Annotated in this window: 49 protein-coding genes, 1 tRNA gene and 1 other RNA gene (2 of these 51 cut by a window edge); 36 read left to right on the plus strand and 15 right to left on the minus strand. The window is 42.3% G+C overall.

The features are described 5' to 3' along the window. From D5281_RS04505 to D5281_RS04535, 7 genes are all read left to right on the plus strand, one after another. Positions 1–120: the end of a 2-hydroxyacid dehydrogenase gene (locus D5281_RS04505; RefSeq protein WP_160558953.1), read on the plus strand. 876 nt of this gene lie to the left of the window's left edge; 120 of the gene's 996 nt are visible here — the last part of the coding sequence; its start codon lies beyond the left edge, outside the window; it ends in the stop codon at positions 118–120. A gap of 61 nt (positions 121–181) precedes the next feature. Beyond that, entirely contained in the window at positions 182–676 is a 495-nt protein-coding gene (locus D5281_RS04510) for a GNAT family N-acetyltransferase (RefSeq protein ID WP_160558954.1), read from the plus strand. A gap of 83 nt (positions 677–759) precedes the next feature. Continuing rightward, the gene (locus D5281_RS04515) at positions 760–2,013 is read left to right on the plus strand and encodes an HD-GYP domain-containing protein (RefSeq protein WP_160558955.1); all 1,254 of its coding nucleotides are present in this window, start codon (positions 760–762) and stop codon (positions 2,011–2,013) included. An 82-nt stretch (positions 2,014–2,095) separates the two neighbouring features. Further along, a complete protein-coding gene (locus D5281_RS04520; RefSeq protein ID WP_160558956.1) occupies positions 2,096–2,827 on the plus strand; it encodes a YesL family protein in 732 nt (243 codons plus the stop codon). 281 nt (positions 2,828–3,108) lie between these two features. Next, positions 3,109–4,218, plus strand: coding sequence for an ABC transporter ATP-binding protein (locus tag D5281_RS04525; RefSeq protein ID WP_160558957.1), 1,110 nt, complete (start codon positions 3,109–3,111; stop codon positions 4,216–4,218). Between the two features lie 376 nt (positions 4,219–4,594). Continuing rightward, a complete protein-coding gene (locus D5281_RS04530; protein ID WP_160558958.1) occupies positions 4,595–5,680 on the plus strand; it encodes a PucR family transcriptional regulator in 1,086 nt (361 codons plus the stop codon). Between the two features lie 239 nt (positions 5,681–5,919). After that, entirely contained in the window at positions 5,920–6,792 is an 873-nt protein-coding gene (locus tag D5281_RS04535; RefSeq protein ID WP_160558959.1) for a hypothetical protein, read from the plus strand. 4 nt (positions 6,793–6,796) lie between these two features. Here D5281_RS04535 and ffs read toward each other — a convergent pair. The 6 genes from ffs to D5281_RS04565 all read right to left on the minus strand — a co-directional run bounded on the left by ffs (position 6,797) and on the right by D5281_RS04565 (position 14,366). After that, an RNA gene (gene ffs, locus D5281_RS04540) (signal recognition particle sRNA large type) lies at positions 6,797–7,007 on the minus strand. A 165-nt stretch (positions 7,008–7,172) separates the two neighbouring features. Beyond that, on the minus strand, positions 7,173–9,059 hold the full coding sequence (locus D5281_RS04545; RefSeq protein WP_160558960.1) for a glycoside hydrolase family 127 protein: 1,887 nt from the start codon (positions 9,057–9,059) through the stop codon (positions 7,173–7,175). A gap of 66 nt (positions 9,060–9,125) precedes the next feature. Beyond that, complete coding sequence (locus D5281_RS04550) at positions 9,126–11,000, minus strand: beta-L-arabinofuranosidase domain-containing protein (RefSeq protein WP_160558961.1); 1,875 nt, start codon at positions 10,998–11,000, stop codon at positions 9,126–9,128. Positions 11,001–11,081: 81 nt separating this feature from the next. Further along, positions 11,082–11,906 (minus strand): carbohydrate ABC transporter permease, encoded by an 825-nt coding sequence (locus tag D5281_RS04555; RefSeq protein WP_160558962.1) that lies wholly within the window; start codon positions 11,904–11,906, stop codon positions 11,082–11,084. 12 nt (positions 11,907–11,918) lie between these two features. Next, on the minus strand, positions 11,919–12,845 hold the full coding sequence (locus D5281_RS04560) for a carbohydrate ABC transporter permease (protein WP_277935169.1): 927 nt from the start codon (positions 12,843–12,845) through the stop codon (positions 11,919–11,921). Positions 12,846–13,028: 183 nt separating this feature from the next. Continuing rightward, positions 13,029–14,366, minus strand: coding sequence for an ABC transporter substrate-binding protein (locus tag D5281_RS04565; protein WP_160558963.1), 1,338 nt, complete (start codon positions 14,364–14,366; stop codon positions 13,029–13,031). A 330-nt stretch (positions 14,367–14,696) separates the two neighbouring features. On the opposite strand from D5281_RS04565, the gene D5281_RS04570 reads away from it, so the two are divergent. Both D5281_RS04570 and tadA read left to right on the plus strand, forming a co-directional pair. Continuing rightward, entirely contained in the window at positions 14,697–15,590 is an 894-nt protein-coding gene (locus D5281_RS04570; RefSeq protein WP_160558964.1) for an AraC family transcriptional regulator, read from the plus strand. A gap of 62 nt (positions 15,591–15,652) precedes the next feature. Then, the gene (tadA, locus tag D5281_RS04575; RefSeq protein ID WP_160558965.1) at positions 15,653–16,156 is read left to right on the plus strand and encodes a tRNA adenosine(34) deaminase TadA; all 504 of its coding nucleotides are present in this window, start codon (positions 15,653–15,655) and stop codon (positions 16,154–16,156) included. A gap of 120 nt (positions 16,157–16,276) precedes the next feature. Here tadA and D5281_RS04580 read toward each other — a convergent pair whose 3' ends face one another. Further along, on the minus strand, positions 16,277–17,683 hold the full coding sequence (locus tag D5281_RS04580; RefSeq protein ID WP_160558966.1) for an MATE family efflux transporter: 1,407 nt from the start codon (positions 17,681–17,683) through the stop codon (positions 16,277–16,279). 206 nt (positions 17,684–17,889) lie between these two features. On the opposite strand from D5281_RS04580, the gene D5281_RS04585 reads away from it, so the two are divergent. From D5281_RS04585 to D5281_RS04615, 7 genes are all read left to right on the plus strand, one after another. Further along, positions 17,890–18,621, plus strand: a complete 732-nt coding sequence (locus D5281_RS04585) for a sensor histidine kinase (RefSeq protein ID WP_160558967.1) — start codon at positions 17,890–17,892, stop codon at positions 18,619–18,621. Next, positions 18,622–19,098: an NfeD family protein gene (locus D5281_RS04590; RefSeq protein ID WP_160558968.1), complete on the plus strand. Its 477-nt coding sequence runs from the start codon at positions 18,622–18,624 to the stop codon at positions 19,096–19,098. Between the two features lie 111 nt (positions 19,099–19,209). Next, positions 19,210–20,184: a flotillin-like protein FloA gene (gene floA / locus D5281_RS04595; RefSeq protein WP_160558969.1), complete on the plus strand. Its 975-nt coding sequence runs from the start codon at positions 19,210–19,212 to the stop codon at positions 20,182–20,184. Then, positions 20,177–20,923 carry a LytR/AlgR family response regulator transcription factor gene (locus D5281_RS04600; protein WP_160558970.1) on the plus strand — a complete coding sequence of 249 codons (747 nt, stop codon included), beginning with the start codon at positions 20,177–20,179 and terminating at the stop codon, positions 20,921–20,923. The genes floA and D5281_RS04600 overlap by 8 nt, the downstream gene beginning before the upstream one ends. 37 nt (positions 20,924–20,960) lie before the next feature. Next, a complete protein-coding gene (locus D5281_RS04605) occupies positions 20,961–22,892 on the plus strand; it encodes a glycoside hydrolase family 127 protein (RefSeq protein ID WP_160558971.1) in 1,932 nt (643 codons plus the stop codon). Positions 22,893–23,107: 215 nt separating this feature from the next. Then, a complete protein-coding gene (locus D5281_RS04610; RefSeq protein ID WP_160558972.1) occupies positions 23,108–24,226 on the plus strand; it encodes a hypothetical protein in 1,119 nt (372 codons plus the stop codon). Positions 24,227–24,352: 126 nt separating this feature from the next. Continuing rightward, positions 24,353–26,641: a hydratase gene (locus D5281_RS04615; RefSeq protein ID WP_160558973.1), complete on the plus strand. Its 2,289-nt coding sequence runs from the start codon at positions 24,353–24,355 to the stop codon at positions 26,639–26,641. Between the two features lie 200 nt (positions 26,642–26,841). On the opposite strand, the gene D5281_RS04620 is transcribed toward D5281_RS04615, so the two are convergent. Next, entirely contained in the window at positions 26,842–27,675 is an 834-nt protein-coding gene (locus tag D5281_RS04620) for a DUF368 domain-containing protein (RefSeq protein ID WP_160559009.1), read from the minus strand. A gap of 337 nt (positions 27,676–28,012) precedes the next feature. On the opposite strand from D5281_RS04620, the gene D5281_RS04625 reads away from it, so the two are divergent. The 8 genes from D5281_RS04625 to D5281_RS04660 all read left to right on the plus strand — a co-directional run bounded on the left by D5281_RS04625 (position 28,013) and on the right by D5281_RS04660 (position 37,748). Continuing rightward, on the plus strand, positions 28,013–29,179 hold the full coding sequence (locus D5281_RS04625) for a hypothetical protein (RefSeq protein ID WP_160558974.1): 1,167 nt from the start codon (positions 28,013–28,015) through the stop codon (positions 29,177–29,179). A gap of 115 nt (positions 29,180–29,294) precedes the next feature. Then, positions 29,295–30,296, plus strand: coding sequence for a SpoIID/LytB domain-containing protein (locus D5281_RS04630; protein WP_160558975.1), 1,002 nt, complete (start codon positions 29,295–29,297; stop codon positions 30,294–30,296). 150 nt (positions 30,297–30,446) lie between these two features. Beyond that, positions 30,447–31,352 (plus strand): peptidoglycan DD-metalloendopeptidase family protein, encoded by a 906-nt coding sequence (locus tag D5281_RS04635; RefSeq protein WP_160558976.1) that lies wholly within the window; start codon positions 30,447–30,449, stop codon positions 31,350–31,352. A 46-nt stretch (positions 31,353–31,398) separates the two neighbouring features. Beyond that, on the plus strand, positions 31,399–32,601 hold the full coding sequence (locus D5281_RS04640) for an amidohydrolase (protein ID WP_160558977.1): 1,203 nt from the start codon (positions 31,399–31,401) through the stop codon (positions 32,599–32,601). Between the two features lie 46 nt (positions 32,602–32,647). Further along, the gene (locus D5281_RS04645; protein WP_160558978.1) at positions 32,648–34,195 is read left to right on the plus strand and encodes a glycoside hydrolase family 9 protein; all 1,548 of its coding nucleotides are present in this window, start codon (positions 32,648–32,650) and stop codon (positions 34,193–34,195) included. Between the two features lie 177 nt (positions 34,196–34,372). Next, the gene (locus D5281_RS04650; RefSeq protein WP_160558979.1) at positions 34,373–35,413 is read left to right on the plus strand and encodes a D-alanine--D-alanine ligase family protein; all 1,041 of its coding nucleotides are present in this window, start codon (positions 34,373–34,375) and stop codon (positions 35,411–35,413) included. A 154-nt stretch (positions 35,414–35,567) separates the two neighbouring features. After that, positions 35,568–36,974, plus strand: coding sequence for a UDP-N-acetylmuramoyl-tripeptide--D-alanyl-D-alanine ligase (locus tag D5281_RS04655; protein ID WP_160558980.1), 1,407 nt, complete (start codon positions 35,568–35,570; stop codon positions 36,972–36,974). Positions 36,975–37,094: 120 nt separating this feature from the next. Further along, complete coding sequence (locus tag D5281_RS04660) at positions 37,095–37,748, plus strand: YczE/YyaS/YitT family protein (protein ID WP_277935170.1); 654 nt, start codon at positions 37,095–37,097, stop codon at positions 37,746–37,748. A 75-nt stretch (positions 37,749–37,823) separates the two neighbouring features. On the opposite strand, the gene D5281_RS04665 is transcribed toward D5281_RS04660, so the two are convergent. Then, positions 37,824–38,585, minus strand: a complete 762-nt coding sequence (locus D5281_RS04665) for a 1-acylglycerol-3-phosphate O-acyltransferase (protein WP_160559011.1) — start codon at positions 38,583–38,585, stop codon at positions 37,824–37,826. Between the two features lie 232 nt (positions 38,586–38,817). On the opposite strand from D5281_RS04665, the gene D5281_RS04670 reads away from it, so the two are divergent. Then, positions 38,818–39,771 (plus strand): glycosyltransferase family 2 protein, encoded by a 954-nt coding sequence (locus tag D5281_RS04670; RefSeq protein WP_160558981.1) that lies wholly within the window; start codon positions 38,818–38,820, stop codon positions 39,769–39,771. A gap of 106 nt (positions 39,772–39,877) precedes the next feature. Here the strand turns inward: D5281_RS04670 and D5281_RS04675 are convergent, their stop codons facing one another. From D5281_RS04675 to murC, 4 genes are all read right to left on the minus strand, one after another. Next, positions 39,878–41,068, minus strand: coding sequence for a ribose-phosphate pyrophosphokinase (locus D5281_RS04675; protein WP_160558982.1), 1,191 nt, complete (start codon positions 41,066–41,068; stop codon positions 39,878–39,880). Between the two features lie 8 nt (positions 41,069–41,076). Beyond that, positions 41,077–42,048, minus strand: a complete 972-nt coding sequence (locus D5281_RS04680; protein ID WP_330584833.1) for an ATP-binding protein — start codon at positions 42,046–42,048, stop codon at positions 41,077–41,079. A gap of 41 nt (positions 42,049–42,089) precedes the next feature. After that, positions 42,090–43,148 carry a DnaD domain protein gene (locus tag D5281_RS04685; protein ID WP_160558983.1) on the minus strand — a complete coding sequence of 353 codons (1,059 nt, stop codon included), beginning with the start codon at positions 43,146–43,148 and terminating at the stop codon, positions 42,090–42,092. Positions 43,149–43,431: 283 nt separating this feature from the next. After that, positions 43,432–44,808, minus strand: a complete 1,377-nt coding sequence (gene murC, locus D5281_RS04690; protein ID WP_160558984.1) for a UDP-N-acetylmuramate--L-alanine ligase — start codon at positions 44,806–44,808, stop codon at positions 43,432–43,434. A gap of 338 nt (positions 44,809–45,146) precedes the next feature. Here murC and D5281_RS04695 point away from each other — a divergent pair, with 338 nt between their 5' ends. The 8 genes from D5281_RS04695 (at position 45,147) to D5281_RS04730 (ending at position 53,563) form a co-directional block, all read left to right on the plus strand. Continuing rightward, on the plus strand, positions 45,147–46,421 hold the full coding sequence (locus D5281_RS04695) for a glucose-1-phosphate adenylyltransferase (RefSeq protein ID WP_160558985.1): 1,275 nt from the start codon (positions 45,147–45,149) through the stop codon (positions 46,419–46,421). Next, positions 46,418–47,536 (plus strand): glucose-1-phosphate adenylyltransferase subunit GlgD, encoded by a 1,119-nt coding sequence (gene glgD, locus D5281_RS04700; RefSeq protein ID WP_330584834.1) that lies wholly within the window; start codon positions 46,418–46,420, stop codon positions 47,534–47,536. The genes D5281_RS04695 and glgD overlap by 4 nt, the downstream gene beginning before the upstream one ends. Before the next feature lie 98 nt (positions 47,537–47,634). Then, positions 47,635–47,910: a septation regulator SpoVG gene (gene spoVG, locus D5281_RS04705; RefSeq protein ID WP_160558986.1), complete on the plus strand. Its 276-nt coding sequence runs from the start codon at positions 47,635–47,637 to the stop codon at positions 47,908–47,910. A 163-nt stretch (positions 47,911–48,073) separates the two neighbouring features. Beyond that, positions 48,074–49,174: an ABC transporter ATP-binding protein gene (locus D5281_RS04710; RefSeq protein WP_160558987.1), complete on the plus strand. Its 1,101-nt coding sequence runs from the start codon at positions 48,074–48,076 to the stop codon at positions 49,172–49,174. Beyond that, the gene (locus D5281_RS04715) at positions 49,171–50,076 is read left to right on the plus strand and encodes a carbohydrate ABC transporter permease (protein WP_160558988.1); all 906 of its coding nucleotides are present in this window, start codon (positions 49,171–49,173) and stop codon (positions 50,074–50,076) included. The genes D5281_RS04710 and D5281_RS04715 overlap by 4 nt, the downstream gene beginning before the upstream one ends. Positions 50,077–50,110: 34 nt before the next feature. Further along, positions 50,111–50,977: a carbohydrate ABC transporter permease gene (locus D5281_RS04720; protein WP_330584835.1), complete on the plus strand. Its 867-nt coding sequence runs from the start codon at positions 50,111–50,113 to the stop codon at positions 50,975–50,977. Further along, on the plus strand, positions 50,974–52,590 hold the full coding sequence (locus tag D5281_RS04725) for an ABC transporter substrate-binding protein (protein ID WP_330584836.1): 1,617 nt from the start codon (positions 50,974–50,976) through the stop codon (positions 52,588–52,590). The genes D5281_RS04720 and D5281_RS04725 overlap by 4 nt, the downstream gene beginning before the upstream one ends. Before the next feature lie 85 nt (positions 52,591–52,675). After that, positions 52,676–53,563 (plus strand): hypothetical protein, encoded by an 888-nt coding sequence (locus tag D5281_RS04730; protein ID WP_160558990.1) that lies wholly within the window; start codon positions 52,676–52,678, stop codon positions 53,561–53,563. Positions 53,564–53,704: 141 nt separating this feature from the next. On the opposite strand, the gene D5281_RS04735 is transcribed toward D5281_RS04730, so the two are convergent. Next, positions 53,705–54,526: a DUF2971 domain-containing protein gene (locus D5281_RS04735; protein WP_160558991.1), complete on the minus strand. Its 822-nt coding sequence runs from the start codon at positions 54,524–54,526 to the stop codon at positions 53,705–53,707. A 234-nt stretch (positions 54,527–54,760) separates the two neighbouring features. Here D5281_RS04735 and D5281_RS04740 point away from each other — a divergent pair, with 234 nt between their 5' ends. After that, positions 54,761–55,393 (plus strand): sugar O-acetyltransferase, encoded by a 633-nt coding sequence (locus D5281_RS04740; RefSeq protein ID WP_160558992.1) that lies wholly within the window; start codon positions 54,761–54,763, stop codon positions 55,391–55,393. 87 nt (positions 55,394–55,480) lie between these two features. On the opposite strand, the gene D5281_RS04745 is transcribed toward D5281_RS04740, so the two are convergent. Further along, positions 55,481–55,569, minus strand: a tRNA-Ser gene (locus tag D5281_RS04745). Positions 55,570–55,871: 302 nt separating this feature from the next. Between D5281_RS04745 and D5281_RS04750 the strand changes: the two genes are divergently transcribed. Together D5281_RS04750 and dnaX are read left to right on the plus strand one after the other, a co-directional pair. Further along, positions 55,872–56,945, plus strand: coding sequence for a 6-phosphofructokinase (locus tag D5281_RS04750; protein ID WP_330584837.1), 1,074 nt, complete (start codon positions 55,872–55,874; stop codon positions 56,943–56,945). Between the two features lie 39 nt (positions 56,946–56,984). Beyond that, positions 56,985–57,671: the start of a DNA polymerase III subunit gamma/tau gene (dnaX, locus tag D5281_RS04755; protein ID WP_160558993.1), read on the plus strand. Its footprint extends 996 nt past the window's final position; 687 of the gene's 1,683 nt are visible here — the first part of the coding sequence; the start codon lies at positions 56,985–56,987; its stop codon lies beyond the right edge, outside the window.

Consider the following 57,671-nt stretch of genomic DNA (forward strand, 5'->3'; position numbering starts at 1 on the left):
GGCTTTTTTACAAAAGAGGCAATGCAGGCAATTGCCAAGGTTACTTTAGAAAATGCTTATGCGCTTGAAAACGGCCTTCCGCTGGTCAATCAGGTAGGCGCAGAAATGGTTCAGGTGTGATTGTAAAATTTTTTTTTTTCTGCTATAATCATACAATGGTATTGTATGAAGGGATAAGGCAATGGAACAGGAACTATCTTACGAAATACGTTTTGCAGACCAAGATGAGTGGGAAGAGGCCATAGGGCTGGCCTGGAAAACCTTCTTGGAGTTTGAAGCGGCAGATTATACCCAGGAGGGAGTCAAAAGTTTTGAAGATTTTATCACAAACTCAAGTGTAAAGCAGATGTTTGTTATGGGCATATATCAAATGATGGCAGCCTATGATAAGGGTAAGATTGTGGGCATGATTACATTGCGGAATGAGATGCATATTTCTCTGCTCTTTGTGGATAAAGATTATCATCGACAGGGAATTGGCAGGGCATTGATTGAAAAGATGGCCGATTATGTGGCGGATGAGCTGGGAAAAAGCAGGCTGACGGTAAATGCTGCGCCTTATGGGATTGATTTTTACCATAAAGTAGGTTTCAGAGACTTAGGGCCACAGGTTTGGCAGGATGGAATTAAGTATACGCCTATGGAATACATCTTTTCAGACAAAAAGTTGCGTTAAAACAAGTTGAGGCGTACTGCCGCCGATTATTATTTGAGGATAATGAAGGTGTGCAGACGCTATAATGAATGTAGGTGGAATGTATGGAATATATTCACAGTAAAGATATTTTTCTTCTGATGCGGGACACTTTAAAGCTGATTGACCGCAAGTCAATGGACCACGGTTCCAGGGTCGCTTATTATTTATATAAGATGCTGGAGTGCAAAGGCGGTTATGAGAAGTTTGAGCTGGCTGATTTTGTGTTTTTGGCTTCTATGCATGATGTTGGTGCGTATAAAACGGAAAATCTGAAAGATATGCTTCAATATGAGTTCAAGGAAACCATGGCTCATAGTGTTTATGGGTATCTGGTTTTCAAATATTTATCTCCTTTAAGCGAACTTGCCAAGATTATTCTTTATCATCATATGGATTATTCTCAGCTGCAGGGGATGGATTTCGAGCATAAAGACATCACGGCCTGTTTAAATTTAGCGGAGAAAGTTGATATTTATGCAACGATTCTTGGGGATAAATTTGATGTAAACAGATTTAGAAAGCATATTGGCACCATATTAAGCCAGGAGTCCTTCGACCTGTTTAGAGAGGCCATAGAGAAATATGATGTTATAAACAAGGTACAAAGCGGCGATTACAAAACCGAGCTGGATGAGATTGCGGAGTACATGATCTTCACCAATGCGGATAAGAAAAAATCCATTGAAATGCTTATGTATACCCAGGGCTTTAAAGAGGAAAGCTTGGTGTTTAACGCCGTTACCTGTACGTGTATAGCGGAAATTTTAGGCCAGAAGGCGGGGCTGAATGAACTGGAAAGAGAGCAGCTTTATTATGGGACGCTGCTCCATGATATAGGGATGCTTGCGATTCCCAGCGGAATTATGGATGCGCCAAGGAACCTGACGCCGGAAGAATATAAAAAAGTAAAGATGCACGTGCTTTTAGCGGAAAAGGTTTTGAAAAATAGAATGGCAGAAGAGGTTGTAGGTATTGTGGCAACCCATCATGAGCGGGGGGATGGAAGCGGCTATCCCAGAGGACTTAAAGAAGCCCAGATGAACCGCAGCCAATGGATTTTGCAGCTTGCGGATTCGGTGTCGGCGCTTTTGGTAGAAAAGACTTACAGACCGGCATTAGACAGGGATGAAGTGCGTATGCTCCTGCGGAAAGAAGCGGAGAAGGGCAAATACAACAATATGATTGTCAACCTGTTTTTGGATGGGCAGAGCGAGATTATGGATTATGTAAAGACCCGGGTAGATAAGACGCTGGTTACTTATCACAAATTAAACCAACAGTACAGAAAAGTTTCTAAAAAATTAGGGCAGAGCTAAAGGCCTGAATAAGAAATAAGATAATAATGAAATGGGTGTATAAAAATACATAAGAATACGTAAGAAAAGGAAGGGACAGGTTTTGGGCAGATTTTTTAACATGGACAGTCCGCTGTTTAGTTTTTTGAATAAAGTGGCAGATTTAATCATATTAAATTTATTGACACTGATTTGCTGTATCCCGATTTTTACGGTGGGAGCTGCTATGACAGGACTAAATTACGTGTGCCTTAAGATGGTTCGAAATGAAGAAGGATACATTGCCAGAGGTTTCTTTAAATCCTTTAAGCAGAATTTTAAGCAGGCAACCATCATATGGCTGATTATTCTGCTGGTGGTTGGCGTACTGGCAGGGGACGTGTTTATCATGCGTTATTCTAATGTTGCATTTCCCACATGGATCAAGATGGCGCTTTTAGCGGTGGGACTGATTGTAATAGTGGCGCTCATGCATGTGTTTCCGGTTCTTGCCAGATTTGACAATACAATTAAAAATACATTTAGAAATTCTCTGTACATGGGCATTTTGACCCTTCCCAAAACAATTCTTATGATAGTGTTCTGGATTCTGCCTATTGTGATTATGATGCTTTCCTTCCAGGCCTTTCCGTTTGTTTTTCTGTTGGGAATTTCCGGTCCGGCTTTTTTATGCGCGCTTTTGTACAATAAGACTTTTAAACGCTTTGAGCCGGAGCAGGAGGAAGTTGTTGGAGATTATGAGTGGACCGTAGCCGTAGACGAAGAAGGCGAAAAGGAAAAAGGTACAAAAGATGTCATAGAAACAGAAGTACAGGAACATACGGAAGAAATCTAGCGCAGCAGCAAATGTAAGCTGAACGGGCCCCATTACGTAACAATTTGCCGAAGACTAAAGGGTCTATATATGAGGTTTAAAGGCTGGCAAAGCGATTGTACAAAGTGACTATATTCAGGCGTTGTTTTTTGTACGTTTTGCTGTTTGATGGCAAAAGCATAAATATTTATAAGCATTTTCTCTAATACATTGTAAAATCTTTGTGGAATAGTGGCATAGGCAGAAATGAAAATCTCATGTATACTTAATGCAGAGTCAAAAATCCCAAGGAGGCAAATAAAATGGCAAGTTTATCATTAAAAAATATCTGCAAAAAATACCCCAATGGATTCGAAGCCGTAAAAGATTTCAATCTTGAAATTGCAGATAAAGAGTTTATTATTTTCGTAGGTCCTTCAGGTTGTGGTAAGTCTACTACATTGCGTATGGTTGCAGGTCTGGAAGACATTTCTTCCGGTGAATTAAAGATTGGTGACAGAGTGGTAAATGATGTTGAGCCTAAGGACAGAGATATTGCTATGGTATTCCAGAACTACGCTCTGTATCCTCATATGTCAGTATATGACAATATGGCTTTCGGACTTAAGTTAAGGAAAGTTCCGAAGGATGAAATTGATAAGATGGTAAAAGAAGCAGCTAAGATTCTTGACCTGACAGCTCTTCTTGATCGTAAGCCGAAGGCTTTGTCCGGTGGTCAGAGACAGCGTGTTGCTATGGGACGTGCTATCGTGCGTAATCCTAAGGTATTCCTGATGGATGAGCCTCTTTCCAACTTGGATGCTAAGCTGCGTGTACAGATGCGTATTGAGATTGCTAAGCTGCATCAGAGATTAGGAACCACCATCATCTACGTAACGCATGACCAGACAGAGGCTATGACACTTGGTGATAGAATCGTAGTTATGAAGGATGGTGTTATCCAGCAGGTAGATACACCTCAGAATTTGTATGAGAAACCGGCTAACCTGTTCGTAGCAGGATTCATGGGATCTCCTCAGATGAACTTCCTTGATGCGGTAGTAGAAGTTAAGGGTGATGCAGCAAGCCTTAAGGTTGCTGGAAAGAGCATCAACCTTCCTAAGGAAAAAGCTAAGAAACTCATTGATGGCGGGTATGCAGGAAAGACAGTTACCTTTGGTATTCGTCCTGAAGATGTTTATGATTCAGAAGCATTCGTTAGCTCAGCTCAATGCGTATTTGAATCAACTATCAAGGTTTATGAATTGCTTGGTGCAGAAGTTTACTTATACTTTGATTTGGCTGAATTCCCGATTACGGCAAGAGTTGATTCCCGTACAACAGCAAGACCTGGCGATACAGTTAGATTTGCATTTGATGTTGATAAGATTCATGTATTTGACAAAGAAACTGAGCATGTTATTACTAACTAGTAATAAGTATATACATAAAGAAGGATGCCATTGGCATCCTTTTTTATGTATGGATTTGGTAACTATTCAGCCAGGTCTGTGCATTTACTGCACAGACCGTGAGAATATGGTTAGGGAGTGCAAAATCCCATCGCTGAAGGCGATTTTTAATGGATTTTGCAAGTAACAGTCAGCAAGGCTGAACTGTTGTTACTGGATTTGCGGGAAGATCAATAAACTTACTTGCAAAGCAAGTCAGCGTTTGATAACATAAAAACGATCGGCCAAGTCTGGTATCTGCCATTTACTAAGCTGGTGGGTGAGCTTAAGCATATGACGCTACCGGCTTTTGCGCAAAGCAAAGTGCCGGATGAATGTTTGGAAAGGATGTAAGGAAATGATATCAACACAGATTATTGAGAACTGCATTGAAGAACTTCGAATCATTACCAAAGTAAATTTGGCGATATTTGCTTTGGATGGAACAGAGGTTGCGTCTACCTTTGACAGCAGTGATATACCGGAATATATTATCAAAGGTTTTGTTGACTCTCCGGCGGACAGCCAGGTTATAGGGAGAGACCATTTATTTAAAATAACAGACGAGGGAGAGCTTGCATATATTCTGATTGCAAGAGGTAATAATGACGAGTCTTATTTGATTGGAAAAATAGCGGTCAGCCAGATGCAGCAGTTGCTGACGGCTTATAAGGAGCGGTTTGACCGCAATAATTTTTTCCAGAATCTGCTTTTGGATAATCTGCTTTTGGTTGATGTCTATAATCGTGCCAAAAAGCTTCATATTGAGGTGATGGTACCGAGAGTGGTGCTGATTATTGAGACAGGCACAGAAAAGGATGGTACAGCTGCTGAATTTTTGCGCGGCATGTTTTCTTCCCAGTCGGGAGATTTTATCACTGCAGTAGATGAAAGCAATGTGATTTTGATAAAAGCACTTGACCAGAAAGAAGGGTATACGGAAGTTGAGCATACGGCGCAGACAATTGTGGATATGATGAGCACAGAAGCTATGATGAATGTCAGAGTAGGCTATGGCACCATTGTGCAGGAGCTGAAGGATGTATCTAAGTCCTATAAAGAGGCAATGATGGCGTTGAATGTAGGTAAGATTTTCTATGTGGAAAAAAAGGTAAACTCTTATGGAAGTCTTGGAATAGGACGTTTAATTTATCAGCTGCCGGCCAATTTGTGCAAGATTTTTATTGAGGAAATTTTTGGAAAAAACGATCCCGGAGACTTTGACGAAGAAATCGTTACTACTGTCAATAAGTTTTTTGAGAACAATTTGAATGTGTCTGAAACATCCAGACAGCTATTTGTGCACAGAAATACGCTTGTATACAGAGTGGAGAAATTGCAAAAGCTCACCGGGCTTGATGTGAGGACCTTTGATGATGCACTTACCTTTAAAATTGCCATGATGGTATATGGTTATATGCGGTATCTGGACTTAGAAGAATAATAAAAAGAGTTTGGCTAAAGACCAAACTGTTAATCATTAAATATCTGTGAAAATTTCCAATATGGAATGAACAACCTTATTTTCGAATACAATAGTAAAGAACGTAATAGCTTGGCCCCTAAGCTTCATATTGGCCGCAAAGCCCGTAAAGATACATGGCGAGGTTATGGGGGTATTCCGATGGGGTGCCGATAGAGGACTTCAAATAGCCGGATAAAGAACTATTGGGAGGGATAAGGTTGTATTTATATGAGAAAAAAATTGTTTATCTGTCTTTATTGGAGAATGGACTGAAAAAAGTTTCCGCCGGATTTGTAAGTGTAGCACGGGAGAAGGATGCTTTTATTTTGGACATACATATAAAGAGTGAGGGAATATTTTTTGGAAGAAAATATTCGCTTTTTCTTATATCTGACAATGGAGGGATAGAGTTGGGAAACGTAACAGGGCAGCATGGAAGGGCGGATGCACACAGATCATTTATTGTACAAAATGGTATTGCTCGATTTGGGGAAAAAGAATATAAGGAAGAAGACATTTATGGCGTACTGATTCGCATAGATGAACAAAGGGAAATTTCCGGATATTGGCAGGAGAGCGAAAATGACGGCGAAAAACAAAAAAGTCAGGAATTGTCTGCGGCGGACAAAGATTTGGAGAGGGAGAAGACTTCTGATAAAAAAATTTCACGGAAGGAAGTTTCCATAAAGAGCATACCGGAGAAAGAAATACCCGCTTTTCTTTTACAATCGGCTGCCAGTGATAAATGGGAACAGCTTCAACAGTGTTATAAAAAGGTACATCCGTTTGGAGACGAGAGAGTTTTTTTATCTATAGAACCGAAGGATTTTGTTGTATTACAGGCCCCTTATCAGAGACTTGTAAATAATAGTTTTTTGCTACATGGATTTTATAATTACCGGCATATGATTCTAGGGCCGGATAAAGAGCTTGGAAATGGTGAAGGAAACTGCTTTTATTTAGGAGTGCCGGGAACGTATTTTGAGAGAGAAAAAATGGTGGCAATCATGTTCGGATTTGAAGGATTTGAATGCGATGGAGCAGTGGAAATCGGAAAATTTGGATATTATATGCGGCGGGTGGAACTGTAAAAAGAACCGCCCTTTATCCTCAGGGAAACTGCCATGCGTTACCAATACAGTTAACTAGGACCAGGCACCCTTGCGGCACATGGAAAATTCTGTTTAGTGCTGCTTTGTTCCCAACCTGACACGGTTCACAGACATCCATTGCGCAAGACCCAATCGTCAATGCCACTTGTATTGGGCAGCCATGACAGCTTCCCTGAAAACAAAGCCGCACGGTTCCTTAGTATTGTGATTCTATCGGTATAATGTCTCTTAAGTAGTATATGTGTTTTTGACGGGTTTGTCAACTGAAACGGAAAGAAGAACACAGAAATCAAACACCGAAGCCGTGAATTGTAAACTGTACGGCTCCGGTGTTTGTGCATATTCGTTTTTAGACGGTTTTAATTTTTCAAAAACCAGACATTCATTTCTGTTACGCCTCTGTTAGCCCAGGCGAAATAAGGAATCAGTTTTAAATTCGTCTGCTCCTTGTCCTGGCGGTAGAATCTGTATAATTCTTGAAAATCTTTGCGGATAATAGTTGGTCCATTAAGTACAGGCATAGCTCTTTGACAGATTTCTTCCATGGAAATTTGAAAATCGGATGGGTTTTCGACTCTGACATCCCGTATGGAAAAATCGGGATTATCAATACCTTCCGCACAATAGACAAGGGGGCCCCTCACCACGGCAACCCGTCCGCACAGGTTAGGTACTCTAGGATTAGCCTCTATGAGCTGTACCTTCATATCCAGTTCCAAAGAAATGCAGTCGTTTGTCTTCCATGTGTGCAGGAGATGTGCATAGCCTTTTTCTAAGGAGGGATTTAGAGCTTCGCCGTTGATGCTCAGACGATAGGACTGGCACCAGCCAGGGATGCGCAGTGCAATGGTATAGCAGCCTTCTGATCTTGTCTTCAATTCTATTTTTCCATCATAAGGATAATTGGTTTTCTGACACAGTTCTATCTCCTGATTTTTTGTTTTAACTTTGGTTTCGCCTTCCATATAGCAATGAACATAAACGGTATCTTCCGATATGGAATACATGTAATCGGCAATTGAACCGATTGTGCGTATCAAATTAGGAGGACAACAAGAACAATCAAAAACTTTTACTCGTTCCAGAATAGGAAGATGCTCCCGGATATCCTCTTTTCTGGTTTGGTTGAACTCGTTTCTCTTTGGGGATGCAGTCAGTGGATTTTCATAGAAAAATTTATCACCGGATAGGGATATACCACTTAACATCGTATTATAAAGAGCTAATTCCGCGTAATCGGCATATTTTCGATCCGCGTCAATTAACCACATCCGCCGGCAGAACATTGCCAAAGCAATAGAAGCACAAGTCTCATTATAAGTGGTGACTTCCGGCAGATGATAATCAAAGGTGAAAGATTCTTCCCGATATGTAGTGCCAACACCGCCGGTAATGTGCATGCGCTTTTTCACAATATTTTCAAAGAGTGTTTCACAGGCCCTTGTCATCTCATCTTCCTGGTTTAAAAGAGCTAAATCAGCCATACCACAGCATTGGTAAAGCAGGCGTACCGAGTGTCCTTCCGCGGTTTTTTGCTCCCGGACAGGCAGGTGGGACTGGAAGGCAGCTAAGTCCCGGTCATTGTTTTCTCGGTCCTTTTGACTGCGACCCCGGTTATCTATAAAATATTCCGCCAGCTTTTTGTAGCGATCTTCTCCTGTGAATTGATAAAGCTTTACTAAAGCAAGTTCTATTTCCTGATGGCCCGGCGTATCGAAAGCAGCGGAGTGGTCTATGCGGAAAACCCGATCAATATAATCAATATAACGAATTGCGATATCCAGCATTTTCCGTTTTCCAACAGCTTCATAGTATGCCAGCGCCCCTTCCACCAGATGACCAGCGCAGTATAATTCATGGTCCAGCCTTCTGGTAAATCTGGCTTTGGGCTCCACTGTGGTGAAATAGGTGTTTAGATATCCGTCTTCTGTCTGCAGCTTTTCCATCCGCTCCACAAGCATATCCATTTTATCTTCTAGAGCGTTATCCCGTTTTTTTTGCAGATAGTATGCCACGCCCTCCATCCACTTTGTAATGTCGGAATCCCAGAAAATATGCGGTCTAAAAGGCATTCCTTCCTTCCAGTCCCCTTTGAGAGAGGCAAATCTTCCGGTTTCATCAAAGCGATCATAAACTGCGTCAATGGTTACATCACGCACCAGCTTTTGCTGTGTGTTCCAAAAACCTCCTGTGATTTTTGTGCGGTCATAGCCCACCGGCTTTCCGTCATATTTTTTCATGCTCATATTAGATGTTGATCCTTTCTTTAATTTTAAAATATAAGAGTATCGGTTCAGTAAGGCTGACCGTTCTTATTCATAGTATGGGAACTGGGAAATTCTAAGCTTGGTGCACCCAAAAGGAATCAGGGAAATCATCTTTTTTTCCCGGTCGCCCATAATCGGGCTTTGGGGAATTTCCCGTGCATCCCCATTTTTTTGTGTCCATTCCTCCACCTGGCATGCCTCGACTTTTAAACGTACAGGAGGCTGTTTTTTGGAGAAAGGAATATCTGTCAATTCCTGTTCTTCCAGCTGACAGGGCAGAGCGCTGTTAAGCGCATAATTCCATGGACTTTCGGGGAAAACATAATAATCCTTCACACCTGCTACCTCTTTTTTTATTTCCCATCGTTCCTTCATGTCCAATCCATATACCAAGGGCCCGCGCTCCACTGCCAAAGTGCCTTGATGCCAAAAGGACGCAAATTCTTTCATTTCCAAACGTACCTGAATTTGTTCGCCTTCACGGAAGGCTTTTTCCACAAGAATAAACCGGCCCTCATCTTGCCAAGTAAGTTTTGCTCCTTTGCAGATGATCTGTGGGCGCTTACACCAGGAAGGAATGCGGATTTTTACAGCTATAGGCTGGGCAGGGGCTTGCTGAAACCGGTACAGCAAACGATCGCGGAAAGGGTATTTTGTATGCAGGGTAAGGATGACTCTCTCACTGCATAAGGTAGTATCTATAGTGGAAGGTGCAAGAACCATATTTACCAGTGTGCTCTCTCCCTCCCGCAGCCAAAGGGAATGAACGAATTTAGGCCATCCCTGGTGCATATTAGCCGTACAGCATCCGAAATTAGGCTCTAAGCCAAAAACGGTGGAATCCTCATCGTTATTAAACCACGGGCGTTTCCGGTCATCCGCCATGATTTGGTTTGCCTGCTGCAGATATTGGTGTTCCATAAAATCCTCTGTGATAGTGGCCGGTAATGCGTTATAAGCCAGGCGTTCCATCAAATCCCCATACCAGGCATCTCCAAATACCTCTATCAGGGACTGCAGACTGAACATGTACTCTACTACAGAGCACAATTCGGAGCCCTGGGAAGGGTGGGAGCCGGCTAAATGTTCATCGCCATTGATACATCCTGACACAACGCCATGCTTATGGATGACTTCCTTTATGCCTTCTTTGGCAATGCGGGCATACTCTTGATCATTATAGAGTACGGCCTTTAGGGCAGGATGCTTAAATCCCATAGTGACGTTAACAATATGGGTCTCGTGATAGGGAGAAATATTGCTGATAATATCCTTGGATAAATGCTTGATGATATCCCAATTGATATAATCCTTTGCAGGACGGGGAAAGGGAAGGTCTTTCAAATAATCAGACCAATCATACCCATTTTGATCTATTTCTTTTAACCATTCCAAAATCTGGGTATCATTAGTTTTTTCGTAAAGCCATTTCCCTACATAAAGCAAATCAGGCACTCGAGCTTTTGACCAGCTTTGCAATTTGGTGGTTTTAACTAACCTGGCCATATATTGCAGATAATTTCTTACAAAAGGTACAACGCGTTTATCCTCGGTTATCTCCTCATATTGTATTAAGACTTTCAGCATAACATAACGCGACCACTGCTCGTTCCAGGTGGATAAAGGGCCAAAATTTCCTGTTTCATCCTGACTGCCCAGGGTCCATTCCACAAATTTCATACAAATTTCCCAGTGCTTTCTGTCATCCAGGTAATAAGACAGGGGAAGCAGGCCGTCTAGATAGTAAGGCGCCCGCTCCCAGCTTTCACCTGTCCCGCCAAGCCATCCGGAATAGCAGCCAACGCTGTCCCAGATATCATATAATTTGCCGCTTAAACCATTCATTTGGATTTTTAGCTGCTCATAAAGCCAGCCGGTGGGTTTTACCTCTGTTATAGGTATTCTACTATATTTTTTCATGTATTATCCTCCATATCGCCAATACAAATTTAGAGATGGTATGTTCAGAGTGGCTTTTATCTTTATCTAAGCAAACGGATTTCATTTCACAGCTCCGCTCATCATGCCCTTTACAAAATGCTTTTGTAACAGTAAAAACAGAACAAGAATCGGCACCATTCCCACAATAGCTCCGGAGGTCAAGGTACCCCAGTTTACCGATGTTTCAGCAGAGAGCATGTCAACCAGCCCTACGTTGAAGGTTTTCATAGAGCTGCCGCCAAAGGTAAGGCCGATGGTGTAATCATTCCAGGTATTGTAGGCGGCGTATACAATTACGGTAATTGCGCCAGGCAGGGCCAAAGGGCAATAAATACTTCGGAAGATGGCAAAGCTGCTAGCTCCGTCCATAAGGGCTGCCTCTCGCAGAGCGTCCGGAACCATGTCAAAAGAGCTTTTCATCATCAAAACGCAAAACGGTGTCTGAAAGGTTGCATAAATCAATACCATTCCCCAGACAGTTCCCAGAAGATTTAAGTCGGACAAAGTATTATAAAGGGGGACCATTAAAGCCTGGGCAGGGACCATAATAGTAAAAAGAATCATGGCAGTCCACAGTTTAGACCCCAAGATTTTCAGTTTTGAAAAAGCAAATCCGGCCAACACGGAAACAATAGTTACCACCAATATTGTAAAAATACAAATCTGAAATGAATTTTTCAAATAGAAAAAGAAAATGCCGTCTTTATATTGAAACAGAGAAACATAATTTTCTGAAGTTGCTACATGGGGAAAGAGACTGACTCCTCCATAGAGTTCCTTCTGGGTCTTGATGGAAGTAACCAGCGCCCAATAAATTGGCATAAGCCAAATTATTCCCAAAATGATATTTAATAAAATAATAATACTTTTACTTCTTTTCTTCATCCGCGCCCCTTTCTAATCTGTTGCATCTTTCATAACAGCAAATTGAAAATAACTTAAAACAGCGAGAATAACCAATAAAATCATAGACATTGCCGCACCGTACCCGAATTTAAAGTGTCTGAAAGAAGTCTCGTAGATATAGTAAACGGCAGTTTGTGTTTTAGAGGATGGCCCGCCGGCAGTCATAATCTTAAACTGTTCAAAGGCAAGAACCGAACCAATAATGGAGATAACCATAGATAGTGCTATTGTAGGGCGGATCAAGGGTAAAGTGATACGGAAAAACTGTTGTATCTTATTGGCCCCATCAATACTTGCCGACTGATAAATTTCGTCATCCACAGACTGAAATGCCCCAAGAAGCATCAGCATGCTGAAACCCGACATTTTCCAGGTAACCATTGCGCAGACTGCTGGAAGAGAGGTTTTTGGCAAATGCATCCAGGCAATTGGCGTATCTACAATTCCTATGGATAACAGCAGATGGTTGAGGACACCGTATAATTCGTTGTATATCCACAGCCATATATCTGCACTGGCTGTCATAGAAATAACCACCGGCATAAAATAAATGGTTCGGAATATACCGACCCCCTTGAACTTTTGGTTTACTAATATTGCCATGGCAAAGGCCACAAGAAACAGCATTGGTGTTACGAGCAATGCGTATTCCATTGTGAATAAGAGTGAATGCAGGAATTTTTTATCCTGAAAAGCCTGTATGAAATTTTTTATGCCAATAAACGCTTTTTCCCCAAGCAATGGCCAGTTATAAAGAGACATGTAGAGAGATTTTACGAAAGGTATTGCAAAAAATGTAATATTTATTGCCAGCAATGGTAAAACAAAAAACATATTTGTAAAGTTTTTTCGCATGGCTCTCCGGCTTTTTGTCGGCAAACCGCCCCCCTGAGCGTGACAGTGTTTGAGTCTTGTCATAAATATACCCCCTGCCCGTTTTAACAGGCATTTATTAAATTTGATTGATAATTTTTATATTTTTATAGGATTGGTAAGTCCTTTCGAAAAAGCCGCCGCATTCCGCTGTTTCGGCGAAATGCGGCAAACATATGAATCATTAAGCCCAATAATAAATGTATTAGCGTTTCATGTCAAAGCGCCCTATTCTGAGAGCAGGGCATCAATTTCTTCTTTTGCGTCAGAGAAAGCTTCTTCGGGCGTTTTTTCCTGGTTCAAAGCATACTGCACCGCATCGATCCAGGGGGTGTACATTTCGTTATATTTTAAACTATAAGGAGCCTCCCCTACTTCTAATGCCTGGCGCAATATGTCATACTCCTCATGAGAACCGAAAATGTCGTTTTCAAACATGTCGGAACGGGCAGGAATGTTTCCGTATGCTGCCAGTTGATCTACCTGCACTTCCTTACTGAGGCAGTATTGTACGAACTGCCACGCCTCATCAGGCATATCGGTGTCTGCTAAGATTGCGATACTGTCTCCGCCTGAGAAGGATGAGTATTTATTTCCGTCAGGAGAAGGAATCAGCGCACAGCCCGCATTGAAATCATATCCGTCATTTACAATGGTGCCTACTGCCGAGCTACCTTGGACAATCATAGCTGCTTTCTGGGCCTTAAATGCATCTTCGGTTGCGGTCCAGTCATAAGATGTGATACTCTGTGGCGTTACGTTGTATTCGTAAATCATATCGGTAATAAACTGCAAAGCTTCTACTGCTTCGGGCTGATTTAATAGGGATTCTTTACCGTCCTCGCTGGTAAATTCACCGCCATTACACCAAATATATGGACAGAAAGTAAACATCATGCCGCCCGCATCGGATGCTGAGAACATATAACCGTATACATCATCATTGGTACATGCCTGTGCCGCTGCAATCAGCTCGTCCCAGGTTTTCGGAGGATTTTCCGGATCCAGACCATTTGCCTCAAAAATATCTTTATTGTAAAGCAGAACACTTACATCCGGTGCAAAAGGAACCGCATACTGTTTTCCCTCATAGGAGGAAAGGTCTAACAGGCCGCCCGAGAATGTGTCTTTAAAGTCGGAGGCTGCAAATTCTTCGGTAATATCTTTTAGTGCGCCAATGGAAGAATAATAAGGTACCAGCACGCAGTCAATGGAAACAATGTCCGGTACGTTTCCGGAGGATAAAGCAAGGGCCAAATCATCCGACATGTCAGAGGGTTCGGAGACATTTACGGCAATGCCTGTAGTTGCAGTAAAATTTTTCGCTGCTTCTGTTACTTCATCATAATATGAGTTTCTCACCCATACCTCAAGACTTTTTCCATCTTCTGAACTTTCTGTATTGCCAGCATTATTTGTGCTGTCTGCGCCTGAAGACTCCGTATTATCAGCTGAAGCCGCGTCCTGTGACCCTGAAGTGCTCTCCCCTTTATTGGAATTTCCACAAGCGGCCAATCCAAGAGCCATGGAAAATACCAACAAACTAACCAGTAATTTCTTTTTCATTTTTTCTCCTTTCCTTGTCGAAAGCTTTGTGTAAAGTTATCGACATTGTGACTATAAATGGTATCCAATGTTGTAAATGTTTGTATACATTCGCCAAACTATAGTGAATAGTATATTTATTTTTATATAAAAATTATACAGTGATTTTAGCAAAAAAATGTAATATAATTATCAAATGTAATAACAAAAAATTTGCATTTGTTTGAATCAATATTGAAAAAAAAGTGCATTTTAGTTATAATTGATATTACAAAATTAGCATTTTGCTAATTTTTACAGTTTTTATATTATGAAAGCATATGGGTCAGAGCTAAACGGGAGATAATTTTCATGTCATTTATTAATATCCATATACCCCCATTCCCATGGTATTCCCATTCCGGAAATGCCATATACCGACCAGGCGATAAGCATAATGCCCGCAAAGGGCTGGGTTTTTTTGACTTGATTATGGTTGAGATGGGAACACTTTATTTGCAGGTTGGAGAAAAAGAATTTATAATTCCCCCCAGTCATACACTGTTGATACCGCCCAATACACCCCACCAGGGCAGCCGGATTTGCACTGAAAAAACACTTTTTCACTGGCTGCATTTTAATACGGAGGAGACTTTTGAAATTTCGGACATTTCATATCGTCTGCCCTGGAGGCCTAATACGGATTTTAAAGATAACAAATATGTTTTGTCCTTTTTGCAGGATCAAAAACTTCCGGAGGGAACCGCGCAAAATGCGCTCTCTATTATGCATCAGCTGGAAAGACGTTCTATTGATTTCTTTACGAACTCCCGCACAAATATTGATTCGGATAATAACCTTTTCCGCCAGCAGGAGCTGCTTATGCGTCTTTTAAATCTTTTGGCGGTTACGCCGGACACTTCCAATGACAACAGTATTGCCTATTCTGCTCTGCAATATTTTAATTTCCACTATGCGGAGCAGATTACGATTGAGGGTTTATCTAAAATTTTAAACTGCCATCCTACGCATCTAATTCGATGCGTTAAAAAGCAATATGAACTGACACCAAACCAGATGTTAAATAAGGTCCGGCTGGAAAACGCCTGCGGTTTGTTGAAAGACCCCTATCTTTCTATCACCACTATTGCCTATTCGGTTGGTTTTTCTTCCGCATCCTATTTTTGTAAGCAGTTTAAGAATTATTATCAATGTACACCGAAAGAATTCAGGGAGCGCTTTTCGAGGGGTGAATATAGTTTATAAATATTTCATTTATAACAATTATCTTTGTGCTTTTGGATGGAAAGGATTAAAAATCAGGAAAAATGACAGAGCAGGAAAAGTACATGAAGCAAGCCATAGGGCAGGCTATGAAAGCTTATGAGTTGGGGGAAGTGCCCATTGGGTGCATAATCGTCTATGAGGGGAAAGTGATAGGGCGGGGATATAACCGCAGGAATACGGATAAGAATACCCTGGCCCATGCGGAGATTACTGCCATTAAAAAGGCCAGTAAAAAGATAGGAGACTGGCGGCTAGAAGGATGCACGCTTTATGTAACCCTTGAGCCCTGCCAGATGTGCGCGGGAGCGATTGTACAGGCAAGGATTGACGAGGTGGTTATGGGAAGCATGAATCCCAAAGCAGGATGTGGTGGTTCTATATTAAATATTTTGGAGATGCCGGAATTTAACCATCAGGTGAAGGTTACAAGGGGGGTACTTGAGGAGGAGTGCTCTCAAATGCTGACCCGCTTTTTTAAGGAGTTGCGGGTACGCAATAAAATAGAGAAGGAACAAAAGAAATTGGCTGACCGGCCCATAGAATAAGACTGAGGCTGTTGTAAAATAGCTGCTATATACAGAATAAAATTTTTGTATATAACCGGTATTTGCAACAGCCTCAGTATATATTAAGAATGGATGCCCGTTGCATGCCATAGCATAATATTAAGCATTGGCGGTATCCCCCACGATGTTTTGCAGCCAAACATCGCTTTTTACCATAAAGAAGCCTATGACCACCTTGACAATTTCAGTAAACTGAACCAGGAAAAAGATAGGCACTATGGGCAGGGCGGTAAAGTGTGAGAGTGCATAAGCAAAGGGAATGACTAAAACCCAAGTGTAAACGCTGTCGAACAGGAAAGTAACAATGGTTTTGCCGCCGGAGCGCAAAGTAAAATAAGCGCAGTGGGAGAAGGAACAAAGGGGCATTGCCAGGGCAGCTATGGTGATGAAATGTCTGGCAAGCTCTTTGATACGTTCGTCCGTATTATAAATGGACGGGAAAAATCTTCCGACCATTACCATGATGGCTGAAATGCAGACACAGCAAAATACACAGAAGAAAATCATCTTGTTATCCGCATCACGCGCCTCCTTTGTCCTTCCGGCGCCTAAAAGCTGGCCCACTACAATAGAAATACAGCCACCAAGTTGTATGTACACCGTATTAAATAAATTGGAGATGGTGGAGGAAATATTCTGTGCCGCCACCACTTCAAGGCCGCGGATGGCGTAGCACTGGACAATCACAGTCATGCCTGCCGCCCATAGCATTTCGTTCACCATAAGAGGGGTCCCCTTTTTCATAATTTCCCGCAGCACTTTGCGGGGAATGAAAAAGCTCTTGTAGGCATTTATAATATATGGATTTTTTTCTTTATGGCAGTGGGTCCATATCACAATGATCAGGCATTCCACAAAACGCGCAATGACAGTGGCAATGGCCGCACCCCGGACGCCCATTGCGGGGAGCCCCAAAATTCCAAAAATCAGCAGATAATCTAAAATAAGGTTGGTGAAAACGGCTGCAATGCCAGCCAGCATGGGAATAAAGGTCTGTCCGGTTTCCTTGACGGAGCTGCCGTATGATTGGCTGATTGCAAAAGGGACAAGTCCCAGTATCATAATGATGATATATTCTTTGCCATATTTAAGGGCAAGGGAAATATCGCCTACGCTGCCAGTGTCATTTAAGTATAGAGAAATCAGCTGTGTATCAAAAAAGCTGAATAGAAAAACAGCCATGGCCGTAATCAAAAGGCAGGCATAGAGTTTGAAGCGGAAGGCGTGCTTTTGGCCTTCGTAATCTCCTTTGCCATAATATTGGGTACCAAAAATGCCGGCGCCTGATACGCCGCCAAAAATGCAGATGTTAAAGACAAACATCAGCTGGTTTACAATTGCAACACCTGACATCTGCTCCGTACCAATCTGTCCCACCATAATATTATCCAGAAAGCTTACAAAGCTGGTGATGGTGTTTTGGACAATCATAGGAACCGCAAGACAAAGTACATACTTATAAAAATTTTTGTCGCCGATAAATTTTTCTTTGAATTTGCCCCACATAAAAATGCTCCTTTCTACCTGCCTCGTGTCATGAGGCGTATTATCCATTGTAATAAAAAGATATTGCCGCGTCAATATGCCAAATCAGGGATTTTTGTCATTTTAGCGTGAAAAGTGTATAATTGGGAGAGTTTCTGTTTCTAAATTTTGAATCTTTGCTATAGTAAAAACATAAAGACAACAGAAACAGATAAAGGAGCGCGAAGATGGACATGAGCTTATTTTTCTGTCTTGGGGTAGTTTTAGTTTTGATGGTGTGTCTGATATGGATACTTGCACTTCATCAGAGGCTGAGGAGAAGATATGAAACCCTGGTGGAAAGTTATAAAAGTATTCAGGAGCTAAACGGACAGCTGCGGAGCGGGCGGCACGACTACCTGAATCATTTGCAGGTGGTGTACGGCATGTTGGAGCTTAAGGAGTATGAGGAGCTTCACGATTATCTTGAACCGATTTACAAGGACATGATGAAAATCGGAAAGGCAATCAGGACATCCATACCTGCGGTCAATGCCCTGCTTATGGCGAAGATGGGAACTGCGGAGGCCGAAAACATAGATTTTTATGTGGAGGTCAAGTCAGACCTGAAAAAGCTTAAAGTGGAGCCCTGGGAATTGTGCAAGGTACTCTCCAATCTGATTGACAATGCCATAACAGCCCTAAAGGAAAAGAAGAAGGATAAGAAAATGGCGCTGGAGATCAATGAGGAGCGGGATGGTTATGTGTTTGTAGTGTCCGATAACGGTCCGCCCATTTTGGAGGAACATAAAAGCGTCATATTCAAACAGGGATTTACAACCAAACAGGAGGAAGGACACGGAATGGGTCTTTATATTGTGGCAGGGATTTTAAAAGAAAACCATGGCAGTATACAGGTAGACTCAAATGAAGATGAAACAAGCTTTACAGTGAAGTTTGCAAAGGAGGTGAAGGCATAGTTGGATACGGTTATGATGGCAGGCATCCTGTTTTTGATTGCGGGATTTGTGCTGGTTGGAGTGGAGCTGGTGGTGCCGGGCTTTGGCGTGCCGGGAATTGGAGGGATTGTGTGTCTGGGAGCAGGAATTTTTCTGACTGCCGATTCCATAGAACAGGGTATTTTGATTACGGTTATCGTGATTGTGGTTCTTGGGATTTTGATGACAACCATCTTGGGATTTTTATCCCAGAAGAAATTTAAATCGCCGATTATTCTTGATGCGGATGTGAAGGCCGGTGTGCCCATAGATTCATCTGACCTTACCTATCTGCTTAATAAAGAAGGGATAGCCACAACAGATTTAAAACCCGCAGGAAAAGGCGACTTTGAAGGGGTTGAGCTGGATATTTTTTCGGAAGGGTCCTATATCAGAAAAGGAACCCGGATTGTAATCAGCAAGGTCAACCAAAAGAAACTGATGGTAAAAGAGTTGTAAGAGATTTTCAGACAGAAAGAGTGAAAAGTAATATTTTACAAAAGAGCTTGCAAATGCGCTGTGGCTGCAGGCTCTGTCATGTAAAAGCTGCGGCGCAGAAATGAGGGAAATATGATAGGGAAAATTGTTTTATTAGGGATAATTTGTCTTTTGGTAGTTCTGTTTTTTGTATTTGTACCGGTGGGATTGTGGATTTCGGCGGTTGCCTCAAATGTGAAGGTGGGGATTTTTAATCTGATAGGTATGCGCCTTAGACGTGTAATGCCTGCTAAGATTGTTTTTCCATTGATTAAAGCCACAAAAGCTGGGATTGATGTGAAAGTAAACCAGTTAGAGGCACATTATCTGGCAGGAGGAGATGTGGACAGTGTGGTAAACGCACTGATTGCCGCCGAAAGGGCCGGTATGGATATCTCCTTTGAAAAGGCTTCGGCTATTGATTTGGCAGGCCGCAATGTGTTTGAGGCAGTTAAGATGAGCGTAACGCCGAAGGTAATAGAAACACCTCTTATTTCGGCAGTTGCCAAAAACGGTATTGAGCTTTTGGTCAAAGCAAGAGTTACGGTGAGAACGGATATTGACAGATTGATTGGCGGCGCCGGTGAGGCCACGGTTCTTGCCAGAATCGGCGAAGGTATTGTGACCACGGTAGGATCCGCGGCGGGCCATGACGAGGTTTTGGAAAATCCCGATGAAATATCAAAGCTTGTGCTGGAAAAAGGGCTGGATTCGGGAACCGCTTTTGAGATTATTTCCATAGATATTGCAGATATTGATATAGGAAGGAACGTGGGCGCTACTTTGCAGAGCCTTCAGGCGGAGGCTGATAATAAGATTGCGCAGGCCAGAGCGGAAGAAAGGCGTGCTATGGCAGTAGCCTTAGAGCAGGAAATGCGTGCGGCGGTAGTAAAGGCGGAGGCCGAAATACCGAAGGCTATGGCCCAGGCATTGCGGGAAGGGCATATTGGAGTGGTTGACTACTATAAGCTGCAAAATGTGTTAGCGGACACGGAAATGAAAAAGAGTATTGGCATTGGAGCCAATGCATATGCGGAAAAAAAGAAGGATAATAATGTAAATGATTAAAGTGATGGTGATAGATGATGAACCGGAAATCAGAAGACTGCTGCATAAGATGGTTGAAAAACAGCCGGATTATCATGTGGTATCCGAATGTGGGGATTTTTCCGGCGCGGTGGTAGATTTTGCCAGATATAAGCCGGATGTGGTGTTTATGGATATTGATTTGAAGGGAGAAAGCGGATTAGAATGCGCTAAGGTGATGACGGAATTAAATCCCAGGCTGAAGGTGATTTTTGCCACAGCCCACAGTGAGTATATGGCAAATGCCTTTGAGATTTATGCCTTTGATTATCTGGTCAAGCCCTTTAACATGGAGCGCGTTATAAAGACCCTAAACCGGATTAGAAGCAGTATGGAAGCGTATCAGCCGGCGGATGAAAAACTGGCGGATAAGGTGACAAGGCCGGAGCATCACAGGGATAAGCTTTTTATAAAAGGTAAGGAGCAGGCCTGTCTGCTGAATGTGGATGAAATTATCCTGGTGGAAAGGCTGGAAGGCTATACCAATATTGTGACCTTGAGTGAGCAGTATAAGACATCCATATCCTTAAGTGAGGTTGAGGAGAAGCTGGGGCAGGAAACCTTTATGAGATGCCATAAATCTTATATTATCAATATATCCAGGGTCACCAGGATAGAGCCTTACGGGAGATGGACCTATGTGGTGAAATTTAAGGATACGGATGCAACTGCGCTTATGACAGCGCAGAAGTATGAAGAAATGAAAAAAATGTTTGCATAGAAGTGTAAAAAAGCTTGATGGAATGGAGGAACAAGCAATGAGCGATTTAAAGTTAGTTACAAAATTTGATGTGACGGACGGCTTTTTTGCCAGATACAGAAAATTAGTTAGAGAAGTGGTGCTCCCTTATCAGGAGAATGCCCTAAACGATCGAATTGAAGGCGCAGAAAAAAGTCATTGTATTGAGAACTTTCGTATGGCGGCTAAGAAGCTGCATACAGGTAAGTGCGATGGAGAGTTTTACGGAATGGTGTTTCAGGACAGCGATGTAGCAAAATGGCTGGAAGGGGCTGCATATTCACTGGCGCAAACGCCTGATGGAGAGCTTGAACGCAGATGTGATGAAATCATAGAACTGATTGGACAGGCACAGCATGAAGATGGCTACTTGAATACCTATTTTACGGTGAAAGAACCGGATAAGAGGTGGACGAATCTCCATGAAGCACATGAGCTGTATTGCGCAGGGCATATGATTGAGGCAGGAGTTGCCTATGCGGAGTGTACCGGTAAGACAAGATTGCTGCAGATAGTATGTGATATGGCGGATTGCATTTATAAGCATTTTATTGAAGACCATGCCGAGGGATATCCGGGACATCCCGAGATTGAGCTGGCGCTTATGAGATTATACCGCTGTACAAAGGAAGAAAAGTACAAAGAACTTGCGCTTCACTTTATTAATGTACGAGGTGTCAACAGCGATTATTTTAAGCAGGAGAACAAAAAAAATAGATGGTCCGTTTGGGGGAATGACCCTGAAAACAAAGAATATGCCCAGAATATGGCGCCGGTTAGGATGCAGAAAAAGGCGGTGGGGCACGCGGTACGGGCTGTTTACCTTTATGCCGGAATGGCAGATGCAGCCAAGGAAACGCAGGACGAGAGTCTGGCAGATGCATGTAAGATCCTTTGGAATAACATCACCCAGTGTAGAATGTATGTGACGGGCGCTATCGGTTCGGCCTATGAAGGAGAAGCTTTCACAAAGGATTATCATTTACCAAACGATACGGCATATGCGGAGACATGCGCGGCAATTGGCCTGATTTTCTTCTCTAATAAGATGCTATATCTGGAAAGGAATGGTAAATATACGGATATAATAGAACGTGCTTTGTATAATTGTGTGCTGGCAGGTATGCAGTTAGATGGCACCAAATTCTTCTATGTGAATCCATTAGAAGTTCTTCCGGGGATTTCTGGAGAAGCGCAGACGCATAGACATGCGCTCCCTGTAAGGCCGAAGTGGTTTGCATGCGCCTGCTGTCCGCCTAATGTGGCAAGACTTTTGACTTCTATATCAGAATATGTGTGGCATGTAACGAAAGATGGTCTGTTTTCCAACTTGTTTCTTGGCGGAACACTTGATTTAAGCGATGTTTATGGCGGGAAGGTTACACTTAAGACAGAATATCCTTATGGGAATCAGGTGGAATACCATTTCGAACCGCAGAATGGAACGATGTCCATACCGCTTGCAATTCGCATTCCATCATGGAGCAAGAACACAGTATTCCGGATAAATGACAAAAGGATCAATCCCGAGGTGAAAGATGGTTATGCATATATAAGCAGAAACTTTAGCGCGGAGGATGTGGTAATTGTGGAATTTGAGATGCTTGTCCGCAAAATATACACAAGTAATAAGGTATCTGCAAATACCGGCAAGGCAGCAGTGGAAAGGGGCCCTCTTATTTACTGTGCGGAGGGTGTTGACAATGGGGACGATGTCCTTTCTCTTTCCCTGATGAAAGATGGTTCGATTACGGTTAGCGAGTATTTGCCAGATAAATTGTTTGGTATACAGGAGTTGTACGCAGAAGGATACAAAGAAACCGTAAGCGATACGCTCTATAGCTATGAAGCGTCAAGGGAAGAAAAGTGCAAGATTACATTAGTTCCTTATTATACCTGGGGCAATCGTGGATTGAACCAGATGCGGGTTTGGATTCCGGAGAAAAAATAATATAGTATGGTGGGACAGGGAATGGAATATATCCCTGTCTCTTTTTTATGGCCGTTAACTATGTCAAAAATTATTCATTCCGCTATTGATAAACAGGTTATAAATAGGTTATGATAAATTTTGGAATTTTGTATAGATTTTATCGCTTGTTACGTTAAGCATTTAAACTGCTTACAGATATAGTATCGCAGGTGCGATATGCGTGAGGTAAAAATATGAGGCTTTTATTCGCCATATTGAGCATCCTTTTGTTTCTCATTGGGATGAAAACCCATAAAAAAATTCATGCCATAGCCGGTGTTGTTTTTATGGCAATGCTGCTTGCGTCAATTGTAATGGAAATGGCGAATGAGGGGCGCGTCAGTGAGTGGTTTGCAGCCATAAGAGGAAGTATGATTCAAGATAACGGAGATTTTGAAGATACTAAGGAGACAACTTCAAGTTCTTTAGAAACAGAGGAAGAAGAAATAGGTTCTACGGGCGGGATGACAGAGGAGGCGCCGGATGCGGCAAAGGAAACAGCACCGGAAAAAACGGCGGTTCCCACAGAGCCACCAGGGATGGAAGGAATGGCAAGCCCAACAAGGCCGCCGGCTCAGAAGGAAACGCCAAGCCCCGCAAAAACTTCAGCACCGAAAGAAACGCCGGATGCAACAGGGGAACTGATGCGGGAAGAAGGAGCGGACCAGGAGAAAACTCCGGTACCCTCTCCGGTCAAAACAGCAGATCCAAGTCCGTGTAAAAACGATGAAGCAAAAACATACCGGCCGGAAGATTATGGTGTGGTGGAAAAAGAAAAGCAGGAATTTCAGGGAGAAGATGGAGAGGTATCCTATTATTATATGATGGAGAGCTTTTATTTAAGCGACACTTTTTCGAGACGTGTCAATGTCACACTGGAAAAGATTTATGATGAATATGAAGCCCAGTACCTTAGGACAGGAGAACTGATTCAATCAGGATTTGATGAATTTGACGAATCTGCCAAACCAGATTCAGGTACCCCTTATGATTATTGGCAGCTGGTAGGACTTAAATACGCCGGAAAAGACTACATCAGTATTTTGTACAATGATATTCCTTATATGAGCAATACGCACCCCTATTCCAGATTTGATGGAATCACCATCAATTGTAGAACCGGAAAGGAAGTTACGGCATCTGAGTTTTTAGAGAAAAGTGATCAGGAAATTTTAGAGGAAGTCAGCAGTAAAATGGGGCTGGCAGATACTGCTACATGGGATGATATAGATTTTTATCTGACAGACTCCGCGATCGTATTTATCTACCGCGTGCCGGATTGGTGGGAGGATGTGGTTATACCGAGGGAATAATGTAAACAGGCCCTGAGATAATGGATGAAAGAAATAATTGCAACCATGTTGTATTTACTTTATAATAAGTAGCTAAAGGTAACAGGCTATCTGTGCAGATGAAGAAAAATGGAGGAGGATGAAATTATGATATCAGTATTTGACGGCGGCGCATATCTTGTAAATGGAACGGAAATTATTTCTGATGAACCCGAAGCTCTTGCGGCGGTTAAAGCGAAGACAGGGTTAGACACCACAAAGGATAAAGCCAGACAGGAGACAATCGCGTATAATATTTTAAAAGAACATAATACATCAGACAGTATGGAGAAGCTGAAAATCAAATTTGATAAGCTTACCTCCCATGACATAACTTTCGTAGGAATCATTCAAACGGCAAGAGCATCGGGACTTGAGAAGTTTCCGGTTCCTTATGTGCTTACCAATTGCCATAATTCTCTTTGCGCAGTTGGCGGAACCATCAATGAAGATGACCACATGTTTGGTCTTTCCTGTGCCAAGAAATATGGCGGCGTCTATGTACCCCCTCACCAGGCAGTGATTCATCAGTATGCAAGGGAGATGCTCTCCGGCGGCGGCAAGATGATTTTAGGTTCCGATTCCCATACCCGCTACGGCGCTTTAGGCACCATGGCAATGGGCGAGGGTGGACCGGAGCTGGTAAAGCAGCTTTTAAACCAGACCTACGATATTAATATGCCCGGCGTGGTAGGAGTTTACCTGACAGGAGAGCCGGTAAAAGGGGTAGGACCTCAGGACGTAGCCCTTGCGATTATTGGTGAAGTCTTTGACAGCGGTTATGTGAAAAATAAAGTGATGGAATTTGTAGGTCCGGGCGTGTCTTCCTTAAGCGCTGATTTCAGAATCGGTATTGATGTAATGACAACGGAGACCACCTGCTTATCTTCTATCTGGCGTACGGATGATACCATCAAAGAATATTATGATATTCATGGCAGAGTGGAGGAATATAAGGAATTAAATCCCGGACAAGCTGCGTATTATGACGGAATGATCACCATTGACTTAAGTGCCATAAAGCCAATGATTGCAATGCCTTTTCACCCTAGTAATACCTATACAATCGAAGAATTGAATCATGATTTAATGGATATATTAGATGATGTGGAGAAGAAGGCGGCTGTTTCTTTAGATGGTGCGGTTGATTTCACCCTCAAGAATAAAGTGAAAAACGGAAAGCTTTTGGTAGACCAGGGAATTATTGCAGGCTGTGCAGGGGGCGGCTTTGAAAATATCTGTGCGGCAGCAGACATTATGAAGGGCGCTTATATTGGTTCGGATGGATTTACCTTAAGTGTGTATCCGGCCTCCATGCCTGTTTACATGGAACTTATCAAAAACGGCTGTGCAGCTGCACTTCTTGAGACAGGGGCAGTTATGAAGACCGCATTTTGCGGACCATGCTTTGGCGCAGGGGATACGCCGGCCAATCATGCGTTCAGTATCCGTCATTCTACAAGGAACTTCCCCAATAGGGAGGGCTCTAAGCTACAGAATGGACAGATTTCCTCTGTGGCGCTTATGGACGCGCGCTCTATCGCAGCAACTGCCGCAAACAAAGGCGTGCTTACGGCGGCTACGGAATTTGACGGTTCTATTAACAAATATCAGTATCATTTTGATGCGAAAATATATGAAAACAGAGTGTTTGATTCAAAAGGCCAGGCAGATTCTACGGTGGAAATTCAGTTTGGCCCTAACATTAAGGATTGGCCGGCTATGACAGAACTGCCGGAAAATATGATTTTGCGTGTGGTGTCCGAAATTCATGACCCGGTAACGACTACGGATGAGCTGATTCCTTCCGGAGAAACCTCCTCCTACCGTTCCAATCCATTGGGACTTGCAGAGTTTACCCTGTCAAGGAAGGATCCTGCCTATGTGGGTCTTGCAAAGGATATTCAGGTGGCCCAGAAGGCTGCTATGGAAGGAAAATGTCCTCTAGAAGCCAAACCTGAGCTGAAAGAAGTTATGAAGGTAGTGGAAGGAGCATTCCCTGGCGTGGGGAAAGGAAATGTTGGCTTTGGCTCCACGATTTTCGCGGTGAAGCCCGGTGATGGTTCGGCCAGAGAACAGGCGGCATCCTGCCAGAAGGTGCTTGGCGGATGGGCAAATATTGCTAACGAATATGCAACCAAGCGATACCGTTCCAACCTGATTAACTGGGGTATGCTTCCGTTCCTGATTGAGGAAGGTGAGCTTCCTTTTAAAAATAAGGATTATCTTTTCTTCTCCGGAATCAGAAAAGCAGTGGAAGAAAAAGCAGATGAAATCAAGGCATACCAGGTGGGAGAAACAGGACTTAAGGAATTTACTTTACGACTTGGAGAGCTGACCGATGAGGAACGTCAGATTATTCTGAAAGGATGTCTGATTAATTATAATAGAGTGTAAAAGCTAAAGTTTAATTTAGATTAAATAATTATTTTAACAGAAGGCAGCCAGCCGTTTACGGAAGGGCTGCCTTCTGTTATTACAATAAGCCGGCCCACGGAACATGGCAGTGTTTGTTACAATAAGCTGACTCACGGAACATGGCAGCGTTTGTTACAATAAGCTGACTCGCGGAGCGTGACAGCGTTTGTTGTATAGCCTTAGACAATATGGCTGTTTAACTTATCCAGTAAAGAAGCAATAAAGACACCGGCAGCCAGAAAAAATATATTTAGCAGGCAATTGGTTGTGGATACGGTAAAGCTGTCAAATGGAATAATCATAACCGTGGCAGCTATCATGATACCTACAATCCCATGAAAGGCGATAGAATAGTGGTTGTCAAATAGTGCGTTGACAGCTTTAGACAAAAATATAATCGTGATTAAACCTCCGATCCCTCCAGGAATAAGTATTTCGGGGGATAAGTGGCCGATTCCATCAACAAAAGGCGTATAAAGGCCTAGGGGCATCAGCAGTGTAGAGAAACTCATGCCGGGCGCGATGATGCTAAGGGCAAGGCAGAAACCGCAAAACAAATACCAGACAAATCCCGGAACAATTTTTATGAAAGTAGCATTTAAGCCAATTAACAGCGCAAATACTGCGCACATGGAAAGCAGCAGAGAGACATAGGAGCCTTTTGATCTGCCATGCTCTCCGGCCTCCCGCCAAAGTGAGGGAAGCATACCCACAATAAGACCTACGAAAAGACAGATAGAAAACCCCGGATATTTTGTCAGAAAATAAGCCAACAAATTGGCAACCTGCATAAAGCCGATAACATAACCTAAAATATATGGCAGCAGCCTTGGCACATGTGTTTTAAAATTCTGGGAAGGATTAGCCAAAAGTTCCATGAGAGGCTTATAAACACCAAACACAACACTCAGCACACCTCCACTAATGCCCGGCAGAACGGCTCCTAAGCCAATGAATGCCCCCTGCAAAATATGAAAGGGAATACGCAAGATAGAGTGTGTCATCTTTTTCATCTTTTTCAATTGAATCCTCCTAATCACCGTATATTTTCAAACAAAAGTATCAACATAAGCTGTTTTATGAAACGCTCCTGCTGCTTAGACTTTATGTCATAAACGGCTTGTTTCATTACATCTCAACCGGTAAAATTTTCATAAACGCTAAATTAATTGAACGGTCAGTCGATAAATATAGTGCAGGTGTTTATGGCCAGAATACCAGCAGGAAATATTGTTTAAGTCACCACGGATGGTATACCTTAGGGAAACGGACAGCCCTTTTGTGTATCATTTTGTTTTTTTCGAACATGGAGGTGAGAATAAAAACAAGGGACGGAAAGAAGGAGGAAGAATGCGAATAGATTCCAGCGCGATAGGAATGGATTCCACCAGAAAGTACACTTCCGTTTCCGGGAGGGTAACCAAGCTTATGATTTCAAACGGTAGACAGAGCCTTATGGGCGGAACCGGCGCCATGTTTGGAAATGCATTGGGTACTGATGTGGAGGGAAGTGAAAAACAGATGGGAGAGAAGGAAAATCCGGAGGATACCCTTCAATCCACGTTTGAGGAAATGAGATCCAAGATAAGACCCATTGCATCAGAAAGTACCCAGGGGACAGGGATTTCGAGCGCCCGGGAGCAGTTAATGGAAATCAGGCAGCAGTGTATTAACTATTTAATGGATATTCTTTTCCCAGGAAAAATGGGAAGAAGAAACTGGGCAAGTGAAGTCATGTCTTCATCGAATCTGTATACTGGCTCCTTGGGAGGCGCAAAAACTTTTACCCTAAGCAACCAGTCTTACTATGCAGAAACAGAGGAAACAAGCTTTTCCACCCAGGGAACTGTCAGATGTGCAGATGGCAGGGAAATAAGTTTTAATCTTAATCTGGAAATGAGCCGCAGTTTTCAGGAGTATTATGAGGTGACATCAAGCATCACACAGGCGCCCCTATGTGATCCATTGGTGATTAATCTGAACGGAAACATACCGGAACTGTCCGACCAGACCTTTAAGTTTGACATTGACGGGGACGGACAGGAAGATGAGATCAATCGCCTTGGCGCGGGAAGCGGATTTATTGCACTTGACAAAAACGGGGACGGCATTATCAACGATGGCTCTGAGCTTTTTGGTACAAAGTCAGGAAATGGGTTTGCGGACCTGGCGGCCTATGATGAAGACCACAATGGCTTTATAGATGAGGGAGATGCAATCTGGGATAAACTTAAGATCTGGGTTATGGACGAGAATGGAAATCAGCAGCTTTACTCGCTTGCTGAAAAAGGAGTAGGTGCAATCTGTCTTCAAAATGCTTCTACAAATTATTCCATTACAGATGAAAATAACCAGACAAAGGGCGTGATCCGTAATACAGGCGTTTTCCTATATGAAAATGGCAATGTGGGAACCATTCAACATGTGGATTTGGCCCTGCATGAGCAGAAAAAGCAGGAAAATATCCAGAAAAAGCAGAGTAAATATGCCCAGTGGATGTATGCTATGGCGAACTAGCTTATGAAGTTATTGTTCCAATTGATAGCGGCATGAGAGTTAGCAGTGATAGAAATTGTCTTTTATATGGTATGAAAAGGGAGCCTTCCGGCATAAAATAGGCTGGAGGTGTTCTATGAAAAAACTTAGAATTTTTCAAACTGTCAAAATAAAAAGAATCGTACCTGGATTTTCGCCTGGAAATCTTGGTACGGTTTTTTTGTTTTTTATATTAGCAACTTATCTTATTACGTTCTTCTTTGGAAATTTGCAGGAGGGTGATGTAAAGCAGGTATCGTTTGCAGAGATGGGAAAGGAAGATGTATATTCTGTTTTTGTCAGCAATGAAACTTCGTTTGGCAGTGAACGGATACCGCTTGAGGACTATGTGGCAGACAGGCTTGCGAGATGTATGGAAAATACTTATGAATCAGAGGCTTTGAAGGCGCAGGCCATCTTAATACGTTCAAATCTGTTATCAGAAGGAGATGAACAAAATGAAAAGGAAATCAAAGTGGAAGATGTGGATTATGGGAAAATCCCTATTACAGATAAGATATTGGAAGCAGTGACGCAGACAAGAGGAGTATATATTACATATGAAGGTATGCCTGCAAGGGGGGCATATTTTGCCGTCAGCAATGGAAAAACTAGAAGTGGAAAAGAAATGATGCTGGATGAATACCCTTATTTGACCAGCGTATCCTGCGAAAGAGATTTTTTATCGGAAGATTTTAACAGTATGATGGTTTATACGGAAAGAGAGTTTGAAGAAATTTGGGAAAGCTTGAATACTTCGCAAATGCTGGAGGATGAGATTTTGGAAAAGGGAGAAATTACCACCGAAAAGGCACTAGATGAGTTTACTCTTTACAGGGACAGTGCAGATTATGTTTTATATGTAGAAAAAGAAGGCAGATATATAAGTGGAGAACAGTTCCGAAATGCTTTTTACCTTTCATCTGCCAGCTTTCATTTAAATAAAGAAGGAAACCAGGTGATGATTATAGTAAAAGGCACAGGACATGGGCTGGGAATGAGTCAGTTTGGGGCAAATGAAATGGCGAAAGAGGGGAATGACTATATTAATATTTTAAATTATTTTTTTAAGGATGTAACAATTACAAAATTTGAATAAATAAGGAAAAAGGGGCAAAACTATCCATAAGAACAGCTCATGTAAATACATGGTAAACAAGTTCTGGGAGATAACCAAGAATGTGACGTAAAGGCATACCTTCCTATAGGAAAAGATGCCTTGCGTAAACGCTTCGGAATGGAGGAAAAGATGAGAAGAAATAGAAGAAGAGGACTTGGCAGAGAACGGTTTCTTATGATTGCCTCAGCGGTGCTTGTTTTAGGTTCCCTGACAGCTACGGGTTTATGGCTTGGCAGGGATAAAAGCAATCAGGGAGACGGATATGTAGTGGATTTAAGCGCTATTGAAAACAGCAAGACCGCAGGTAAGGCGGAAGAAATAGGCGGCGAAACGAAAGACGTGGAGCAGGAAGTGGTCACGGCGGATGACCTTGATTATGACCCATATTTTCAGGAGACAAATTCTCAGAAGGTCGAAAATCCGGATCAGTCGGAAAGCGCAAGTATGTCTGATGAAGCCGAGCAGCAGCGAGAAGAACAAAGAAGTACAAAGAGCAATGAAGAACAGAAGCAGCAGGGCGATGATGAGAGCAATACAGGTGAAGGCATCGCAGAAACAGAACAAATAATTGAGGAAGAAAATACTACTGCCTTATCTACAGCAATGCAGCCAGCGCTTACTTTCAGCGATTCTGATACGCTGATCTGGCCTGTGGTGGGAAACATACTGGTCAATTATAGTATGGACAAGACAGTTTATTTCCCAACGCTTCAGCAGTATAAATATAATCCGGCCATTATTATTCAGGCAAATGAAGGAGACCTAATCACAGCGGCATCTGCAGGCAAGGTTACTTCCGTATTTCATGATCCGCAGATTGGAAATGGAGTCACCATGGAGTTAGGGGGCGGCTATGAGGCTACCTATGGACAGCTTGCCAATATTCTTGTCTCAGAGGGCAGTTATGTAGCGGCAGGAGATATCATTGCAGAAGTGGCAGCGCCTACCAAGTATTACAGTGTGGAAGGGACTAATGTCTATTTCAAACTGACAAAGGATGGGAATCCTCTGAACCCACTGGCTAAATTGAATTAGAAGGCTGTCGCAAGTTCGTGGGTATTGGCAGGCATGAGGGATTAAAATGATTTATATTATTGGCGGAAAAATAATGACTATGACCGGAGAGATCTGGGAGAAAGGGTATTTGTGTATTGAAAACGGTAAGATAAAGGAATTGGGGCCTATGAAAGATAACGCCCCTTTTCCGCTGCCGGAAGGAGAAAAGACACAGGTTATCAATGCTTTGGGATATGTGGTAATGCCCGGACTGATAGAAGCACACTGCCATATGGGAATTACGGAGGAGAAGAAAGGAATGGAAGGGGATGACTGCAATGAAACGGTGGACCCCATTACCCCCTATCTGCGTTCTATCGATGCAATTAATCCTATGGACGCTGCCTTTGATGATGCACTGCGGGCAGGAATTACCTCCGCAATGATAGGGCCAGGCAGTGCAAATGTGGTGGGAGGCACCTTTTCCTTTGTAAAAACATGTGGAAGAAGTATTGATAAAATGCTGGTGCGTTCACCTGCAGCTATGAAAATTGCCTTTGGGGAGAATCCGAAGGTTAATTATGCAGGGCAGGGGAAATCACCAGCTACTAGAATGGCAATTGCAGCTATGCTCCGGGAAGAACTTTTCAAAGCCCGGCGCTATTATGAGAAAAAATGCGCAGGGATGAAACGGGAAGATGAGGATTTTCGATATGAATGCTGGCTTCCGGTATTTGAAGGGAAAATTCCAATGAAAGCGCATGTGCACCGGGCGGACGATATTCAGACAGCCATCCGTATTGCAAAAGAATTTCAGTTGGATATAACCTTAGACCATTGCAGTGAGGGACATTTGATTGCAGAGCAGATCAAGGAGGCTGGCTTCCCGGCAATTGTGGGGCCGGACTTAGCCAGCAGAAATAAGATAGAGGTCCAGAATATGGCCTTTAAGACCGTAGGAATCTTGAATAAAGAAGGTGTAAAAACAGCAATTACCACAGACCATCCTGTATCTCTGATACAATCTCTGCCAATTTGTGCAGGATTGGCAATAAAAGCAGGTATGATGGAGGAGGAAGCGTTAAAAGCTATCACTATTTATCCGGCGGAGATTTGCCGGGTGGACGAGCGGGTGGGGAGTTTAGAGGTAGGAAAAGATGCGGATATTGCAATTTTTGATGATCTTCCTATCAGAGTTTCAGCAAAGACTATGTGTACAATGATCGCAGGAAAAGTTGTTTATGCGGATGAAAGCTTTTCTTTACCTGCCTGTGGAAAAAATGTATAATGTAATAGCAGTTTATATGATGTAGGGTTATATGCGGAGGTGTAACTTGCACAGGATAAAAAAGATGGCAGCCGCCTTTTTTGTTTTTTTATTGACAGGCTGTGCTGCCATACAGGAAGAAGAAATACCGGATACGGAAAATACAATTACTAGTATGGAGGCGGAGCCCGAGCTTTCTTATGAAGTGCCTGCGAGCTCTGCCAACATTTTTATCAATCAGTTAGGCTACATAAAGGACGGTAAAAAGGTGGCTGTTTTCTGTGGAAAAAAGCTGCCGGAAGAATTTCAGGTGATCAGGAAGGACACCGGAGAGACAGTATTTACCGGTTATTTAGAGAACAAGGGATATGATGAGAGGCTGCAGGAATATAATAGCTATGGAGATTTTTCTGCGTTATGTGAGGCCGGTCTTTATTATATAGAAGCACCCTTGATAGGCCAGTCTTATTCGTTTCAGATTGAGGATGGGCTGTATGAAAATATTTTTAAAGAAGCATGCAAGCAGTATTATTATAACCGATGTGGGATGACATTGACAAAGCAATATGCAAACGGGGTGGCTCATAACGCATGTCATACAGGAAAAGCAGTGCTTATGGAGGATGAATCAGTTAGCCTGGATGTAAGCGGAGGATGGCATCAGGATGAAAAAGGCTCTAAGAATGTAGTCTTGGCGGCGAGAAGTATTGGGGTTATGCTGCTTTCTTATGAGCTATATGGAGATTCCTTTACAGATGAGATTGGCATACCGGAAAGCGGAAATGGTATACCGGATTTGCTGGATGAAATAAAATATGAAGCGGACTGGCTGCTTAAGATGCAGGATGGGGAGACGGGGGCCGTTTATTCTGGTGTGGAGATTTATGAGCAAAACGGCATAGACAAGGTTTGTGTAGAGCCAGCTGATGGGAAATCAACCATGGCTTTTGCCATGGCGCTTGCAAAATTTGGCTATCTTTATCAGGAGTATGATGGGAACTATGCTGCGCAGTGCTTAGCGGCAGCAGAATATGCATGGAAGTATGCTGACTTAAATTTGCAGGAGGAAGCGGAGGCAGAAGAATGGAGATTTGCGGCGGCGGCAGAGCTTTACAGAGCCAAAGGAAGGCAATCTTTTCACAAATACGTGACCGGATATCTTGCCAGGGAAGCCTGCGGAGAAAATGTGAATGATGTGGTTTTTTTAGGCTGCGTCACATATATTTGCACAAAGCAGCCTGTTAAGCTGGAGGTTTGCGAGGAGATTGCCAATACATTGATGCTGCGGGCGGAGAAAATCGCAAGGGAAGCATCGGGAACCCTTTTTTTGGCAGGAACAGAATCTGCCCGGAATGACAATCAGGAACTGCTGCGGAATATGATGTATTTGACAACAGTGGATCATATGATTACAAATAAAGAGTATGACAGTGTGATTGAGAATCACCTCCATTATTTCCTGGGAAGAAATGAAAAGTCAATCAGTTACATTGACAACGTGGGAGAGGGGAATTATAGAACGATCGATGAGAGCATGGGCATTATGAAACAGTTCGAAGCAAACAGTAAGCTGATTTTTATGCTCAGTGAAATTGTAGGGGAACATTACCATTAAATGTCTGTGAGATTATACTGGAAAGAGCATTTTTTGCAAAGTACGGGGCACCATATTCTCTTTAAGATAAAGGCCTATGGTTGTAAGGTTAAAAGTATAGTAAGACTTTTTGTAATTCCATAAGCTGACCAGCAAAAAGCGAAATGGAAAGAAATTGTGCCAAATGGAGGTTAAAGTATGAAGATAGTCGTATTAGCAGGAGGAACCAGCACGGAGAGAGATGTCTCTTTAAGCTCTGGCGTCATGATTTACCGTGCGCTTAAAAGCAAAGGACATAAAGCAATCCTTTTGGATGTGTATTTGGGATATCAATGGGAGGAAGGGAAGCAGGATAATATAGTGAGTATTTTTGAAAAGGAGCGAGACTGGGCAGGAGAGCTTGGAAGCATCAGCGAACAGAAACCGGATATTGATCAGGTGAAGGCGATGCGTCCGGATGGTGACAAAAACTTTTTTGGGCCTAATGTGATTAGACTTTGCCAGGCTTCAGACGCTGTGTTTATGGCCCTTCACGGAGAAAACGGTGAAAATGGGAAAATACAGGCATGTTTTGACCTTATGGGAATTACCTATACCGGTACAGACTATGTGAGCTCAGCACTTGCTATGGACAAAGGAATTTCTAAGGAGCTGTTTGTTTATCATGGGATTCCTACGCCTGCATACATACGCTTTCAAAAAGGTCAGGAGGAAAAGGAAACGATTTCCTTTCCATGTATTGTTAAAGCCTGTTGTGGCGGTTCCAGTGTAGGTGTGAGTATTGCCAGGACGAAGGAGGAATATGAAAGCGCTCTTGCAGAGGCCTTTCGGTATGATGATGAGGTGATTGTGGAGCAGTATATTGACGGACGGGAATTTTCTGTGGGGGTGATGGAGGGAAAGGCTCTGCCGGTGATAGAAATTGCGCCCCTTGAAGGATTTTATAATTATAAGAATAAATATCAGCCAGGCGCAACAGTGGAAACCTGTCCGGCCCAGCTTCCTGTTGAAAAGACAGGAGAAATTCAAAAATATGCGGAGAAGGCTTTTACGGCGCTGCGTCTGAAAAATTATGCAAGGATGGACTTTATGATGAACAGGGATGGAGAAGTGTTTTGCTTAGAGGCAAATACCCTGCCAGGAATGACGCCTACCTCCTTGCTTCCTCAGGAAGCGGCAGCCTTGGGAATGAGCTTTGATGAGCTGTGTGAACGGATACTGAAGGCGGCCGTCCGATAGGTTGCCCAGAGCAAACTCTTTATTAGTGGCAGTACCGCAGGCAAAGCTTGCGGTATGCGGAGGAGATAAGGTTGAAAGAATTGCATTCTTTCAACTGCAAATTTGTGCTTAAGCGCACAAATTCGCACGTTGAGAAAGGAGCATGGTCATAAACATGAAAAATATGACATTGGACAATGTTGCAAAAGCCTGTGGGGGTGCTTTACACCTGCCGGAGGGTGGGCATAGAAAAGAGGACTTTCAGGAAGCCTCCTGCGTGGTGATTGATTCTCGAAAGATAGAGCCGGGAGGCATTTTTATTGCTACAAAAGGTGAGAAAGTGGATGGCCACAGATTTATAGGGCAGGTGACGGAAGGAGGGGCGTTAGGTGTTGTATGTGAAAGAGAAGAAAAAGACTGCCCTGTGCCATATATTCTGGTGAAGGATTCCTTTCAGGCACTAAAGGATATTGCAGAGTTTTACAGAAGACAGCTTTCTGTAAAGGTGGTGGGGGTTACCGGCAGTGTGGGAAAGACCAGCACGAAAGAATTTATAGCCTCTGTGCTTTCAGCCAGGTATCGGGTGCTAAAAACATCAGGGAATTTTAATAATGAGATCGGCCTTCCATTGACGGTCCTTTCTATCAGACAGGAGCATGAGATTGCGGTTCTTGAAATGGGAATCAGCGATTTTGGAGAAATGCATCGTTTAAGCAAAATTGCGAAACCGGATATCTGTGTACTTACAAATATCGGGCAGTCCCATTTGGAAAAGTTGGGAAGCCGGGAGGGTATTTTAAAGGCAAAATCAGAAATTTTTGACTATATGAATTCGGAAGGCTATGTGTTTGTCAATGGGGATGATGACATGCTCCGCCACATAAAAAAGAAAGGAAATCATGAACCGATTCATTTTGGATTAAAGCCTGAAAATGAAATTTTTGCATCAGATGTGTTTGACAAGGGATTGTTTGGTTCTCAGGCGGTCATCCATGCGAATCTTGAAGTTTTCCAGGTGGAGATTCCTCTGCCGGGAATTCATATGGTTTTGAATGCACTGGCGGCAGCTGGTGTGGGAATGCAGTTAGGACTTACGGCGGAGGATGTGAAACAGGGAATTGCCAATGTGGAAGCAGTCAGGGGAAGAAGTAACGTGCTTTCGCTTTCTGACTGCACCCTGATTGATGACTGCTATAATGCAAACCCAGGCTCCATGCAGGCAGCAATTGATTTGCTTTCCATGGCGTCCGGTAGGAAAGTAGCAATTTTAGGGGATATGTTTGAGCTGGGGGAAGGGCAGGAACAGTTGCATGGGGATGTAGGCGCATATGCAGTAAAGAAAAAAATAGATGTATTAATTTGTACAGGGAAACTTTCCGGACATATGTATGAGCAGGCTGTCCATACCAGAGAAGCTGCAGACGCTCAGGAAAAGAAAGAAATTTATCATTTTGCCGAAAGAGATGAAATGATTCAGATATTACCAAAGCTGCTTAAGAAAGGAGATACCATATTGGTGAAAGCATCCCACGGTATGGAATTTGAGAAAGTGGTAGAATTTTTAGTCAAAAGGGATAATTGACTAACCGTTAACAAAGTGTATAATACAAGGTGTATCTATACAGAGCGTATCTATACAAAATATATCACACAAAATGTACCATAAAAAAGTACGAACTCTAAAGAAAAGAAGGAAAATGAAATGAAAATGAAACTCCCGGACAAATTTCGTCCACGTATCATTATGACCATTCTTGGTGTAGTTCTATGCGCCATTGCCGTAGGCTTTTTTAAATGCTCTGCTTTTGGTGTGGATCCTTTTCAGTGCTTTGCTCAGGGAAGTTGGGCAAGGTTCATGGGTGGAATATCCTATGGGACATACTATGCAGGTATCTGTTTTTTGATGTTGATTGTGGATTTGTTTTTGGATAAACACTACATAGGAATTGCTACTTTTATTAATATGTTCCTTACCGGCTATATTGCCGATTTTTCGCGGATTGTTATTGAACGTATGCTCCCGGACCCTTCTATGGCAGTTCGGATGATTATGCTGATTATCGCTGTAGCGCTTATGTGTTTTGCGTCCTCTTTGTATATGACTTCTGATTTGGGCGTTTCCGTTTACGATGCTATCCCCATCATTATTTCTAACCGGAGTAAAAAGCCTTTCCGTTTTTGCCGGATTGGCTGTGACTTAATCTGTGTAATCATTGGAGCATTGTGTGGACTGCTTCCTGGCATCGGAACGCTCATCACGGCCTTCTTCATGGGACCTTTAATAGACTTTTTTAATATTCATTTTTCACGGCCTTTGCTATATGGAAAAGAGAATGTGTCAAAATCATCAAAGTAATGAATATGACAGTAAGAAAGCAGGGAAGAAATTTATTGCTATGATTTCTTCCCTGCTTTTCATATGTGTTTTGATTTATTGGGATAAAGCGTCTGTTTTACAACAAATCTCATCTTTAATCTTAAAATAGGTATCTTCAATTATATTTTGTGTATAAGCGCCGATTTTCTTTTGATCTGCTCGAGGCAAATCTTTTATATAAATAGGCTTGCCATACTCTAAAATTACATTTGTCTTTTTAATTTTTGGAAGATGGTCCTCAAAAATATCACCAGAATTATAAATCGTAATGGGAACAATAGGACACCCTGCTTTGGCGGCAATTTTAAAGCTTCCCTCGTGGAATTCCATAAAAGTATGATTCACCTTGTTTCTGGTACCCTCCGGAAAAATACAGATAGAAATACCGGATTTTACCTTGTCGATTGCAGTTAAAATAATCTTAAGCCCCTGTTTTAAGTCGTTCCGGTCTAAAAACAGACAGTGAAGATTACGCATCCAGTTTACCAGAAGAGGCCATTTGAGCATCTCTCTTTTGGCAATATATCCCGTAGGTCTTGGCACCCGCACATAAGTAATCAAAATATCAAAGTAACTTCTATGATTTCCGATATATAAAACAGGTTCATCCTTCGGTACATTTTCTTCTCCCCTTACAATAATATGCGTTCCGGCAAAAAATAAACACACGCGAAATGCCCACTTTACAATGGCAAGAGAGCTCTTATTTTTCAAATCCATATTATACCTGCCGATAATCCACTCAGCAATCAAAAGAGGAATACTGAAAACTAAAAACAAAATAACAAAGACTGCCACCAAAATAAGTCGAATCATACAAATAACCATACCCTTCCTGCCGAAACTTTCAAACAAAACATTCCTTCCAATTGGAAGGCTGTTAAAGCATTTATAGTATATAGTATGAGACTAATTTTGGCAATAGGTGTTATTTGCACCCAAAGGCAATCCATAACGAACCTCACATGAATATCTGGACTTCATATGGAAACTCTGATAAAATAGCAAAGTAACGAACACCACATAAAACAGGAAGAGGAACACATAAATGGACAAAATTGCGGTTTTAATCCCATGCTATAATGAAGAAAAGACGATTGCCAAGGTAATTAGGGACACCAAGGCGGCCCTGCCGGAAGCAGTTGTTTATGTATATGATAATAATTCCACTGACCAAACCGCAGAGCTTGCCCGGCAGCAGGGAGCGATAGTGCGCTATGAATATATGCAGGGCAAAGGAAATGTAATCCGGCGGATGTTCCGTGAAATAGATGCCCGGTGCTATATCATGGTAGATGGAGATGACACCTATCCTATGGAGTTTGCACCAAAGATGGTGGACAAGGTGCTCTGCCATAATGCGGATATGGTGGTGGGCGACCGTTTGTCTTCCACATATTTTGAAGAAAATAAACGACCTTTCCACAATATAGGAAATTCCATGGTGAAAGCCAGTATTAATCATTTATTTGGCAGCGAAGTAAAAGATATTATGACCGGATTTCGGGCTTTCAGTTATGGATTTGTTAAGACCTTCCCGGTTTTATCAAAAGGCTTTGAGATTGAGACAGAAATGACCATACATGCAGTTTATAATCATATGCAGATTGATAATGTGATTGTGGACTATAGAGACAGGCCGGAGGGAAGTGTATCTAAGCTCAATACCTATGTGGATGGATTTCGCGTACTGGGCACTATTTTCCGGCTCTATCGGGATTATAAACCTTTTGGATTTTTCAGCCTTCTGGCAGTTTTGCTGGCGATAATTGCAATCCTGTTTTTTATCCCGGTGCTTTTAGGATTTCTGGAAACCGGACTGGTGCTTAAGTTCCCTACATTGATTGTCTGCGGTTTTGTCATGATGGCGGCAATTCAATCCTTTTTTGCCGGTCTGATTCTTTCCAATATGGCAACAAAAAGCAGGAGGGATTTTGAATATCGCTTTTCGCAGGTTTGTAAGGAGGAAAGATGCAAGCAGGGGGAGGAACCTTGCAGATGATAAAGACAAAATGCGGATAAAAACCCCAGAAATTCTTTCTAAGAATTTCTGGGGTTTATTATCTGAAAAGAACAAAGACCGGTAAAAGCAGGAACTAGGATTAAGATTAATTGATGCTCTCATTAGCCTTATATTTAGCCACTACCCGCTGGATGCGTTCATTGGGATTCAGCAGGTCGCTAATTGAGGCATCGTGGTTCAAGGTATCAATGATATATGCAATATATTTACTCATATCGCAGTCGATATACCACTCTCGCTCAAGCAATTCTGCAGGCTGGTAAATTAAATTGGTAGTCAGAACCTTATCAATAATACCATTTTCATATGCCTTGTCAAACCGCTCAAAGCCTTTGGTAAACAGGCCGAAGGTAGCGCATATAAATATTTTACGGGCTTTACGCTCCTTTAAGGCTGTTGCAACCTCCAAAACGCTCTCCCCGGAAGAAATCATATCGTCAATGACAACCATATCCTTTCCGGCAACATCGGAACCTAAAAATTCATGGGCAACAATTGGATTGCGGCCATCTACAATACGGGTGTAGTCTCTCCTTTTATAAAACATACCCATATCCAGACCAAGCACATTGGCCATGTATATAGCACGTGTCATACCGCCTTCATCCGGGCTGATTACCATCATATGGCCTACGTCAATGTTAAGGCCTTTTACATGTTTTAGCAGGCCTTTGATAAACTGATAGGTAGGCTGAACGGTTTCAAAACCGTGCAGAGGAATTGCATTTTGTACCCTTGGATCATGGGCATCAAAGGTAATGATATTATCTACGCCCATATGTACCATTTCCTGAAGGGCAAGGGCACAGTCAAGAGATTCTCTGGCAGTTCTTTTATGCTGTCTGCTCTCGTACAGGTATGGCATGATGACGGTGATACGCCTTGCCTTTCCGCCTACGGCAGCAATAATTCGTTTTAAATCCTGATAATGATCATCAGGAGACATGTGATTTTCATGCCCGCACATATAATAAGTCAGGCTGTAATTCGCAACATCTACAAGAAGGTAGAGGTCGCTTCCCCTTACGGATTCTAAAATCATTCCCTTAGCCTCTCCGGAGCCAAAGCGGGGCACCTGGGCTTTTAAGATGTAGGAATCCCGCTGATAGCCGGCAAAGGCAAGGCTTGTCTTGTGCTCGCTCTCGCGGACCGTACGCCATTTTACCAGATAATCATCCACCTTTTGACCAAGAGCTTTACATCCTTCTAAAGGGATAATTCCAAGGGAACCTACAGGTATCGTTTCCAAATTTCTTGTTTCCTCACGCTGAGCCATATGGTACCTCACTTTCTGTTTTGAAGTCGCTTTTTTAGCATTCTAATATCTGTTCCAGTGAATTTACAAATAGTATATTGGTTAGTTACTCGGGAAAAAACCCGGTCTGAGTAACGATTCCGCAAGTCCTCTAAGGATAAGTTGGTTGAAATAATAGTGGATTTTTTGTTTAGATGCCGTTGATTTAACAAGGAGAAAAACACGGAAACGGCAACATTGTTGGTGTATTCAGTTCCAAGGTCATCGATGATGAGCAGATCACAACCATATAAATCTTCATGGAAGCTGACAATATCATCTTTATTTTTATAATCGAACATATTTCTGGATAGAGTTTCAAAGAGTCCGGCGGCGCTGAAGTAAATAACGGAATGTCCGCTTTCGATCAGTTCCCTGGCAATGCAGCCGGATAGAAAAGATTTGCCTGTACCTACTGTACCATAAAAGAATAAATTATGATAGTCTGAATCAAAAGTTTTAATAAAGTTTTTGCATGCCCTTACAGCATTTTGAAAGCGCTGTAAATCATCGCCCTGATAATAGTCATAGGAAAGAGTGCTGAAATTTTCTTTCTCTAGCTGTTCCCGAATGCCGGACTGCTCATATAGAAGGTCGATGATGGCCTGCTTAAAACAGTGGCATTTGGATCCGTCTATATAGCCGGTATCCATACAGTCAGGACAATGATAGACAGGCGTAAGATAATCAGCCGGATAGCCCGCTTCCTGAAGAAGCTGCTGCTTCTTGGCGGAAAGAGAGCTTATGGAAGCATGCAAATCTTCCAAGGCATTTTCATCTCCGCTAAGGAGCTTTTTGCCCTGGGATACGGAGATGGAGGCGATGGATTCGCAGAGAGCGCGATAACCCGTTACACGGGCATATACCTCTGCTGTTCGAGCTTCCACAAGATGACGGGCAGATGTTTGTCTGTCCTCATATTCACGCATGATAGTTTCATATTGGGAGTTACTAAGCGCCACAGTTTTTCTCCTTTTATAATAGGGAAAGAGAAGACTTTTTATTAATTGCTTAAAATTTCTTTCTCGAGCTCCTCAAAATCATATTCGCTGTGCATAAATTGGTTAAACTGATCAAGATTCTTATTTCGGGGCTTTGGCGTTATGGCCCTGCTCTTTGCATAAGCCTCATCCAGGGCTTTAATATCAGATTTATGATGAACCTGTTTTTGATGCCAGCTAGATAAGATACTGTCAGCATATTCAAATCGGTGATTGTCCGTGGCCATGACCGTCCGGCTGCAGGCCTCAAGGATAATATCTTTTGTGAAGCCGTATGTTTTATTCCATTTAAGAATATAATCAGCCTCTGCTTTGGTAGGAATGCCTGATTTGCCCAAAGCTTTCATAACATCATAAACGGACTTTTCATATTTTACAGCAAATTTAGCTGCCTGCTTTGGCGTGGTAATGCCCTCCTGGGCCCAGCTGATGGCAACTTTTTCTATGTAACGGAAATCCTTCTTCCCTTTGTCAACGCAGTATTGAATCAAATAGTCTATCAGATCCTCGGAAAAGTTAAGCCTGTCCGCAAAAAAGAGAATCGTTTTAATCTCGGAAGGACTTAAAGGCTTTCCAATATACTGCTCCGCAACAAAGAGAAGCTGAGCCGTTTCTTCCTTATTCTGAAATTCCTTTAGCTGGTCAAGGCTATAGGAAGGCTTACAAAACTCAGATTTTACGTTAAGGGTCTCCTGCCTTGGAGCCTCCTGCTTGGATGGAAGCTGTACAACGGGAGCTAACGCCACCACATCGTTAGCAGAGCGTTTGGAAACATTAAGAAGACGAATCCCTGAAAGGTTCTTAGCTTCATCATATTCCAGAGCAAGGAGACGGTTCTTTTCCCAATATTTAAGAGCCCTTACAACATCCTTTTCCGTGTGGTTAAACTGATCTGCGATATCGGACACACTGGTAGAGAGACCGGCACCCATAACACGGAGCAGATACAAATATATTTTTAACTGTGCATCGTTGGCATCCTTCATATATTCATCAATGAAAAGGTTGGACACAACGGTTATATCGGAACAATTTTCCTGATAAATTTTAAAGCGAGTCATGAGCCACCACCTGACCTCTATCTTATTTATACGAATTGAAAGCAAATTGAATTATAGCATAAGCATTCCAAAATTGAAATAGGAAAAATTTAAGGAAGTAAGTATTTACAAGGCTTTCCGGATTTTGTGGAAAGTGTGGATATTGTGGAAACAAGGTGGAGCTGGGAATTTTTCATGGGAAAATGCTTGTAAAATACGGGTTATTTACATGGAAACAGGTCCAAAAAATATCCACATATTTAAAAACCATTTTTGGAGTTAAATATGTGGAAAATGTGGATAATTATTGTTTTAAAAGATTTTCTCCAATGTTTAAAACATCTCCGGCCCCCATAGTTATCAACAAATCATCTTGTGTACAATATTTTAAAAGAAAATTTTCAATTTCCTCAAAGGAGGGGAAATAGTAACAGGTTTTTCCTAAAGCCTCAATTTCCTTTTTCAGGGTTTTTGAACTGATGCCAAGGTCATCGGTCTCTCTGGCAGGATAAATATCCGTAAGAACCACGCGGTCAGCCAAAGATAGGGCCTTGGCAAATTCCTTCATAAAAGCCTTTGTGCGTGAGAAGGTATGGGGTTGAAATACGCACCAGAGAGTTTTGTGAGCATAATTTTGGGCTGCGCTTAAAGTTGCGGTAATTTCTGTGGGGTGATGTGCATAATCATCTATTATAGTAACGCCCTGAACTTTCCCCTTGTACTCAAAACGCCGGTCGGTGCCATGGAAATGGAATAAAGCCTTTCTGATTGTAGAAAAATCAATGGCAAACAGATCTGCTAAGGCGATGGCAGCCAGAGCATTATCAATATTGTGCCTGCCAGGGACACTTAGGGAAATGTTTTCTCTCATGCCATTTTTTCCAACAACAAGGAAATCAGCGCATCCGTTTTGATAGCTTATCTGCTCCGGATGGTAATCATATTCATCTGTTCCGCCATAGGTTATGATGCGGCAGTTAAGGCCGTCAAGTATTGTGCCTATTTCAGGAATTTCACCGTTGATGATCAGGGTTCCATCTTCGGGTAAAAGAGCCGCAAACCGGTGAAAGGAATTGCGGATATCCGTTATATCCTTGAAAAAATCCAGATGATCCTCCTCTACATTAAGGATAACGCTAATCTTAGGAAAAAAGCTAAGAAAGCTGTTGGTGTACTCACAGGCTTCCGTTACAAAGCAGCTGCCGTGGCCAATACGGATATTACCGCCAATAGCCTTTAAGATACCGCCAATGGAAAGGGTAGGATCCGTCCCAGCCTCTAAAAGAATTTCGGAAATCATTGAGGTGGTAGTCGTTTTTCCATGGGTACCGCTTATGGCGATGGGCAGTTCATAATTTTTCATGATCTGTCCTAAGAGCTGGGCGCGGGTCAATGAGGGAATGCCTTTTTCCTGCATGGCAATATATTCCGGGTTGTCAGGATGAATGGCGCTGGTATAGACCACAAGGTCGATAGAATCGTTTAAATTTTCCGCCCTTTGCCCGTAATAAATGACAGCTCCCCTTTCTGCAAGGCGCTTGGTTAAGGGGGAGGGCTTTGCATCGGAGCCGGATACGGAAAAACCCTGATCCATTAATATTTCAGCAAGGCCGCTCATACTGATGCCGCCTATTCCTATAAAATGTATGGAAATAGGGTGGCTAAAATTTATCTGGTACATGATGAAACCTCCATTTTTCCAGGAACAGCTTCTTTCCTGGGGATTTGACTAATATAGTTTTGACTTAATTATATATAATTACACAATAAAAACCAATGACATTTTCAACAAAATAAGATATGAGAAAAGAAACCGTATACAATATGTTGTAAATTTACAAAAGATAAGGGATGGGAAAAAGGTGATGTATTGTAGAAAATTTACATAAAAGCAATATATTTTAATAAAAATTTTGTAAACAATATTCACTTTTCGGTAAACATATGATATACTATTCATATATTTTATGATTGGTACCTATATCAAAAATGTAAAATTACTTGTTTTGAGGTGATGACATGATAAAAAAAGAAATGATTGCTATGCTTTTAGCAGGCGGTCAGGGAAGCAGGCTGGGCGTGCTGACATCAAAGGTGGCCAAGCCGGCGGTATCCTTTGGAGGAAAGTATCGGATTATTGATTTCCCTCTAAGTAATTGTATCAATTCCGGAATCGATACGGTTGGCGTTCTGACGCAGTATCAGCCCCTGCGGTTGAATACACATATTGGGATCGGTATCCCGTGGGATCTAGACCGGAATATTGGAGGCGTGACTGTTCTCCCGCCTTATGAAAAGATTACCAACAGCGAGTGGTACACGGGTACTGCTAATGCAATTTTCCAGAATCTGGATTACATGGAAAGCTTCAATCCGGAGTATGTTCTGATACTTTCCGGAGATCACATATATAAGATGGATTACGAGATTATGCTGGATTTCCATAAGGAAAAGGGCGCGGAAGCTACAATTGCAGTTATGCCTGTTCCTATGGAGGAGGCGAAGCGGTTCGGCATTATGATTACAGATGAGAACAAGCAGATTACGGATTTTGAGGAAAAGCCTGCAAATCCAAGAAGCAATCTGGCTTCTATGGGTATTTATATATTTAACTGGAAGACCCTTAAGGAGGCTTTGATTGCCAATGCAAATCAGCCGGGCCTGGATTTTGGCAAACATATTATTCCCTATTGCCACAGCAAGGGAGAAGCCCTTTACGCCTATGAATTTAACGGCTATTGGAAGGATGTGGGAACGTTAAGTTCTTACTGGGAAGCAAATATGGAGCTGATTGACATTGTTCCTGAATTTAATTTGTATGAGGAATATTGGAAGATTTACACCAAAAGTGAAATCCTGCCTCCCCAATACATAGCAAGTGACTCTGTGGTGGAGAGAAGTATTGTGGGGGAAGGAGCTGAAATTTACGGTAAAGTATACAATTCCGTAATCGGCTGTGGCGTCATAATTGGAAAAGATACGGTGGTTCGTGATTCTATTATTATGAATCATACGGTAATCGGCGATGGATGTGAATGCTATAAGGCAATCGTAGCAGAGAATGTTACAATTGGAAATGGCGTGAAGCTGGGATTGGGGGATGAAGTGCCTAATGAAGCGGAGCCCCATATTTATAACAACGGTATTGTCACAGTAGGAGAGAAAAGTGTAATACCGGACGGCATCACAGTAGGAAAGAATTCTTGTATATTTGGAGTTACTTCAAAGGAAGATTATCCTGATAATTGTCTTGCAAGCGGAAAAACATTGATTAAGGCAGGTGATGAGCAGTGAGGGCAATTGGTATAATATTAGCAGGCGGAAACAATTACAGGATGAGGGAACTCTCAAAGAAAAGGGCTGTGTGTGCGATGCCTATTGCGGGAAGCTACCGGAGCATTGATTTTGCGCTTAGTAATATGACAAATTCTCATATTCAAAAGGTAGCGGTATTTACCCAGTATAATGCAAGAAGCTTGAATGAACATTTAAATTCATCCAAATGGTGGGATTTTGGACGCAAGCAAGGCGGATTATATGTATTTACCCCGGCGGTTACTGCGGAAAACAGTTACTGGTACAGAGGAACAGCGGACGCTATTGCACAAAACTTGTCCTTCTTAAAAAGTAGCCATGAACCCTACGTGGTGATTACTTCCGGTGATTGTGTATATAAGCTGGATTACAACAAAGTATTGGAATACCATATTACGAAGAAGGCCGACATTACTGTGGTATGCAAGACCATGCCGGCTGAAATGAATGTAGAGCGGTTTGGCACGGTCAGGATGAATGAGGAGAGTCGAATTGAGGAGTTTGAAGAAAAACCGGTAGTGGCCAAATCCAATACAATTTCCTGTGGCATTTATGTGGTCAGAAGACGTCAGCTGATCGAAATGATTGAAAAGTGTGCACAGGAAGATAGGCACGATTTTGTTAAGGATATCCTGATTCGTTATAAGAATATGAAAAGGATTTACGGGTACAAACTTTCAGAGTACTGGCGGAATATAGCAACAGTGGAAGATTACTTCAGTACGAATATGGATTTCCTTAAACCGGAAACGAGAGATTACTTTTTTAAACAATATCCGGATGTTTATTCCAAGGTGGGCGACCTGCCGCCGGCAAAATATAACGTGGGCTCTCAGGTCAGAAACAGCCTGATTTCCAGTGGCTGTATTGTAAACGGAACTGTGGAGGACTCCGTTATTTTCAAAAAGGCCTACATAGGAAACAACTGCTACATTAAAAATTCTATTATTTTAAATGACGTGTATATCGGAGACAATACCCACATTGAAAACTGTATTGTGGAAAGCCGTGATACAATTCGGGCTAACTCCTATCATGCGGGTACTGATGGCATCAAGATTGTACTAGAGAGAAACAACAGATACGTTATGTAATGAATGCGGGCAGGAAGAATTTACGTGCTTCACAAGAAGCTGATTTTGGACATGGCCAGGGCCATAAATGTTAAATAATCAACTAAGGGGGAAGGACAATGCAAATTACTGATGTGCGTGTAAGAAAAATTACGAAAGAGGGCAAGATGCGTGCTATCGTGTCGATTACCATTGATGATGAATTTGTGGTTCATGACATTAAGGTAATAGAAGGAGATAAGGGACTTTTTATAGCAATGCCCAGTAAGAAAGCAACAGATGGCGAATATAGAGATATCGCCCATCCGATCAACTCGTCTACACGGGAAAAAATACAGAGCATCATTCTGGACAGATATCAGAAGGCGCTGCTAGAACCGGACGGGGAAGTATGATAAGACAAAGATGGAGAGGGGTCATCGAAAGGATGGCCTCTTAATTTTATGGTCAACAAGGGATCACGCGAAGCGCGATCGCGTTTCATATGGACATTTTGGTTCTTTTTCAGTATAATTGGGATGATATTTATGGGTTAGGTGAAAATGAGGAATTAATATTATGGAAGTTATATTGCGCAATTTGACGAAAAGATTTCCCAGCCGTGACAGAAAAAAACGTGAGGATGTTATCGCTGTTGATGATTTTAACTTTCAGATTCCGGATGGCAGACTGATTGGACTGCTTGGGCCTTCCGGCTGTGGGAAAAGTACGACACTTAATTTGATAAGCGGTTTGCTCAAGCCTACTAGTGGCAGGATATTTTTTGGGGAGGATGATGTTACAGACTTGCCGCCGGAGAATAGAGGGATTGGGCTGGTGTTTCAAAATTATGCGCTTTATCCTCACTTGACGGTGAGACAGAATATTTTATTTCCTTTGCAGAACTTAAAAGGAAAGGACAAGCTTTCTAAAAGTGAAATGCTAAGCAAGGCAAACGAGGCAGCTAAGCTGGTGCAGATAGATGATTTGATGGACAGGAAACCTGCGGAGCTTTCCGGCGGTCAGCAGCAGAGAGTAGCAATTGCCCGGGCGTTAGTGAAAATGCCTCGGGTACTTCTTCTGGATGAGCCTTTGTCCAATCTTGATGCACGCCTAAGGCTGCAAACGAGGGAGGAAATCAGAAGAATCCAGAGAAAAACGGGGATTACGACTATTTTTGTAACCCATGACCAGGAAGAAGCCATGAGTATTTCTGATATGATCGTTGTCATGAAGGACGGGGTTGTCCAGCAGATCGGAAAGCCTCAGGAGGTGTATGACAATCCGGAAAATATGTTTGTTGCAAGATTTCTTGGGACGCCGCCCATCAATTTGTTCGTGGGGCAGGTGAAGGACAATCAATTGTATATAGGTAAGGATGCGGTGCTGAGGCTTAAAGGCATTGGAAATCAGGAGGTCTTGGTGGGAATCAGACCGGAGGGTTTCATTTTACAGGAGGATGGGCCGCTTTGCTGCACGCTAAGTGGTGTGGAAGTGATGGGGCGTGATACCAGTGTAGTGTCTCAAAATGAGGCCTCATTGAATCAGACCATTCGTGCCATAGTAGGGACAGAGCATTTGGTAATGGAAACAAAGGTCAGGTTTGCCTTAAAGCCTCATAAAGTGTTTCTATTTAACAGGGAAACAGAAAAACGAATTGATTTTGAGGTAGAGGCATGAGGAAAAGAAAACTGACTGACTGGGGTTTAAAGGGATGGCTGTATCTTTTACCGGCAATTCTCTTTCTGGGCTTTTTTATGGTGTACCCACTGCTAGACGTTTTTATCTATTCTTTCGAGGAAGGGTACAATTCCGCTTCACAGACTTATTATGGGGTTGGATGGTATAACTATTCCTATATTTTGCATGATCCTTATTTTTTACAGGCTGTAAAAAATACCTTTATATTGGTTATGATCACGGTGCCGTTATCAACGGGGATTGCGCTGCTTATTTCGGTTGCTTTAAGTTCCATAAAGACTTTGCGCGAGCTGTTTCAGACAATTTATTTTTTACCCTATGTGACAAATACGCTGGCGGTGGGGCTTGTATTTATGATTTTGTTTCAAAAGACGGCATACACAGATGGGCTGGTTAATCTGTTCATCAACTGGTTTGGCGGAAGTAGTGTTGACTTTATTGACGGACCTTACTCTGCCAAAATGTTTGTGCTGTGTTTTTATACCATATGGGTGGTAATGCCGTTTAAGATATTGATTTTGACCAGTGCCCTTTCCTCTGTGAACCAGGTATATTATAATGCGGCAAGGGTTGACGGCACGTCTAAAATCAGGACGTTTATGCGCATTACTTTGCCAATGATTTCACCGATGATTTTTTATCTGGTTATTACAGGATTTATCGGTGCTTTTAAGGCTTATAGCGATGCGGTTGCACTGTTTGGCACCAACTTAAATGCGGCGGAAATGAATACGATTGTAGGGTATGTTTACGATATGCTCTATGGGGACAGTGGGGGATATCCCTCTTATGCCTCGGCAGCGGCGATTATTCTGTTTTCTATTGTGCTGACGATTACGTGTATTAATTTGTTGATGAGTCAAAAGAAGGTTCATTATTAAATTTATGGATCGCTGGCAAGAATGGGGGAATAAAGTGACAGATTACGGTGAAATTGAAAAAAGGGCTAAAACCCGTAAAACAGCTTTGAATACAATAACCTACATCCTATTAGTTTTTTGGGCGGTTATTGTGTTGTTTCCTTTTTACTGGATGATTTTAACGTCCGTAAAAAGTTATAGTGCGTACAATTCGGAATATATTCCGGCTTTTTTTACCCTGTCTCCTACACTGCAAAATTACGCGGATGCTTTTACGGCTGTACCGCTTGGGAGATATTTTGCCAATACGGTTATTTTTACTGTGGTAACCACAGCGATTATGCTTGTGGTGATTACGCTGGCGGCCTTTGCCATTGCCAGGCTTGACTTTAGAGGAAAAAATATTGCCTTTGTGATTTTCCTTTCATTAATGATGATTCCAAATGAATTGGTTATCATAACAAACTTTGTAACGGTTACGAATCTGGATATGCGAAATACCTTTCCGGGACTTATTCTGCCGTCCGTCACCTCTGTTTTTTATATTTATCTACTGAAGGAGAACTTTGAGCAGATTCCGGACAGTTTATATTATGCAGCGAAGGTTGACGGTACATCGGATTTAAAATATCTGTTGAGAGTAATGATACCTATATCCAAGCCTACACTGATTACAATTACGATATTAAAAGTGATTGAATGCTGGAATTCTTATGTGTGGCCGCGTTTGATTACAGATGATGAAAACTATTTTCTTGTTTCAAATGGGATTCAGGAGATTCGGGAAAATGGGTTTGGCCGTGAAAATATCCCGGCAATGATGGCAGCGGTGGTGGTAATTTCCCTTCCGCTTATCATTCTGTTTTTGATATTTCGAAAGAAAGCAATGGCCGGTGTTTCAAGGGGAGGGACAAAAGGATGATGAAAGCAGGAAAAAGGATTTTATCGCTTGTCCTTTTGGTGGTGTCTATGACAGCCGGCCCCTTAGCGCTTACTGGCTGTCATGGTTCGAAGGGCTTAGGCGCTTTTCATATGCCGGAGGAATTTGGTTTATCCGGAAATTATGAAATTACATTTTGGGCAAAAAATGATACCAATAAAACGCAGACAGCCATCTATGAGCAGGCAATTGTTGATTTTGAAAAGCTATATCCCAATATTACTGTAAATCTGCGTTTATATACGGATTATGGTAAGATTTACAATGATGTGATAACAAATATCACAACGAATACAACGCCTAACGTATGTATTACTTATCCGGATCACATTGCAACCTATTTGTCAGGGACGAATCTGGTGGTACCCCTTGACAGCTTATTTGATGATGAGAAATACGGTCTTGGAGGGAGTGAAGTTAGGTTCGCTGCGCCTTCTGCAGAGGAAATTATTCCCCAGTTTCTGGAAGAATGTTTGATAGATGGGCATTATTATGCGCTTCCTTACATGCGATCTTCGGAGGCCTGCTATATTAATAAGACTTATGTGGAGGCTTTAGGCTATACGCTGCCGGATGTGCTCACCTGGGATTTTGTGTGGGAGGTTTCGGAGGCGGCAATGGCGAAGGATGCGGAAGACAATTTTCTGATTAATGGACAGAAGGTACTGATTCCCTTTATCTATAAATCTACGGATAATATGATGATTCAGATGCTAAAGCAAAAGAATGCGGGTTATTCCACTGCTGATGGGGAACTGCTGTTGTTTCAGGATGATACAAAGGAGCTGCTTTACACCATAGCCGAACATGGGAAAAGCGGCGCTTTTTCCACATTTAAGATTTCCAGCTATCCGGCTAATTTTTTAAATACCGGCCAATGCCTGTTTGCAATAGATTCTACAGCTGGCGCCACATGGATGGGAACAAATGCACCTCTTTCCGATATCAGTGAAGATAAGGTTGTGGAATTTGAAACGGAGGTTATGACAATTCCGCAGTTTGATCCACAGCATCCGCAAATGATATCTCAGGGGCCTTCGGTCTGCATTTTTAATAAGGAGGATCCGCAGGAGGTTTTGGCCTCCTGGCTGTTTACCCAGTATCTTCTGTCGAATGATGTGCAGATTGCTTATGCCAGAACGGAAGGGTATGTGCCGGTAACCTCAAAGGCGCAGGAATCGGCAGAATATCAGGACTATTTGTCAAGATGCGGAGAAAACAATACGGATTATTATGATGTCAAAATTAAGGCTACAGAGTTGTTGCTGAATCATATCGATCATACATTTGTGACGCCGGTGTTTAATGGTTCGGCATCTCTTAGGGATGCTGCCGGACAGCTGATTGAAAATACCGTTAAATCTGTCCGGAGAAAGCAGGAAGTGAACGATGCATATATGGATAAGCTTTATGAGGATACTATTTCGCTGTATCGGCTGGATCAGTTAAACAGTGCGTCTTCGCCATCTTCCGGAAAGCGGGATTTAGGAGAGCTGCCCAAAACATCGGTTATATTGTTATCAAGTTTAGCAACAGCCTGGGCGTTGATTCTTACGTATGTTGTTGTGTGCAGAGTAAAAAGAAGAAATATGTGAGAATGTATTGATTTCTTGAAAATATCATGTATAATAAACTCGACAAAATTAACGATCCATTTTAAGGGTTTATAAGGAGGAGAAAATGAAAAAGTTTGTATCTTTATTGCTTGCTCTCATGCTTGTGATTGCTTGTGTGGGATGTGGAGGCAAAAATGAAAGCGTTCCTGCGGAGGAGGCCGTAGCAAATGAGCAGTCCGATGAAGGAACACAGGATGCTGCAGAGCCGGAAGCTGGTGCCAACGAAGAAACGGAAGCGGCTGCTGATGAAGAAACTACAGCACCGGAAACAGAGGCTGATGCTGACACCGCAACTGATGATGTAAAGTCTGAAGGCGTCATGACTTATGAGGAGTATGTTGCTGCAGAGCTTGACACAGAGGTTGTAGTTGAGACTTATGTTCAGGCAAAACAGTCCTGGTGGGAAGATAAGGCCACGGTTTACAGCCAGGATAAGGATGGCGGTTATTTCCTGTATAACATGGCGTGCTCGGAGGAAGATTATGAGAAGTTGGCAGTAGGAACAAAAATTAAAGTTACAGGCTACAAAGCAGAGTGGTCCGGTGAGGTCGAGATCATTGACGCAACCTTTGAGATCGAAGAAGGAAGCTATGTTGCCGAGGCTGAGGATGTAACAGCAATTCTTGGAGCAGATGAGCTGATTGATCATCAAAATAAATTTGTGGCATTTAAGGGTATGACGGTTGAGGCCAGCCAAGATGCAGATGGAAATGATGTGGCTTTCCTGTACAACTGGGACGGTTCCGGACAGGATGGAGATGACCTGTATTTCAATGTTTCCCTTGATGGTTCCACCTATACATTTACAGTAGAATCTTATTTGTGTGACAATACTACAGATGTATATAAGGCGGTTAAAGAGTTGAACATTGGAGACCAAATTGATATGGAAGGCTTTTTATACTGGTATGAGGGCGTTAATCCTCACATTACCTCTGTAATCGTAAAGTAATATAAAAGCAAATAAAAATTTCTAAAATTACACCCTGAAAATCAGAACATAGGTTTATTGTCTGATTTTCAGGGTGTTTTTAGCTCATTCTATATTTTATTTTCAAAAAGAGCGTCCTGAAAATGATGCATGACTTAACAATCAAGAAGTAGGTTTTCTCAAGGGACAGTCGGATAAACTAATCTTGCCTTTCAGGACATTGAGCCCGCAGTCATCCAAATAATCCTGTAAAATTGGAAGGGATTGGGAAGATGTAGGTCCTATAATGATTTCACCGATTAAATCGGCCAGGTGCATATTAAGCTTGCCGCACATTCTGTTCAGGTCAAGAGGGTAATACTTTTTGATTCGTTCTACCGATATATGGTATTTGGGCTCTATCATAAACTCATTTGAAATGAAGGGGGAAACGACCAAGCGATACTCTCTTTCACTTGCAAACGAAGGATGTTTGAAGGCAGCCGACTGCACCCATGCATCATACATTAAGCTTTGAAGCCCCGGTAAATCCTCAAAAAAGCGCTCCTGAGTTTTGACAAGCTGATAAAATGCAGTTACAAGGGGATGCTCTGTAATATCCTCCTGGTAATAAACCTCCTGCAGGGCAATTGCCTTGCCCACCATTTTTTGCATGAGGACTTCCCGGAATCCAATGCAGACACCTCGGCCAAAATGGCCATACCTGTCCCATTGGGCCGCATCATCTCTGTACTTTGAAAAACATGCGGCGTAGGCAGAATAGCGGAATTCTTTTGCCATTTCATGATGAAAAAAATCTTCCATTTGATTGCTTTTTTCATATTCGCCGTCTAATTGCAATTTTGCAGAAACGGCTTTGCAAAGCCCTTTCATGAAAAATCTCATTTCAGAAGCATCATTCATGTTAAGGATATTATTAAGCCTTAATTCAGCACAGCGGACAATTCCGTCAAACGCCGCAAAGTCAGTATAGTGATATAACATAGAAAACCTCCATATGCTAAAAAACAAGAGCAAAGCAATGCATCAATATTTTCGGGGCATCCGGTATTAAAAATATGAAAAGTAACTTGTGATACAATCAAATAAAAAGTATGGTCAATATAGCTAGAAACCTATATTTTTATATGTTATTATAAAAGATATGAAAAAAAATAGAAAGTCAAATTTGCGCTTATACCCCAATTTACGGGCTGCTGACAGAAATGGAGGATTAAGATGAATAATATTGAAAGAAGAGATGCGCAGATGGCGTACATATCAGATGATGCTATTTTTGAGGAACAGAAAAAATGCCGGAAGATTTTGCAGAAATTAAATACGGTAGACTGTTCCGATTTTGATGCAATTGGAAAGCTTGTAAAGGAATTGTTTGGAAAATCGGAGGGAGCCTTTCTCAATCCGCCATTTTACTGCGACTATGGTTCCCATATTGAGGTAGGTAAAAATTTCTTTGCAAATTATAACTGCATGATTATTGACGTGGCGAAGGTAAAAATTGGAGATAACTGCCAGATGGCGCCCAATGTGGCAATCTACACGGCAGGACATCCGGTGCATCCTGCTTCCCGTAATACAGCTTATGAGTATGGGATTGAGGTGACCATTGGCGACAATGTATGGATCGGCGGGAATACAGTGATTGTGCCGGGTGTACACATTGGCAGTAACACAGTAATTGGCGCCGGCAGTGTGGTTACGAAGGACATTCCGGACTGGGTAATAGCGGCAGGTAATCCATGTAAGGTGATTCGTAAGATTACGGAAGATGACAGGAAATTTTATTTTAGGGACCGAGAGTTTGATGCGGAAGCATGGAATCATATTCAACAGATGTGGAAAGCAGAGTAAAAACATTCGGAGAAAGGTGTATGGACAACATGAAGATATAAATATAGGAAGCCCACAGGTAGTTTCCTTCCTGTGGGCATTAATTTCTGGCGGAGTCGGAGGGATTCGAACCCTCGAGCCCCGGAGGGCTAACGCATTTCGAGTGCGCCCCGTTATGACCGCTTCGATACGACTCCATAAGTGCGTGCCAGATGTAAATGGGCACGCTTTTATTATACTTGTTTGTAAATTATAAGTCAATTCGAAAATGCTGTAACAGCTCCGTCATGCCCATTTATAAGTTACCAGGATATACAGTTTACACAAATAAAATACAGATTGGCTGGTGACTTATTTTCTGCTGGGCATCGGCCCTATAAAATGGAAGAAGCAAAATGCTTAAAAAATGCAGGTTGAAAAGGTTGTTTAAAAACATGAAATTATGTATAATAAAAATTACGTAAATAATGCGTTGCACAGCAAAAAGGAGGAATGGTAAGTGAAAAGAGTTGGTATGTTGACAAGCGGCGGCGACTGTCAGGCGCTCAATGCCGCTATGAGGGGTGTGGTAAAATGTCTTGTAAACAGCAAGGAAAAGGTGGAAATTTACGGATTTATTGATGGGTATAAGGGACTTATTTACGGAAATTTCCGTATGTTAGATGGCCGTGATTTCTCTGGTATACTCACAAAGGGTGGCACGATTCTGGGAAGCTCACGTACTCCTTTTAAGACCATTAAGGATCCGGATGAAAATGGTCTGGACAAGGTTGACGCCATGAAACAGAACTATTATAAGCTGCGTCTGGACTGCCTTGTAATTTTAGGCGGAAATGGTACTCATAAGACAGCAAACCTTTTAAGAGAAGAAGGCCTCAACATTATTACGCTGCCGAAAACAATTGATAATGATCTTTGGGGAACAGATATGACCTTTGGTTTCCAGAGTGCGGTAAATATTGCGGTTGATGCAATTGACTGCATTCATACCACAGCAGCATCCCACGGCAGAGTGTTTATTGTGGAAGTAATGGGGCATAAGGTCGGATGGCTTACTTTAAATGCAGGAATGGCAGGAGGAGCAGATATTATCCTCATACCTGAAATTCCATATGATGTGAAAAAAATAATTTCAAAAATCAAAGAACGCAACAACGGTGGAAGCAGATTTACCATTCTGGCGGTTGCAGAGGGCGCTATCTCCAAAGAAGATGCTAAGCTTTCTAAGAAAGAATATAAAGAAAAGATGAAGAATTATAAATTCCCGTCAGTTTCCTATGAGCTTGCACAGCAGATTCAGGAAAAGACAGGGGATGAAGTGAGAGTTACCGTACCTGGACATACACAAAGAGGCGGAAGTCCCTGCCCTTATGACCGGGTTTTTGCAAGTCGTTTAGGAGCAGAGGCAGGATCCCTTATTTTGAAAGGCGAATATGGCTTCATGGTGGGCTACAAGAATCGGGAGGTTGTGAAGGTACCTCTTGAGGAGGTTGCCGGTAAGCTTAAGATGGTTTCCCCGGATGCTTCCATTGTAAAAGAAGCAAAATTGCTGGGAATCAGCTTCGGCGATTAAGAAAGGCGCCTTAGGGCATTGTGAAAGGAAATAAGAGAAATGTCATATACGGCCCTTTACAGGAAATTCCGTCCTGCGACATTTGAAGATGTAAAGGGACAGGAGCATATTGTTACTACACTGAAAAATCAAATAAAGGCGGAACGCACTTCGCATGCGTATCTTTTCTGCGGTACCAGAGGAACTGGCAAAACAACCATTGCCAAGATTTTTGCCCGGGCTGTTAATTGTGAAAATCCAAAGGATGGAAGCCCTTGCGGGGAATGTGCTATCTGTAAAGCCATTGCAGCGGGAGCCAGCATGAATGTAATTGAGATTGATGCGGCTTCCAACAATGGCGTGGATAGTATTCGTGAAATTGTAGATGAAGTGGCATATTCTCCCGCTGAGGGGAAATATAAGGTTTATATTATTGATGAAGTTCATATGCTTTCCATAGGAGCTTTTAACGCCTTGCTCAAAACCCTGGAGGAGCCGCCTTCTTATGTTATTTTTATATTGGCAACTACTGAGGTCCATAAGATACCTGTCACAATTATGTCCAGATGTCAGAGGTATGATTTTAGGCGGATTACCATTGAAACTATATCAGACCGGCTGAAGGAATTGATGGAGATGGAACAGGTTCAAATAGAGGATAAAGCAATTCGCTATATTGCTAAGACAGCAGACGGTTCTATGCGGGATGCCTTAAGTCTTTTGGACCAATGTATTGCCTTTCATTTT

This window comes from Parablautia muri, from assembly GCF_009917485.1.
Classification (GTDB): domain Bacteria; phylum Bacillota; class Clostridia; order Lachnospirales; family Lachnospiraceae; genus Suilimivivens; species Suilimivivens muri.

Excerpts from the sequence above, each read along its gene's own strand:
- D5281_RS04510 (WP_160558954.1), top strand. The coding sequence starts at position 182 with ATGGAACAGGAACTATCTTACGAAATACGTTTTGCAGACCAAGATGAG.
- D5281_RS04515 (WP_160558955.1), top strand. The coding sequence starts at position 760 with ATGGAATATATTCACAGTAAAGATATTTTTCTTCTGATGCGGGACACT.
- D5281_RS04525 (WP_160558957.1), top strand. The coding sequence starts at position 3,109 with ATGGCAAGTTTATCATTAAAAAATATCTGCAAAAAATACCCCAATGGA.
- D5281_RS04530 (WP_160558958.1), top strand. The coding sequence starts at position 4,595 with ATGATATCAACACAGATTATTGAGAACTGCATTGAAGAACTTCGAATC.
- D5281_RS04545 (WP_160558960.1), bottom strand. The coding sequence starts at position 9,059 with ATGAGCATGAAAAAATATGACGGAAAGCCGGTGGGCTATGACCGCACA.
- D5281_RS04550 (WP_160558961.1), bottom strand. The coding sequence starts at position 11,000 with ATGAAAAAATATAGTAGAATACCTATAACAGAGGTAAAACCCACCGGC.
- D5281_RS04555 (WP_160558962.1), bottom strand. The coding sequence starts at position 11,906 with ATGAAGAAAAGAAGTAAAAGTATTATTATTTTATTAAATATCATTTTG.
- D5281_RS04560 (WP_277935169.1), bottom strand. The coding sequence starts at position 12,845 with ATGACAAGACTCAAACACTGTCACGCTCAGGGGGGCGGTTTGCCGACA.
- D5281_RS04565 (WP_160558963.1), bottom strand. The coding sequence starts at position 14,366 with ATGAAAAAGAAATTACTGGTTAGTTTGTTGGTATTTTCCATGGCTCTT.
- D5281_RS04570 (WP_160558964.1), top strand. The coding sequence starts at position 14,697 with ATGTCATTTATTAATATCCATATACCCCCATTCCCATGGTATTCCCAT.
- tadA (WP_160558965.1), top strand. The coding sequence starts at position 15,653 with ATGACAGAGCAGGAAAAGTACATGAAGCAAGCCATAGGGCAGGCTATG.
- D5281_RS04580 (WP_160558966.1), bottom strand. The coding sequence starts at position 17,683 with ATGTGGGGCAAATTCAAAGAAAAATTTATCGGCGACAAAAATTTTTAT.
- D5281_RS04585 (WP_160558967.1), top strand. The coding sequence starts at position 17,890 with ATGGACATGAGCTTATTTTTCTGTCTTGGGGTAGTTTTAGTTTTGATG.
- floA (WP_160558969.1), top strand. The coding sequence starts at position 19,210 with ATGATAGGGAAAATTGTTTTATTAGGGATAATTTGTCTTTTGGTAGTT.
- D5281_RS04600 (WP_160558970.1), top strand. The coding sequence starts at position 20,177 with ATGATTAAAGTGATGGTGATAGATGATGAACCGGAAATCAGAAGACTG.
- D5281_RS04605 (WP_160558971.1), top strand. The coding sequence starts at position 20,961 with ATGAGCGATTTAAAGTTAGTTACAAAATTTGATGTGACGGACGGCTTT.
- D5281_RS04610 (WP_160558972.1), top strand. The coding sequence starts at position 23,108 with ATGAGGCTTTTATTCGCCATATTGAGCATCCTTTTGTTTCTCATTGGG.
- D5281_RS04615 (WP_160558973.1), top strand. The coding sequence starts at position 24,353 with ATGATATCAGTATTTGACGGCGGCGCATATCTTGTAAATGGAACGGAA.
- D5281_RS04620 (WP_160559009.1), bottom strand. The coding sequence starts at position 27,675 with ATGAAAAAGATGACACACTCTATCTTGCGTATTCCCTTTCATATTTTG.
- D5281_RS04625 (WP_160558974.1), top strand. The coding sequence starts at position 28,013 with ATGCGAATAGATTCCAGCGCGATAGGAATGGATTCCACCAGAAAGTAC.
- D5281_RS04630 (WP_160558975.1), top strand. The coding sequence starts at position 29,295 with ATGAAAAAACTTAGAATTTTTCAAACTGTCAAAATAAAAAGAATCGTA.
- D5281_RS04635 (WP_160558976.1), top strand. The coding sequence starts at position 30,447 with ATGAGAAGAAATAGAAGAAGAGGACTTGGCAGAGAACGGTTTCTTATG.
- D5281_RS04640 (WP_160558977.1), top strand. The coding sequence starts at position 31,399 with ATGATTTATATTATTGGCGGAAAAATAATGACTATGACCGGAGAGATC.
- D5281_RS04650 (WP_160558979.1), top strand. The coding sequence starts at position 34,373 with ATGAAGATAGTCGTATTAGCAGGAGGAACCAGCACGGAGAGAGATGTC.
- D5281_RS04655 (WP_160558980.1), top strand. The coding sequence starts at position 35,568 with ATGAAAAATATGACATTGGACAATGTTGCAAAAGCCTGTGGGGGTGCT.
- D5281_RS04660 (WP_277935170.1), top strand. The coding sequence starts at position 37,095 with ATGAAAATGAAACTCCCGGACAAATTTCGTCCACGTATCATTATGACC.
- D5281_RS04665 (WP_160559011.1), bottom strand. The coding sequence starts at position 38,585 with ATGATTCGACTTATTTTGGTGGCAGTCTTTGTTATTTTGTTTTTAGTT.
- D5281_RS04670 (WP_160558981.1), top strand. The coding sequence starts at position 38,818 with ATGGACAAAATTGCGGTTTTAATCCCATGCTATAATGAAGAAAAGACG.
- D5281_RS04675 (WP_160558982.1), bottom strand. The coding sequence starts at position 41,068 with ATGGCTCAGCGTGAGGAAACAAGAAATTTGGAAACGATACCTGTAGGT.
- D5281_RS04685 (WP_160558983.1), bottom strand. The coding sequence starts at position 43,148 with ATGACTCGCTTTAAAATTTATCAGGAAAATTGTTCCGATATAACCGTT.
- murC (WP_160558984.1), bottom strand. The coding sequence starts at position 44,808 with ATGTACCAGATAAATTTTAGCCACCCTATTTCCATACATTTTATAGGA.
- D5281_RS04695 (WP_160558985.1), top strand. The coding sequence starts at position 45,147 with ATGATAAAAAAAGAAATGATTGCTATGCTTTTAGCAGGCGGTCAGGGA.
- spoVG (WP_160558986.1), top strand. The coding sequence starts at position 47,635 with ATGCAAATTACTGATGTGCGTGTAAGAAAAATTACGAAAGAGGGCAAG.
- D5281_RS04710 (WP_160558987.1), top strand. The coding sequence starts at position 48,074 with ATGGAAGTTATATTGCGCAATTTGACGAAAAGATTTCCCAGCCGTGAC.
- D5281_RS04715 (WP_160558988.1), top strand. The coding sequence starts at position 49,171 with ATGAGGAAAAGAAAACTGACTGACTGGGGTTTAAAGGGATGGCTGTAT.
- D5281_RS04725 (WP_330584836.1), top strand. The coding sequence starts at position 50,974 with ATGATGAAAGCAGGAAAAAGGATTTTATCGCTTGTCCTTTTGGTGGTG.
- D5281_RS04730 (WP_160558990.1), top strand. The coding sequence starts at position 52,676 with ATGAAAAAGTTTGTATCTTTATTGCTTGCTCTCATGCTTGTGATTGCT.
- D5281_RS04735 (WP_160558991.1), bottom strand. The coding sequence starts at position 54,526 with ATGTTATATCACTATACTGACTTTGCGGCGTTTGACGGAATTGTCCGC.
- D5281_RS04740 (WP_160558992.1), top strand. The coding sequence starts at position 54,761 with ATGAATAATATTGAAAGAAGAGATGCGCAGATGGCGTACATATCAGAT.